Source organism: Bacillus sp. JK106 (assembly GCF_053663355.1).
On the sequence record NZ_JBSJQC010000002.1, the window covers coordinates 857,614 to 915,284 of the forward strand.

Here is a 57,671-nt window from a genome sequence, read left to right on the forward strand (position 1 = left end):
CCCGAAAATCATTCTGACCGGCCGCTCAAATCTGACAGAAGCCAAACAGCGTGAGCTTGCTATACTTCAGGACTCAGGCGCAAATGTCGTCTACAAAAAGCTGAATGCGGCAGACCGGCGGGAAAATGAAGCGCTGATAAAAGAGATTACGGCGGAATTCGGGGAGCTTAACGGAATTATTCACGCAGCGGGAGTGATTCAAGACCGTTTCCTGCTGCAAAAAACGAAGGAAGAGTTCAGGGAAGTGCTTGATCCGAAAGTGATCGGCACCGCTTATTTAGATGAAGCCAGCAAAGACTGCAATCTTGACTTTTTCGTATTGTTCTCCAGTGTTTCCGGCGTTCTCGGCAATGTCGGGCAGGCTGATTATGCCGCCGGCAACGCGTTTATGGATGCATACGCCGCTTACAGGCAATCCCTTACGGAGAATGGCTTGCGGCACGGAAAAACGATCGCCTTTAACTGGACGCTGTGGAAAGATGGCGGTATGCAGGCGGGAGACGAGACGGAAAGAATGATGAAAAAAGCTTTCGGCATGGTTCCGCTTCAAAAGGCGTCAGGCCTGGCCGCATTTTATGAAGGAATGGCTCAGGAAAAGCCGCAGCTTTTAGCAGCTGAAGGAGACGCAGCAAAATTAAAACAGTCGTTCCTGTCCGTTTCTGAAACTGAAAAGCCGCAGGTGGAGAAAATAGAGCCTGTATCCGCCGTTTCGGGAGACAAATGGCACGGTGCGCTTATCAGATTGGTCAGTTCAATTTTAAAAGTCGGCCAAGACGAGATTGATATTGATACGGAACTGAGTGAATACGGTTTTGATTCCGTATCCTTTACCGTCTTTACGAATCAATTAAATGAAGCGTATCAGCTGGAGCTGGCGCCGACGATCTTCTTCGAGCACGGGACGATCCGCAGTTTAGCAGAGTATTTGACGGATGAAACAGAAGCAGGTCTTCCTTTTCAGCCGGAAGAAAAACACGATGCAGAAGAATCTCTTCAAGCGCTTCACACCGCTTTGACAGCCATGGTAAGCGGCATTTTAAAAGTTGACCGTGAGGACATTGATACAGATACGGAACTGAGTGAATATGGTTTTGATTCCGTATCCTTTACCGTCTTTACGAATCAATTAAATGAAGCGTATCAGCTGGAGCTGGCGCCGACGATCTTCTTCGAGCACGGGACGATCAGCAATCTCGCCGGATATTTGGCAAAAGAGCATCCGGGCCGTTTCGGCGAAAAGAAGAAGGAGTCTCCGAAAAAAGAGCAGCCAAAAGCCCAAAAACCGAAAATGCATCGGAAAAAGCGCTTCGCAGCGGTAATGAACGCTAGGGCAGCGACACAAGAGCCGCGCCGCTTGGACCCTGTTGCCATTGTCGGAATCAGCGGCCGATTCCCGGGCGCGAAGGATATAGAGGAATTTTGGCGCAATCTGAAAGAAGGAAAAGATTCTATCACAACCATTCCGAAAGAACGCTGGGATTGGCAAGCGTTTGATGGCGACCCGAATCTTGAAAGGAACAAAACGAATATCAAGTGGGGCGGCTTTATCGACGGAATAGCTGAATTTGATCCGCTGTTCTTTGGGATTTCACCGCGGGAAGCCCAATATTTAGATCCGCAGCAGCGGCTGTTATTGACTTATGCATGGCGGGCGATAGAAGATGCGGGCTGTAAGCCGGAAAGTCTTTCCGGCACAAATACGGGCGTCTTTATCGGCACCGGAAATACCGGTTATAAAGATTTGTTCACAAGGGCAGGTCTTGCGCCGGAAGGACATGCGGCGACAGGCAGCATGATTCCTTCCATCGGTCCGAACCGTTTAAGCTATTTGTTAAATCTTCACGGGCCGAGCGAGCCGATTGAAACGGCATGTTCAAGCTCGCTTGTTGCGATTCACCGGGCGGTATCCGCTATAGAAAACGGAGAATGCGACATGGCGATTGCCGGGGGAATCAACACGATTCTGACGGAAGAAGCGCATATCAGCTACAGCAAAGCAGGCATGCTCAGCAAAGACGGAAAATGCAAAACCTTCTCCAAAGATGCCAACGGGTATGTCAGAGGAGAAGGCGCGGGAATTCTGATGCTGAAGAAACTGACAGATGCAGAACGTGACGGCAATCCGATTTACGGCGTGATCCGCGGTACGGCTGAAAACCACGGCGGCCGGGCGAATACGTTAACCTCGCCGAATCCGAAACTGCAGGCTGATTTATTGGTGAAAGCATATCGGAAAGCGGGAGTGGACCCGAGCACCGTCACGTATATTGAAGCGCACGGTACAGGAACGGAATTGGGCGACCCGATTGAAATAAACGGTTTGAAAGCGGCGTTTCACGAGCTGGCGAAAACAAATCAAGAGCCCGAAGTCTCCGATCACCGCTGCGGCATCGGTTCGGTCAAGAGCAATATCGGCCATTTAGAGCTTGCCGCGGGAGTATCAGGCGTCATGAAAGTGCTTTTGCAAATGAAGCACAAAACGCTGGTGAAAAGCCTGCATTGCGAAACGATCAATCCGTACATTCAGCTCGATGACAGTCCTTTCTACATTGTGCGGGAAACTCAGGAATGGACGGCAGCGAAAGATAGAAACGGAATTGCGATTCCGCGCCGGGCCGGGGTCAGCTCATTTGGCATCGGCGGGGTCAACGCTCATATCGTCATTGAAGAGTATGTCCCGAAAGCAGCCGCTCAGCCTGAGCACAGCCCGGAAAATCCGGCAATCATCCTTTTGTCCGCCAAATCAAAAGACAAACTGTTTGAACAGGCGCAGCAGCTGCAAAAAGCGATCCGTCAAACGCCGTATACAGATCAAGACTTGGCGGGCGTCGCTTATACGCTGCAAACCGGAAGGGACGAAATGGAAGAGCGCCTGGCCATTCTTGCAGCGACGATGGCGGAATTGGAAACAAAGCTGGAAGCATTTATGGAAAATGAGAAAAACATCGCCGGGCTGTATACCGGCCAGTCCAACCGCAATAAAGATACGTTTGCCTTGTTCACGGCAGATGAAGATATGGACATCGTCATTGATGCCTGGATCAGAAAAGGCAAATTCGCCAAGCTGGCAGAGGTATGGGTGAAAGGCGGCGTGTTGAATTGGAACCGGCTGTATGAAAAAGGTACGCCGCGTTTACTCAGTCTTCCGTCTTATCCGTTCGCAAAAGACACGTATTGGGTGCCTGAGAATCCTGACAAAAATAAGGTCCATACAGAGGAACGGATGAAACGTATTCTGACAAAACAATGGGAACCGAGCCCGCTCGAACTGCGTGAACCGTGCCCACGTTCCGTTGCGATTTTGACAGGCGGGGACACGATCAATCTCGCAGAAGAGATCGCAGCGCATATGCCGAATCACCGTATTATCACAACATCAGACCTTACCGGTGAATATGACTGGCAGGCGTTTGGCGGAGTCATCGACCTTCTCGGCGCAGCGAAAGAAGAAGCTTCTGGAGATATGACCGGTATCAAATGGCTTCAGCAATTGATTGAGTATGGGCATAAAGAAGGGATAACACTGCTTTGTGTCACGCAAGACCTTGAGTCAATGGGGAAAAAGGCCAATCAAATAACGGGAGCAAAACGGGCCGGGCTGTACAGAATGCTGGCATGCGAGTACAGTCATCTGTCTTCAAGGCATCTCGACCTTGAAGGAGCGCTTTCGGATGACAAACTGGCGAAGCAGATTGCCGATGAGTTTCATGCCCGTACTGATGACGCGGAAGTTTGCCGGAGGGACGGCTTGCGCTACCGCGCCGTATTGAGCGGATCAGAAAATATGAATACGCAAGGCGAGAGAATTGATTTTCCGGACCACCATGTGCTTCTGATCACCGGAGGGACGAGAGGGATCGGTCTTTTATGCGCACGCCATTTTGCCGAACATTACGGAGTGAAAAAACTGGTGCTTACAGGCCGTGAGACCCTTCCGCCGCGAAGTGAGTGGACAGGCGGACTGAATGGGGTGACGGCTTCTGTAAAAGCGAAAATTGAAGCTGTTCTCGACTTGGAATCCAAAGGTGTACAAGTGAAGGTATTGTCAGTCCCGTTAGCTGATGAAGCCGGGCTGAGACAGGAACTGAGTCAGATCAAACAGACGCTCGGACCTATCGGCGGCGTGATTCACTGCGCGGGTGTGACCGATAAAGAGACGCTCGCATTCATCAGAAAAACCCATGAAGACATACAGCGCGTGCTCGAGCCGAAAGTAGAGGGGCTTCAGGCGTTATACAGTGTGCTCAGCGAAGAGCCGCTGAAGTTTTTCGTCTTGTTCTCTTCTGTGTCAGCTGCGATACCGGCACTTTCGGCAGGACAGGCCGACTATGCCATGGCCAATGCGTATATGGACTATTTTGCAAACTCATACAAAGAGCAGCTGCCGATCGTAAGCATTCAGTGGCCGAACTGGAAAGAAACCGGAATGGGCGAAGTCACGAACAAAGCTTATAAAGAGAGCGGGCTATACAGCATCACGAATGCAGAAGGATTACAGCTCCTTGACGGCATACTTCTTGAATCAGCAAGAGGCCCGGTGCTGCCGGCCGTTCTGAATCCTAAGCTGTGGAAGCCGGAGCGATTCCTGCGGCGAAGCAGGCAGGATCAGCCAATGAGCCCGGCTATGGTAAAACCGGCGGAAAAAACCGCTGATACTGCCGCAGACAACGCTCAATTAACAAGGAAAACAGAAGAATGGCTGAAAGAATTATTTTCTGAAGAGCTGCGGATTGACCAGGATCAGCTTGAGACAGACGTATTATTCCAAGATTACGGAGTGGACTCCATTATCCTTGCTCAGCTTCTGCAGCGGATCAATCGGAATCTCTCGGCATCGCTTGACCCGTCCATTCTGTATGAATATCCGACGATTCAATCTTTCGCAAAATGGCTTCTTGAAGGATATACAGAAGTTTTGTCAGAACGGTTTGATTTGGCGGCGGAGCCTGTTATGAAGAAGCCGGCTGAGCCGGTAATTGTAACACAAGCCGTTAAGGTGCAAGAAGAGGCGGCCGAAAAACAGATTCACCGGGAAGATATCGCGGTCGTCGGCATGTCCTGCCGGTTTCCGGGGGCGGCTTCCTTAGAGGCGTACTGGTCGCTTTTGGCTGAAGGCCGTTCGGCTATCGGTCCTGTTCCGGCTGAGCGATGGGGGTTGAAGACGCCTTATTACGCGGGAATGCTTGATGGAATTGATCAATTTGATCCGGACTTCTTTTTACTGGCTGAAGAAGATGTAAAGGCAATGGACCCTCAAGCTTTGGCCGCTCTGGAAGAATGTCTTAACCTGTGGTATCACGCTGGCTATACGCCGGATGAGATAAAGGGAGAAGCAATAGGTGTGTACCTCGGCGGACGCAGCCGTCACAGACCGGGTGAAGAGAAACTGCTGGATGCGAAAAACCCGATCGTCGCGCTGGGCCAGAATTATTTGGCCGCAAATCTGTCTCAATATTTTGATATGCGCGGCCCGAGTGTTGTCCTCGATACGGCTTGTTCTTCTGCTTTAGTCGGAATGAATATGGCCGTGCAGGCTCTTGTAACAGGAGAAATAAAAGCGGCCGTCGTCGGCGGTGTGAGCCTGTTTGAATCAGAAGAAACCCATAAATTATTTGAACAGCGCGGCATATTAAGTAAAGCGCAGTCGTTCCATGTATTTGACGAACGCGCCGATGGAGTCGTGCTGGGCGAGGGAGTCGGAATGGTTCTTTTAAAAACCGTGTCTCAGGCCATTGAAGACGGAGATTCTATTTATGCCGTAGTGAAGGCGGCATCCGTCAATAATGACGGAAGAACGGCAGGCCCGGCTACGCCGAGCCTGGAAGCGCAAAAATCCGTCATGAAGACGGCTCTTGAAAAAAGCGGAAAACAGCCGGAAGACATTACTCATATTGAAGCGAACGGTTCAGGCACGGTCGTGACGGATCTGTTAGAACTGAAGGCCATTCAATCCGTCTACCGTTCAAAAGATGCCGGCCCGCTCGGAATCGGATCTGTGAAACCGAACATCGGGCACCCGCTTTGCGCGGAAGGAATTGCAAGTTTCATAAAGGTTGTTCTCATGCTGAAAGAAAAGAGCTTTATCCCGTTTTTATCAGGTGAGCATGAAAACACACATTTTGATAGAGAAAAGGCCAATATTCAGTTCAGCCGCACTCTGGCAGACTGGCCGTCACCAATACCGGCGGCAGGAATTAACTGCTTTGCCGACGGCGGAACAAACGCCCACGTTATTGTGGAAGCGTGGCAGGAAGACGAAGGGCGCCGAATCAAGCGCCACCCTTTAACACCGCCTGCATTAAATAAGCGGCTGATTTCGCCGGACAGCAAAGAAGAAACGAACGAAAAAGCTGGGGCAAACATCTGGGATACCTATGGAGTGGAGGTTTAACGTGAAGAACTTCAATAAGCAAATCACTTTATCGCTGAAAAATCCGTTTATTTTACATCATGACGTTTACGGACAAAAAGTCCTTCCGGGATTGGCTTATATTGATATGTTTTATCAGATTTTCAAAGAGCGCGGCTATTCATACGACGGGCTTCAGCTGCGCCATTTATCCATATATCAGCCGCTTATCGCGAAAGAAGACAGCGCCGTCAAGCTTACGGTTGAATGTACGAAGGTAAAAGAAGGGCGCTGGAAACTTACCGCAAAAGGGGCTGAGGTCAGCGGCGGACGAGTCCAGCCGGAAGCACGTATTTACGTCAAAGCGGAAATGCACGAGACGGCACCCGCAGTTTTCAGTGACACGCTTGATCTTGACTCTGTCAAACGCGAGGCGGAACGCACCATCGATTTAAATGAGCTGTATGCACAATGCAGAAGCCAGGAATTGGTTCACAGCGGATACATGAAAGCGGAAGGAGAAGTGTTTGAGGAGCGGGACGGCGTCACCTTTGATGTATCGCTCGGAAAAGACGCGATGGGACAGGCCGGAGGGTTTTTGTTCCATCCGACTCTTCTTGACGGAAGCGGCGTCGGCGCAAACCTATTGATCTCCTCGCTGTTAAATGGGGAAAAGAGGCTGTTTCTGCCTCTTTTCTATGAATCTTTTACAGCTTCCGAACCTTTGCAGGCCGGCTGCATCACGAGAATCAAACGTTCGTCGCTCAGGCAGGAAAAAGAGCTCATTTACATTACACTGGAGTTTTTTAACGCATCCGGCCGGAAAGTAGCCGAGCTGAAAGATTTCACAAGCAAGCTCGTGCGGGATGCCGAGCTGATCAATACAGACCGTAAGCCTGCTGAGAAGTCTCCTGAAAAAGCCGGTTTACCGGAAGTTGCGGCATCGCTTGAAGGCGGACACCCGCATGAGGAAGCAGAGCGGTATGTCATGAATCTGATGGCGGAAAAAATCGGCAAGCCGCTTGAACAGATTGATTCTCAAGTCGGCTACTATGAAATGGGGCTGACATCGTCCGGACTGCTTGACGTCGTCGAAACGATAAGCGAAAAAATCGGCGAAACCCTTTCTCCGACTTTGCTGTTTGAATATACGACGGCAGCAGAGCTGGCGGCTTTCCTGACAGAGCAGTACGGAAGCCATTTCAGCGCGTCTCCTGCAAAAATAGAGAAGCAGGTTGAGAAGCAAACAGAAAGAAGACGGAAAAGCAGTGTTCCGCAAGATGAAGATATCGCGATTATCGGCATGGCCGGCCGCTATCCGCAGGCCGAAAATATTCATGAATTCTGGGAAAACCTGAAAGAAGGAAAAAACTGTGTCACCGAAATTCCGGAGTCTCGCTGGGACTGGCGCCGGTTTGAAAATGTAAAGTCGCCTTCCGGAAAGAGCATTTCAAAATGGGGCGGATTTATTGATGATCCGGATTGCTTTGATCCCCAATTTTTCCGGATTACGCCGCGGGAAGCTGAAACAATGGACCCTCAGGAACGGCTGTTTTTACAAACATGCTGGGAAACGATTGAGGATGCCGGATATACGCCGAAGTCGCTCGCAGAGGCGCGCGGACGGAATAAGAGACAGCGCGTCGGCGTCTTCGCAGGGGTGATGCATAAGGATTATACGTTGGTCGGGGCTGAAGCTTCTTCTGAAGATCATGTATTCCCGCTTTCTCTTAATTATGCGCAAATCGCAAACAGAGTTTCATATTTTTGCAATTTTCACGGGCCGAGCATGGCGGTCGATACGGTCTGTTCATCCTCGCTGACTGCGGTTCACCTTGCTGCGGAAAGCATTCGGCGCGGGGAATGTGAATCGGCGGTTGCCGGAGGGGTCAACTTGTCGCTGCATCCGAATAAATATCTGACATACGGTTTATGGGACATGTTTTCAACAGACGGGGTTTGTCATACATTCGGGAAAGACGGAGACGGCTATGTACCGGCTGAAGGAATCGGTGCCGTTTTATTAAAACCGCTGCGAGAGGCGGTAAAAGACGGAGACCGGATTTATGCGGTGATAAAGGGCAGTGCCGTCAACCACGTGGGGACAGTGAGCGGAATTTCCGTGCCGAGTCCTGTCGCGCAGGCCGATTTGATTGAAGAATGCCTGGACAAAGCGGGCATCGATCCGCGCACGGTCAGTTATATTGAGGCGCACGGGACGGGAACTTCTCTCGGCGATCCGATTGAGGTTCAAGGCCTTGTCAAGGCGTTCCGCCAGTACACACAGGACAAACAGTTCTGTTCGATCGGATCAGTGAAGTCCAATATCGGCCATGCGGAATCGGCGGCGGGCATCAGCGGCTTAAGCAAAGTTGCCCTGCAGCTTCACCATAAAACTTTGGTGCCGTCTCTTCATTCCGAGGAGCTGAATCCGTATTTAGATTTTGAACAATCACCGTTTTACGTCCAGCATCATACCGAAGCATGGCAGCAGCCATCAGTGACGGAAAACGGAAACGAGACCGTATATCCCCGGCGTGCGGGCATCAGTTCTTTCGGGGCGACAGGTTCAAACGTGCATCTCATTCTGGAGGAATTTATCCCTGAAGAATCACAGAGAACAGCGTATGAACCGGCAGAAGAACAGACTTTCATTTTCCCGGTTTCCGCCCGGAATGAAGAACGGCTAAAAGAGTATGTTGCGAAGCTGTCTTCATTTATTTATCCCGGCCTGCCGCTTGAGGATGCGGCGTATACACTTCAGATCGGCCGTGAACAGATGGAGGAGCGGGTTGCGTTCACCGCTCAGAATATGACACAGCTCAAAGAGCGGCTGGAAGGCTTTCTGGCGGGTAAAACGGTCAGAGGATGCTGGCGGAACCGAGCCGATAAAAGCAATCAGGCAGAGCTTGCTCCGGACTTGATACATAAATGGCTTTCTTCCGGGAGTCTGGAGATGATTACCGAAAAGTGGGCCGGCGGAGGAACGATGGATTGGAATCTCTTGTACAGTGAAAACAAACCGAATCGGATCAGCCTGCCGACATATCCATTTGAAAAAATCCGGTATTGGGTGCCAAAGGCGGAGAAAAGAGAATCGCTGCCGCAAAACAGGGCAGGCATGCTGCATCCGCTCCTTCATGAAAATGTATCAAACATGTCAGGTGTCCGTTTCCGGTCCTCTTTTAGCGGCGGAGAATTTTTCCTGAAAGATCACGTCGTCAAAAACGAGCGGACGTTACCGGGCGCGGCTTATCTGGAAATGGTCCGGGCGGCCGTTGAACACGCGGCAGAAACGAAGGAAGAAGGAACAGTCCGTCTGAAACATGTCGTATGGATACGTCCGTTTACAGCGGCGGATGAATCCGCAGAACTGTATCTCCGTCTTTATGATGAAGAAAATGGGGAGATGGGCTTCACGGTTTACAGTGAATCGGCTTCCTCGGAACAAGAGCCCGTTCTCTATGCGCAAGGAAGCGCGGCGTTTGTCCGAGGGGGCGAACCGGCCAAAATCGAGATTGACAAATTAAGAGAGTCACGCCGTCTGATCACACCTGACGCTTGCTATCAGGCATATAAACAGATGGGGATTGAATACGGGGATGCTCACAAAGCGGTCACGGAAATCTATGCAAAAGACAGCAAAGTGCTCGCGAAGCTCTCACTCCCGTCATCTATTTCTCATACAAAAGATCAGTTTGTCCTCCATCCGAGCCTTTTGGATGCGGCCTTCCACGCGACAATCGGGTTAATGCTTGACAGAGACGGGACTGACATAAGGCCGATGCTGCCGTTTGCTCTCGAACAGATTGATGTGTTGAAAAGCTGTAAAAGCGATATGTGGGTTTCCATTGCGTACAGCGGCGAAAGCAAGCCTGAAGATGCCGTGCAGAAGCTGGATATTGATGTATGTGACGAACAAGGCAATGTATGTGTGAAAATGACTGGTTATTCCGCACGGGAAATTGAAACGGATAAAACAGATACACTATTTTTTGAACACGTATGGGAAGAGAAGACCGCTGTACATGAAAAAGCACCGACTCATTTCAAAGCCCGTCACGTGATGATATCAGACCGGTTTACGGATCAAATGAACAGCATACAGACAGACTTCAGCTGTCATGTGCTCCGTGATCAGCATAAGAGTGAAGACGAACGGTTTGAAGCTTGTGCGCTTCAGGCGTTCGAAGAAGTGAAGAAAATCCTCGCTTCAAATTCCGGCGGGTGCGAGCTCATTCAGATTGTCGTGCCTCAAGAAGCGGATACGCAGCTCCTTTGCGGCTTAACGGGGCTTTTGAAAACAGCGGCGCTTGAAAACCCGAACCTGACCGGCCAGCTGATTGAATTGGAGCCGGACGTCAAGGCAGACACGCTGTCCCGATATGTAAAAGAATGCAGCGCTCATCCTGATGACAAACATATTCGCTATGAAAACGGCAAGCGCTATACGGCACAATGGCAGGAAACAGGGCTTGAACAGTTCGGCGTCGAAAAGCCGTGGAAGGATAAAGGTGTTTATCTGATCACAGGCGGCGCGGGCGGACTCGGATTTTTATTCGCCAAAGAAATCGCCCGGCATGCAAAAGACGCCGTGCTTATTTTAACGGGACGTTCTCTGTTGGATAACCGTAAAAAAGACCAGCTTCAAGAACTGTCCGATCTCGGCGCGGAAGCCGTGTACAAACAAACGGACATGACGGAAAAACAAGAAGTTCAATCGCTCACAGCGGACATCTGCCGGCAGTACGGCGGATTAAACGGTATCATACACAGCGCGGGAATGATAAAAGACAATTATATTCTGAAAAAGCCCAAAGATGAAATCCGTGATGTACTGGCGCCGAAAGTCTCCGGACTGGTTCATCTTGATGAAGCGGCAAAGGACATTGAGCTTGATTTTCTGATTCTTTTCTCTTCCGGAGCCGGAAGCGCCGGAAGCGCGGGCCAGGCTGATTATGCGATGGCCAATGCGTTTATGAACGCCTTCAGTGAAAAAAGAAACCGTAAAAAAGCCCGAAATGAACGCTATGGACACACCCTTTCAATCTGCTGGCCGCTTTGGAAAAACGGCGGCATGACGGTTGACGCTGAAACGGAAGCGATGCTGACAAAAGAAAGCGGCATGGTCCCTATGAAAACAGAAAACGGCATCCATGCTTTGTACCGCGGGTGGGCGGCAAACACATCCCAAATCATGGTGACGGAAGGCTACGCCGCAAAAATCCGGGCGTTTCTGAAAAAATCAGCGGATGATCAGCCGGATAAGGGCAGCGAAACGGAAGAACCGGCAGGTCTTACGGCAGGCGGAGAGAACATGCTTTCAGAAAAAACGGAGCATTTCTTGAAACATGTGCTTTCGGAAGTAACCAAACTTCCTGTCGGCAAAATTGACGCCAAGGCGCCTATGGAAGATTACGGAATTGATTCGATTATGATTATGCATTTGACGGGCCGGCTGGAAAAGAGCTTCGGTTCATTGTCAAAAACATTGTTTTTCGAATATCAGAATATCGAATCGCTGGCGCAGTATTTTATGAAAGCACACCGGGACACGCTGCTGGAAGTGACCGGGCTGAAAACAGAAGAAACCCCTGCAGCCAAACCGGCGCTGTCTGAGAAAGCCGAAATAAAGCCCGTTTCCAAACGGAATGAAGGCAAAAAAGGCTTTACGCAAGTCCGCACAGAAACGCGGAAAAATCCAGTGACGGAGCGTGAAGATATCGCGATTATCGGTATATCAGGACGATATCCGCAAGCCGAAAATCTTCAGGAATTTTGGAAGAACTTGAGTGAAGGCACTGACTGCATAACCGAAATTCCAAACGATCGCTGGGATCACAGTCTTTATTACGACGCTGATAAAGATAAAGAAGGCAAGACGTACGGAAAATGGGGAGGATTTTTGAAAGACGTGGACAAATTTGATCCGCAATTCTTCTCTATTTCGCCTCGGGATGCAAAATTGATGGACCCGCAGGAGCGGTTATTCCTGCAATGTGTCTACGAAACGATGGAAGATGCCGGTTACACGCGCAAAAAGCTCACGGAAAAATCGGGTGATTTGCTTGGCGCCAATGTCGGTGTTTACGTAGGCGTCATGTATGAGGAATATCAGCTTTACGGAGCCGAAGAACAGGCGCGCGGAAAATCGCTTGCGCTGACCGGAAATCCGTCATCAATTGCGAACAGGGCTTCCTATGTATTCGGTTTTAACGGTCCGAGCATGGCGCTGGATACGATGTGCTCTTCTTCTTTAACAGCCATTCATCTGGCATGCCAAAGCTTGCGGAACGGCGAATGCGAGACAGCATTTGCCGGGGGCGTCAATGTATCCGTTCATCCGAATAAATATTTGATGCTCGGCCAGAACAGATTTTTATCAAGCAAAGGCAGATGTGAAAGTTTCGGTGAAGGCGGGGACGGTTATGTGCCCGGTGAAGGAGTGGGAGCCGTGCTCCTTAAGCCGCTTTCTAAAGCGAAAGCGGACGGTGATCATATTTACGGCCTGATCAAAGGAACGGCAGTAAACCATGATGGAAAAACAAACGGGTATTCCGTACCGAATCCGAACGCCCAAGCCGCGGTGATCAAACAGGCGTTAAAAGACGCGGGAACCGATCCGAGGGCGGTCAGCTACATTGAAGCCCACGGCACCGGGACTTCACTCGGTGATCCGATTGAAATCACGGGTCTGACAAAAGCCTTTTCAGAACAAACACAAGATAAACAGTTTTGTGCCATCGGCTCAGCAAAATCCAATATCGGTCACTGTGAAAGCGCGGCGGGCATCGCGGGTCTGACGAAGGTGCTCCTGCAAATGAAACATAAGAAGCTCGCACCGTCACTGCATTCCCGGACGCTTAACCCGAATATTGATTTTCTCTCTACGCCGTTCAAAGTGCAGCAGACGCTTGAAGAGTGGAAAAGACCAGTCATAAATGATAAGGAATTGCCGAGAACCGCGGGGCTTTCCTCATTTGGAGCCGGCGGTGTCAACGCTCATATCGTCATCGAAGAATATACCGCTGGTGAGGATAAGGAGACGGCTTTCGCCGCGCCTCATCCGTCGATGATCGTCCTTTCCGCGAAAAATGAGCAACGGCTTCAAAAATGGGCGGAACGTCTTCTTGATGCGCTGCGGAGCGGGCGTTACCGGGAAGCGGATCTGAGCCGGATCGCATATACGCTTCAAATCGGACGTGAACCGATGGAAGAGCGTCTCGGAATGATTGTCAGCAATTTGCGCGAGCTTGAAGAAAAGCTTGACGAATTTACGGGCGGCAAGGAGTCAATTGACCGGCTCTACCGCGGACAAGTCAAACAGAATAAAGACACGATGGCGCTGTTTGCGGCTGATGAGGACATGGAAAAAACCATTGAGGCATGGCTTGAAAAAGGCAAAGCCGCAAAGGTATTAGAGCTTTGGGTGAAGGGCCTTCCGCTGAATTGGGATAAGCTGTATCAAATGGGCAGACCGCAAAAAATCAGTCTCCCGGCCTACCCGTTTGCAAAAGACCGTTATTGGATCGACACATCAGCTGATACAGCTGTCAAAAGACCGGCCGAAACACAGTCTGCGCCGATCGCACCGGCGACCGTCCCGGAACCGGTCATTGAAGTAACAACTCTTCGCGAGGAGACTGCCAAAGAAAAACCGTCAAACATTTCATTGCAGCCTTTGAGCGGCGCGAAACCGAAAAGAACCGTACAGTCTGCTTCCCGTCCGGCGGTTTCCGCTGAAAAAGTAAGTGCCGAATTAACGGAAAGGTTGGCGGACGTTTTATATATGGATGCCGACGATATCGACGCAGATGACACATTTATTGATATCGGCATGGATTCAATCACCGGTCTTGAATGGATAAAGGCCGTTAATAAAGCGTACGGCACGTCCCTTACGGTGACGAAAGTATATGATTATCCGACAATCCGCCAGTTTGCGGCCTTCTTGCAAAAAGAGCTCGGGACAGAACCGATCCTTGAGAAAGCAGCCGAACCGCAGAAAACAGAGGCCGTAAAAAAACCGTCAAACATACAGCTGCAGCCTTTAAACGCTCATAAGCAGCATGTGATACAAGCAGAAGCGGATATTCTGGAGGCGATGTCTGAAACAGCAGCTTCCGCCGAACCGGAAGAACCGATTGAAGCGGTGCATGACGAGTTATCAAAAGCACTGGCTGATGTATTGTACATGGAGCGGCATGAAGTGGATATTGATGAGGCCTTTATTGACCTCGGCATGGATTCAATCACCGGTCTTGAATGGATAAAGGCCGTCAATAAACGGTACGGCACGGACTGTAATGTAACGAAAGTGTATGATTATCCGACAATCCGTCAATTTGCCGATTTTCTGCGCACGCAGCCGTCCGTCCGCGGCAGAAAAAAACAGGCGGTTCCCGTACGTCCAAAGCCGCTTACGCAGCAAGCCGCCCCGCAGGAGAAAACACCTGCCGGACCGGAGAGATTAACGGTTCAAAAGGAACCTGAACCGGTGCAGGCCAAACGGGAGCCTAAAGACGAGATAGCAGACGCGATAGCCATCGTCGGCATGTCGGGCAAGTACCCGGATGCGCCGGACCTAAAGACATATTGGGACAACTTAGCCCGTTCGAAAAACGCCATTCGCGACATCCCGCTTTCCCGCTGGGATGTAAACAAATACTATGATCCGGCCTTAAACAAGAAGGGCAAAGTATACTGCAGATCAATCGGTATGCTTGACGGCATTGAAGAGTTTGATCCGCTGTTCTTTAATATATCTCCGTCTGAAGCGGAACTTATGGACCCGCAGCACCGGATATTTTTACAGGAAGGTTTTAAAGCCTTTGAAGATGCGGGTTACAGCTCAAAAGAATTAAACGGAAAAAATTGCGGCGTTTATTTGGGGATTATGAACAATGAATACGGCATGATGTTAAACAAACATCAGACAGGAGGAAGCGCGACGGGCAACAGTTTCAGCATCGCGGCGGCCCGCCTGCCTTATTATCTCAATTTGAAAGGGCCGGCCATTCCGATTGATACGGCATGCTCTTCATCTCTTGTCGGGACTCATTTGGCGCGTCAGGCGCTGTTGAATCATGAAATTGACATGGCCCTTGTCGGCGGCGTCACCTTGTATTTAACGCCTGAATCATACATCAGCATGTGTGAAGCAGGAATGCTGTCTCCTGACGGCCAATGTAAAGCATTTGATAACAGCGCGAACGGATTTGTGCCTGGCGAAGGCGCGGGGGCGCTCGTTTTGAAGAGGCTGAAAGATGCGGAAGCCGATCAAGACCATATTTACGGAGTCATTATCGGATCAGGAATTAACCAGGACGGAAAAACCAACGGCATTACCGCACCAAGCGCGAAAAGCCAAATGGAATTAGAGCGTCAAGTGTATGAAGCGCACAACATCCACCCTGAGAGCATCACCTATGCGGAAATGCACGGCACCGGCACAAAGCAGGGGGACCCGATTGAATTAGAAGCCTTATCTTCTGTATTCAAGGAAAAAACGGACCGCAAACAATTTTGCGCCATCGGTTCGGTTAAATCGAATATCGGGCATACGTCGGCGGCGGCAGGTGTAGCAAGCGTCCAGAAGGTTTTGCTGTCGATGAAACATCAGCAGCTTGTGCCGACCCTTCATTTCAGCACGCCGAATGAACATTTTGATTTCGATGACTCGCCTTTATTTGTCAATACCGAACTTAAACCTTGGGAAACAGGCGGAGCACCGCGGCGGGCCTGTGTCAGCTCATTCGGCTACAGCGGTACAAACGCTCATCTCGTTATCGAAGAGTATCAGCCGAAAGACCGAGGAAGCCGTAAGTCTGATGAGACAAACATTTTTGTGCTGTCGGCGAAAAAAGCGCCGCAGGTAAAAACCTATGCCGAGTCTGTGATCGAATTTGCAAAAGCCAATCAGAATATCAATCTTTCGGATATGGCATATACGCTTCAGACCGGGCGTGATGCGATGGATTACCGTCTTGCGGTTACAGCCGGTTCGAGAGAAGAACTGATCAGCCGTTTAACCGATTTTGTAAACGGAAATACGGGTGAAGGGATATATGAAGCCCACATCAAAACGGCAAAAAAAGAAATCAAAGCATTTGAAACGGACGATGATCTGAAGCAGCTTGTCAGGTCGTGGTTCGATAAGAAAAAATACGTCAAAATAGCGGAATTGTGGGCCAAAGGGCTTCAGATGGACTGGGACAGACTCTATCAAGGCGAAAAACCCCGCAGAATCAGTCTGCCGGCTTACCCGTTTGCGAAGGAGCCTTACTGGCTGCCTGAACCGAAAGCCGTACCGCAGGAAACAGAAGACCGGCGCGAGGCTGTGCTTTTAGAAAAGCAATGGGTTCCGAGTGAGATCGATTCGGCCGGTGAGAAAAGCGGCAGGACGGTCATGATTCTGGCTGATGCAAGGACAGCGGGGCTTGCCGAAGAGACTGCAAAGCATTTCGCTGACTCGTTCATTTTCCCGGTCGATTCCGCTGACACTGCAGCTAGCGATTGGAATCACATAGATGGCGCAATCGATCTGACGGGATGCGGAGACGAAGACCTTTCACTGGAAGGGATCAGCCGGCTCCAGACTCTGATTGATACAAGCCGCCGGCAAGCGCGGCCGCTGACGCTGCTATATGTAACAAAAGGCTTGGAGCCATTTCAGCAGAAAACGATTCATCTTGCAGGAGCGGCAAAAAGCGGCCTGTACAGAATGCTTCAAAATGAGTATCAAAACGTGACGTCCAGACACATGGATGCCGATACAGATACGGATCAGCAGACGCTTGCCAAACAGATTGCAGATGAATTTTCGGCGGACAGCACAGAACCGGAAGTCTGCCGCCGAAACGGACAGAGATACCGTGCTTTGTTCAGCGAGATTCCAAGCGGGAAGCGAGCAGAACATAAGCCCGCACCGTTTCCTGAAGACCATGTGCTTTTCATTACCGGAGGCACGAGGGGACTGGGTCTCTTATGCGCCCGCCATTTCACAGAAAAACACGGCGTGAAAAAAGTAGTGCTGACAGGCAGGGAGCCGATTCCTCCCCGTCATGAACGGTCAGCCGTTAATACGAGGCTGAAAGAGAAGATACGGGCGATTGAAGAGCTTGAAGCAAAAGGAGTGCAAGTGGCGGTGATCAGTCTGAAATTGTCTGATCATGATGCGGCGGCAGCGGAAATTGAAACGATCCGGCGCACGATGGGACCGATCGGCGGCGTCATTCACTGTGCGGGATCGGTTAATTCAGTAAATCCGGCGTTTATCAGAAAGACTGCCGACGATATACAAGAAGTGCTGGAACCGAAAGTCGCCGGGCTTCAAACATTAAGCAGCCTTTTCACAAATGATCCTTTGCAATTTTTTGTCTTATTTTCTTCAGTATCTGCAGTCGTTCCGGCGCTCGCGGCGGGACAGTCGGATTATGCGATGGCAAATGCGTACATGGATTATTTCGCGGCGGCTCATCAGCATCAATATCCGTTAGTCAGCATTCAATGGCCGAACTGGAAGGAAACCGGATTGGGTGAAGTCCGCACAGAAAACCTGAAGCAGACCGGGCTGCTGGGACTGTCCAACGCGGAAGGACTTGATTTGCTGGACCGCATTTTATCTGAAAACATCCGCCCGTCCGTTCTGCCGGCTATCGTGGATCGGAGCGAATGGCATCCCGACAGGCTGCTCTGTCAAGAGAAAAAACAAAAAGAGACTGAAGCCGTAATAAACGGCAAAGACGCGGACAAACATTCAGACAGAGAACTGCTTCTTGATACGAAGGCGTGGCTTGTGAAACTGTTTTCCGATGAGCTGAAAATCGCTCCGGAAGAACTGGAAACAGACGAACCGTTTCAGGATTACGGGGTTGATTCGATCATTTTAGCACAGCTTTTACAGCAAATGAATCATGCGCTCAAAGAGGACTTAGATCCGTCTGTTTTATATGAACATCCGACGATTGACGCGTTTGCCGAATGGCTTGTATCCAATGGTCAGCCGCTGCTTGCAGAAAGGGAGGAACCTGATACAGAAATGTTGGTTCCGGCTGCCGTACAAACGGTTCACACTGAACAAAAGCGTGATGCCGTAACTGAAGACATTGCCGTCGTCGGAATGAGCTGCCGTTTTCCGGGAGCGGAATCGTTAGAACAATATTGGGATTTGCTGAGAAGCGGCAGGTCCGCAATCGGCTCCGTCCCGGCGGAACGTTTCGGATATGCAAATCAATATGTTGCGGGATTGATTGACAATATGGATCACTTTGATTCCGAATTCTTTTTCATTCCGGAAAACGACGCGAAAGCGATGGACCCCCAGGCGTTGGCGGTGCTGGAAGAGAGCTTGAAACTTTGGTGCCATGCCGGCTATACCCGTGAAGAAATCAAGGGCATAGAAGCCGGTGTTTATATCGGAGGCCGCAGCCAGCATCAGCCCGATCCTGAAAGTCTTGCGAATACCCGCAACCCGATTGTTGCGGGCGGGCAGAATTATTTAGCGGCAAACGTTTCGCAATTTTTTGATCTGCGCGGGCCGAGCATCGTGCTTGATACGGCTTGTTCATCGGCTTTGACAGGAATGAACATGGCCGTTCAGGCACTGAGAAGCGGCGATATCAAAGCGGCGGTAGTTGGCGGCGTCAGCCTGCTGAACACGGATGCGGCGCACCGGATGTTCCAAGAGCGCGGGCTGTTAAACGAAAAACCGGCATTTCACGTATTTGACAAGCGTTCAGGCGGAGTTGTCCTCGGTGAAGGCGTCGGCATGGTTCTGTTAAAAACAGTAAGCCAGGCGCAAAAAGACGGCGACACGATACACGCGGTCATTAAGGCTGCCGCCATGAACAATGACGGCAGAACGGCAGGCCCGTCAGCCCCGAATATGCAGGCGCAAAAAGACGTTATGCAAAGCGCGCTTTTCAAAAGCGGCAAAAAGCCGGAAGACATCAGTTATATCGAAGCAAACGGATCGGGTTCCGCGGTGACTGATTTGCTTGAGCTGAAGGCGATTCAATCTGTATACCGCTCAGGTCCGCATGTTCCGCTCGGCATCGGGTCAATCAAGCCGAACATCGGGCATCCGCTTTGCGCAGAAGGCATCGCAAGCTTCATTAAAGTCGTATTAATGCTGAAGCATAAACAAACGGTTCCGTTTCTCTCAGGAGACGAACCGATGCCGCATTTTGATATAACAAAGACAGATTTTCACTTTCATAAAACAGCCGGCGAATGGGATGCAGCCAGACCGTCAGCAGCCATCAACTGCTTTGCCGACGGCGGAACGAACGCCCACGTCATTCTGGAAGCTTGGGAAGAAAAAGATACCCGAATGAAAAGAAAGCCGCTGCCGGTACCGTCATTAAGACGTAAGGCTCTGGTAAAAGAACCTGACGTACGAGCGGAGAAACAAGAGCTTCCTGCGAAAAAAATGTTTTGGAAAGCATTTAAATAAGAGAGGAGTGGGAAGGAATGATATCGGAAAAAATCAATATCTCACTGGATCATCCCATCATGAAGGGCCATATGGTCTTTGGTGAAGCGGTATTGCCCGGTCTTGCTTATATCGATTTGATTTATCAGGTTTTTCAGGAACACGGTTATGTATACAATGAGCTTGAATTGAAGCACGTTACGATTTATCAGCCTTTAACCGTCAGTGAAACGGCTGCAATCATTCTGACCATTCAATGTTCTGATAGCGGAGATGGAAAGTGGCTCATCTCCCTTTCAGGGCAGAAACAGCAAGGTGACGAGCTGTCAGACAATATACAATATGCGACGGCTGAAATGGTGAAAAGAGACGCTGTCACATTTGACGAAACCATTGATTTCGGCGATGTGAAGCAGTCAGCCAGGTCTCTGAATCTTGATGACATGTATAACCGCTGTCTGGATCATGACTTGGTTCATTCCGGGATGATGAAATCGAATGGACGATTGTACGAAACAGAAGGCGGCATGCTGGCTGAGCTTTCTTGCGAAGAAGGAAAAGATTTCTTTTTATTCCATCCGGCCCTTTTGGATGCGAGCGGGATCGGGGGGAGCGGTTTGCTTTCAGAAACAAACCGGCTTCACCTGCCTTTATATTATGAATCGTTCACGGCCGCTGACAGGCTTCAATCAGAATGCACGGCGCGTATCGCCGCTTCCGGCGTCCGTCAGGAAAAAGAACTCACAACGATGACGATCGAGTACTTCAGCCGATCCGGACAAAAGGTGGCGGAGCTTAAAAACATTACGGGAAAAGCGGTTCGGCTCGAAGAAGACGCGAATACAGCCGAACAGAATCAACAGGCTGCAACTGAGCCGGAAAGCGCAGATGAAAAAGACATCATTCTGTTTTTAAAGAAGCTTTTGGCTGATAAGCTTGGGCAGCCTTGGGAGACGCTGGACGTTCTTGCAGGCTACTACGAGCTTGGGCTGGATTCATCTTCTTTGCTTGAGATTGTACAGGATATCAGTAAAAAGACGGGTGCGGACCTCGCGCCCACTCTTCTCTTTGAATATACAAATATAAAAGAACTCGCAGTCTTTCTGAAAAAGACTGGTTCATTTGAATGTGCGGAGGAACGTGCAGCCGAACCATCACGGTCTGAAGCTGAGGCGCCGGACGCGCCAGAACTTCATAAAAACACCGGAGACATCGCGATTATCGGAATGGCCGGCCGCTATCCGAAAGCGAAAAGTGTGGCGGAGTTTTGGGAAAACCTTAAGGCAGGCACGGATTGCATCACTGAAGTTCCGAAGTCCCGATGGGATTGGAAAACATATCAAAACGTAACGTCCCCGTCTGGAAAAACAGTATCAAAATGGGGCGGTTTCATTGACGATGCCGACTGTTTCGATCCGCAGTTTTTCAGAATCTCACCGCGTGAGGCGGAAACGATGGATCCGCAGGAGCGCCTGTTTTTAGAAACATGCTGGGAAACGATTGAAGATGCGGGGTATACGCCTGAAACGCTGGGAAATAAAGGGGAGAAACAGCATCCGATCGGCGTATTTGCAGGGGTGATGCATAAAGATTATTCCTTAATCGGCGCAGAACAATTATCTGAAGCTGATCCTTTTCCGGTTTCACTGAATTATGCGCAGATCGCCAACAGAGTGTCCTATTATTGTGACTTCCACGGGCCGAGCATCGCGGTGGATACCGTTTGTTCCTCATCATTGACCGCCGTCCATCTGGCCATTGAAAGCATCCGCCGCGGCGAATGTGAAGCCGCGCTTGCGGGAGGGGTGAACTTGTCGCTGCACCCGGCGAAATATCTCAGCTACGGAAGCGTGGGCATGCACTCAAGTGACGGCCGCTGCCGTACATTCGGCGAGGGCGGGGACGGCTACGTTTCCGGAGAAGGAGTCGGTGCGGTCTTGCTCAAGCCGCTGGAAAAAGCCGAACAAGACGGCGACCGCATTTACGCGGTCATTAAAGGAAGCGCCGTTAACCACGTCGGGAAAGTAAGCGGAATTACCGTCCCGAGTCCTGCTGCACAGGCAGAAGTCATTAAGGCCTGTCTGAAAAAAGCGGGTATCAGCCCGCGGACCGTCAGTTATGTGGAAGCCCATGGCACGGGTACTTCGTTAGGAGACCCGATTGAAATTGAAGGTCTGTCAAAAGCGTTCAGCCAAGGGACGCAGGATCAGCAATTTTGTTCCATCGGTTCGGTCAAATCAAATATCGGTCACGCAGAATCAGCGGCGGGAATCAGCGGGTTAACAAAAGCGGCGCTGCAGCTTCATCACAAAACGCTTGTCAAATCACTGCATTCTGCGGAATTAAATCCTTACCTGAAATTTGAGGGATCTCCTTTTTACGTACAGCAGCAGACTGCTCCGTGGATGCAGCCGGCAGCCGAAGAAAACGGAAAAGTCACACATTATCCGCGCCGGGCCGGACTCAGTTCCTTCGGTGCATCAGGTTCGAACGCCCACATCATTTTAGAAGAATACATTCAGCCTGAACAAAAAGCGCCTGCACCTGAGAACGATGCAGCAAAACTCATCCCGCTGTCAGCAAGAAATAAAGACAGGCTTCTGGCCTATGCGGAAAAACTAGCCCGATCGCTTTCAGAAAAGACGGTGCTGTCTGAACTGGCTTATACACTTCAGACAGGACGTGAAGCAATGGAGGAGAGAGCTGTCTTCCTTGTAAATGACACCCGCGACTTGAAAGAAAAGCTGAATGATTTCGTAAAAGGAAACGAAAACATCCCCGGTCTTTGGCGCGGACAAGCCGAGCTGCCGGAACTGAGCGAAACCGCTCCTGAGACGGATGATCCAATACGGCTTGCCGAGTTATGGGCAGAAGGGAAAATAATAGATTGGAATAGGCTGTACGCTTCGGGTAAACCGCGTAAAACAAGCGTTCCGACGTATCCGTTTGCAAAAGAACGCTATTGGATTCCGCAGCAGAAAAAACAGGAGAAAAGCCCGTCAGGCACAGTGCTGCATCCGCTTTTACAAGAAAATACGTCAGATTTTTCGCAGCAGCGCTTCACGTCTCTTTTTACTGGAGATGAATTTTTCCTATCTGACCATGTCGTCAACGGGCAAAAAATACTGCCGGGCGTTGCCTATTTGGAAATGGCCAGAGAGGCGGTCAAAAAGGCTGCTGCCGTGACGGAAAAAGGCCATAGCGTCACACTCAAGCAGGTTGTTTGGGTCCGGCCGGTCATGATTGAAGACAAACCGAAGGAAATACATATTGCCCTTTACCCAGAAGATAATGGTGAGATTACCTATGAAATATACAGTGAGGCAGAAAACGGCGAAGATCCGGTTATTCACAGCCAGGGTGAAGCGGTCATTACCGAACTGGGAAGCGCCCAGATTGATATCGAGTCTGTCAAAGCTTCCTGCAATTCAGGGACCGTGACCGCGGAAGAATGTTACGGTGCTTTTGAGAAGATCGGTCTGGATTACGGAGAGGCATACAGAGGCGTACAGCAATTGCTGATCGGAGAAGACCGATTATTGGCCCGTATTTCACTCCCGGCTGCCGTACATGACAATAAAGAACAGTATACGCTTCACCCGAGTATGATGGACGCCGCTTTTCACGCCTCAGTCGGTCTGCTTGTCCGCTCAATACATGACGATGCAGACAGCCACGAGCTTTCTCTGCCGTTTGCAATGCAGGAAGTGGAAGTGTTCGGGCCGTGTCCTGAACATATCTGGTCATATATCCGGTACACAGAAGGCAGCAAAGCAGATGACAACGTAAGAAAATTTGACATTGATATGTGCGATGATGCCGGTACGGTTTATGTCCGGATGAAAGGCGCGTCCGTCCGGGCGCTTGACACAGGCCAAACAGCAGGCGGTGAAACCCCGGAGGCGCCTGTCGGCCATACGATGCTGATTCCGGCTTGGGAGCCCGTTGCACTTAAAAAAACGAAGAAAGCAAAAACGGCGGAAAAGCAGACTGCGGTTTTCGGTGAAACTGACAGAACGCATACGCGCATAAAAGAACATCTGCCGAACGCTTCCTATTATCCGATCAGAGGTACGGATGATATCACATCTCTTACGCACATGCTTGAAGGACAAAAAGAACTGGAGCAAATCATTTGGCTTGCTCCGCAGGCTGAGAGTGCTGACAGCCTCAAGGAACAGGAAAGAAACGTTCTTCATGTGTTCAAGCTGATGAAAGCTTTGCTTGCCTTGGGGTACGGAGAAAAACATTTGGACTGGTGCATCGTCACAGCAAATGCCCAGCCGTTTTCCGATCAAGACAGCGCCGACCCGTCACAGGCCGCAGTCAGCGGACTTGCCGGAACAATGGCGAAAGAATATCCGCATTGGAATATCCGCATGATTGACACGGAAACGGACGGCAGCTGGCCGATCAAAGAGGCGCTCAGTCTTTCTGCCGGAAAAAACGGTCAAATTTGGGCGTACCGCAATCAGCAGCTGTTTGAGCGGCAGCTGATACCGCTTGTCAATATGCCGAAAAACGGCACGCTGTACCAAACAGGCGGGGTTTATGCCGTGATCGGAGGCGCCGGATATCTTGGCGAGGCATGGAGTGAATACATGATCCGCCGCTACAAAGCACGCATCATTTGGATCGGAAGAAGCACACTGAATGATTCCATACAGGCGAAACTCGACCGGCTCAGCGCATTCGGCCCGGCGCCTGAATATGTTTCCGCCGATGCCGCTGACAGTGCTTCCTTAGAGCGGGCTTATCAGTTCATAAAAGAGCGTCACACAAAAATGAACGGAATCATCCACTCGGCAATGGATCTGTCTGAGCAAAGCTTAAATAATATGAAGACAGAAGAGTTCAAATCGGTGCTGCGGGCAAAAGCCGATGTCAGTGTGTCCATGGCGGAGGTATTTGGACGGGAGCCGCTTGACTTTGCGCTCTTCTTCTCCTCGCTTGTGGCATTTATCCATAACGTGAAACAAAGCCATTATGCCGCAGGATGCGCTTTCAGTGACGCATTTGCGAAAGAACTTGATCAGACATGGAATTGTCCGGTCAAAGTCATGAATTGGGGCTATTGGGGCAACAGCGAAGCGGCTGAAGACGGCGATTTTATTCAGCTGATGGATCAGATCGGATTGGGATTGATCGAACCGGACGCTGCGATGGAGGCGCTTGAAACCCTTATGACGCTGCCGGTTGATCAAGCGGCTTTCATTCATACGACAAAACCGGTCGCGGTCGAAGGGATGAGTGAAACAGAAAAAATTTCCGTTTATCCGTCTCAGCCGCTTGTCTCTTCACAACAGCTGAAGGCTGCTCCGCCCGGCGCACGTCTTGTAAGAGAAGCTGAACATCAGAAGCTCGATGATTTTCTGTATCAGCTTTTGATCGCCCAGCTTAAAGAAGCAGACTTGCTGACGCCGCAAAGCCTTAAAACGTATGAGCCCGAACACGAATACTTTAAAAAATGGCTCAATCAAACGATCGCTTTCCTTCTGGAACATGGCTATCTGGAAGGGAATGCGGATTCATATAAATTGTCGGCGCGAGCCGAAGACACAACCGCCTCGCTATGGCAAAAATGGGAGCGGGAAAAAGAGGAATGGCTCAATAACGCCGATACAAAAGCGATGACTGTTTTAGCCGAGACGATGCTTAAAGCACTGCCGGACATTCTGCGCGAAGACGTGCCGGCGACTGACATCATGTTCCCGCACTCTTCAATGGAACTTGTTGAAGGAATTTATAAGCACAATCAAGTCGCGGATTACTTTAACAGCGCTCTGTCAGATACATTAACGGCTTATGTGAAAGAAAACATCAGCAAACATTCAAAAGCCGAGATCCGCATACTGGAAATCGGAGCGGGCACAGGCGGCACAAGCGCAGGCATATTTGAAAAGCTTAGGCCGTATCAAAACTATATAAAAGAATACTGTTACACCGATGTATCGAAAGCTTTTCTCGTGCATGCGGAGACGGAATACGGCAAACGGAATCCTTATCTGACGTATAAGCTTTTTAACGCAGAAGCGCCGCTTGCCGGCCAGGACATAGAGCCGGGCGCATACGACATCGTCGTTGCCGCCAATGTGCTCCACGCGACGAAAGACATCCGCCAGACGCTGAGAAACGCCAAAGCCGTTTTAAAAGACAACGGTTTGCTGCTCTTAAATGAAATGGCGGGAAACAGCCTGTTCCCGCATATTACTTTCGGACTGCTTGAAGGCTGGTGGCTGCATGAAGATTCCGCCCTTCGTATTCCGGGGTGCCCGGGCTTGTATCCGGAAAGCTGGAAGCGCGTGTTAGAAAGTGAAGGCTGGCATTCTGTCTTCTTCCCGGCAGAAGCGGCACATGAATTAAGCCATCAGATTATAGCGGCAAAAAGCAACGGCGTTGTTCGCCAAAAAACGCTTACATCAGGGGCCGGAAAACGGACCGCTCCGCCAAAAGCAGCATATACGCCGGAACTTCAGGCGCAAACAACGGTGCAAAAAGGCGACACGTCTTTAACAGAAAAAAGCACCGAGTACTTGAAAACGTTAATCGGAGAAACATTAAAAATTCCGCCGGCTCAAATTGATCCGAAAGCGCCGCTTGAAAAATACGGAATTGATTCTATCGTCGTCGTACAGCTGACAAACGCGTTACGAAATGTATTGGACCAAGTCAGCAGCACTTTATTTTTTGAATATCAGACGATCGAGGCGCTCGTCGCTCACTTAATCAAAACGAAAAAAGACGCGATGATCAAACTGACAGGACAAACGCCTGTTCAGGAAGAACAGAAGGCAACACCAGAACCGCAGGCTGTACAGCCGGCTAAGCCGCTTCGCACTGACTGGCGGCGGAGGGAAAAGCGGGCAGCCAAAGAGCCCGTCCGGCAAAGTTCGGTTCGCGACGTGGCCATCATCGGTGTTTCAGGACGCTACCCGCAGGCAAAAACAGCGGCTGAGCTTTGGGCCAATATTAAAAAAGGAAAAAACTGCATAGAAGAAATCCCGCGGGAACGCTGGAACTGGCAGGATTACTACGATGAAGAGAAAGGTAAAGAAGGCTCTATTTATACGAAATGGGGCGGCTTCATTGAGGATATGGACAAGTTTGATCCGCTGTTCTTTCAGATTTCTCCTTTGGAAGCGGAGCGAATGGACCCGCAGGAGCGATTATTTTTAGAAACGGCGTATGCGAGTATCGAGGATGCCGGCTATACGCCTGACAACCTGTGCCAAAGCAGAAAAATCGGTGTTTTTGCCGGCGCGATGAACAAAAACTACCCGACAGGCTACGGCTACTGGTCTATTGCCAACAGGGTATCTTACCTTTTTGATTTCCAAGGGCCGAGCATTGCCGTTGACACAGCCTGCTCCTCTTCTTTGACGGCCATTCATCTGGCACTTGAGAGCATATACAGCGGTTCAAGCGAATGCGCGATTGCCGGGGGCGTAAACATAGTGACCGACCCGATCCATTATATGAATCTGTCAGTCATGAACATGCTTTCCGCAAGCGACACGTGCAAATCGTTCGGAGACCGCGCGGACGGTTTTGTCGACGGAGAAGGGGTGGGAGCGGTCGTGTTAAAGCCGTTGGACCAAGCGATCGCCGATAACGATCACATTTACGGTGTGATTAAAGGAAGCACCATTAACAGCGGAGGCAAAACGAACGGATACACCGTTCCGAATCCGAATGCGCAGGCCGCCTTAATAAAAGAAGCTTTCCAAAGGGCAAACGTCCCGGCGCGCACCGTCAGTTATATTGAAGCCCACGGCACGGGGACCGCATTAGGGGATCCGATTGAAATCGCCGGATTAACGAAAGCATTTGAAGAGGATACAACAGACAAACAGTTTTGCGCCATCGGCTCAGCAAAATCAAATATCGGCCATTGTGAAAGCGCCGCGGGCATTGCGGGTCTGACAAAAATATTATTCCAGCTCAAAGACCGCCAAATTGCGCCGTCCCTGCACGCGGAACAGCTGAATCCGAATATTGATTTCGCGTATACGCCGTTTGCCGTTCAGCAGGAGCTCGGTGAGTGGAAACGTCCCGTCATCGGCGGCAAAGAGCTTCCGAGAAGGGCGGGGTTAAGCAGCTTCGGTGCGGGAGGAGCAAACGCCCACCTCATCATAGAAGAATATACGGCAGATAAAGAGCCTGATGAGACGCCGGCAGATCAGCCCGCCATCATCGTCCTGTCCGCAAAAAACAGCGAACGGCTCACTGAAAAAGCAAAACAGCTCAGAGACGCCATCCGTGAAAAAAGATACAGCGGCCGCGATCTTATGAGCATAGCCTTTACTCTCCAGACTGGCCGGGTGCCGATGGAAGAGCGTCTCGGTTTTATCGTCCATTCACTTCATGAACTTGAAGAAAAACTGAATGGATTTATCGCCGGACAAAACAGCGCCGGACTGCACCGTGACGGCACGGAAGAAAACAAACGGATGCTTGCCGTATTTGCGGCCGATGATGACATGGAAACCATCATAGACGCTTGGATCAGCAAAAGAAAATATTCTAAGCTGCTTGAGCTTTGGGTAAAAGGATTGGACATCAATTGGGCGAAATTATACGGAGAACGTCCTCCGGCCCGCATCAGCCTGCCTGCTTATCCGTTTGCGAAAGAACGCTTCTGGCATCAGCAACCTGTACAAAGCAAGGCTGCGCCCGTTAAGGCGCCGGCTGATGAAAGTGATCCGGCGGAGCAGTTTGAAGTAATGGCTTTTAGAGAAGTTCTTAAAGAACAGGCTCTGCCGGCTGCCGGAGAAAAGCAAGTCAAAACGGTGATTTCTTTCTTAACTGATCAGAAGAAGCAGCAGGAAGCCGTCTCTGTGATCAAATCGTATGACAGTGACATTGACGTTATTTTTATCGCTCAGGGAGACCGGTATGAGGCCTTGTCCGCCGGCCGCTGCCAAGTGGTGCGGGAAGATCCGCAATCATATGTGAACGCTTTTGCGGATATTCAAAAAGAGTACGGTGAAGCTTCCGCCATTTTGTATTTATGGGCGCTTGAAGATAAAAGCTGCATCGAAGATTATTCATGTATTGTCCATATTCTCAAAGCAATGGCTGAGACCGGTCTGCAGCCGGAAAGGCTGTTATTGGCGGGGGAATATGCATCCGGTCTGGAAAGGTGCTACTTGGAATCATGGATCGGCTTTGAGCGTTCGCTCGGCATTGTTCTCCCGAAAACAAGTGTTACCGGCCACTTCAGAAAAGCCGGTGCGGCCATAACGGACTGGATGAGAACCATTTGGGATGAGCTGAAAGCTGAAACAGACCATACCGTTTTCTTGGAAGAGGGAAAACGATATGTCTATCACACCGAACCAACCGGACTAACGAAAGAAAACGGCAGGATCAGAACCGGCGGAACATATCTCATTACAGGCGGATTAGGAGGGCTCGGCTACTTATTTGCCCGCCATCTCGCCCGGAACTACCAGGCAAATGTCATTCTCACGGGGCGGTCGCCGATCAATGAAGAAAAGAAAGAAAAAATGAAAGACCTGGAAAATCTCGGCGCGGGTGTTCTTTACGCCGAAGCCGATGTTTGTGATCCGATCGGAATGGGCGACTGCATCAAGCGCTCGAAAGAACGATTCGGAGCCATTCACGGCGTCATTCATGCGGCGGGCATCGAAAGCAGAACATCCGTCTTTGAAAATGAAATCGGGAATTTCCGCAGTACGCTTGAACCGAAAATAAACGGAAGCCTGCTTCTTGACGAGTGGCTGAAAAACGAAACGCCTGATTTCATCTGCTACTTTTCATCCACATCGGCTGTTTTAGGAGATTTCGGCTGCTGTGATTACGCGGTCGCGAACAGGTTCCAAATGGCGTATGCCCGCTATAAAAACGAACAATCCGAAAGCGGAAACGCTTTTGTCATAAACTGGCCGGTCTGGAAAAACGGCGGAATGGCCGTCGGCGGTGAAGAGACGACGGGCATGTACCTGCAATCAAGCGGACAGCGCCTGTTAGAAACAGATGAAGGCATTGAGCTGTTTGAGCGCATCATTTCTCAAGACAACACCCAGTGCCTTGTCATTGCCGGCAAAAGAAGCCGTGCCGAACGATTTTTAGGCATACGGCGGGACGATTCATCAAAACCGGATGCGCTTTTGGAAACCGTGAGCCGCCGCATCCCGGAAGAAAGCACGGAAAAACGGCTCGAAGCGGATTTGAAAGAGCTGATACACAGTCTGCTGAAAATATCTAAAGATAAACTCGTCCTGCATAAAAACTGGGCGGAATTCGGATTTGATTCCATCTATTTAGCCAAATTTGCCGCTCTTTTGTCGAGTCATTACGGCATTGAAGTCACTCCGGCGTTATTTTACAGCTATGCCACGCTCGGAGACGTCATCAGCTATTACCTGACAGAACACAAAGAAACGATCGAAACGTTTTACCGAACGGAAGAAACCGAAACAGAAGCCGCCGCTCCGGATAACAAGGAGTATACGGATCAGGAGATCATCGCCATGATGAAACAGGTCTCTGAGGGGACATTAGATTTTAAAAGAGTGCAAGACATCATAGAAGGGAGTAAGACCTATGAATCATAAAGAACTTCTCGATGCCTACAGATCAGGAACGCTCACCATCGCTGAAGTAGAACAAAAGCTTCAGGCTTTCAAGCGGACAACTGCAAAACGTCCGCTTTCTGAAGGCCAGAAAGGTTTGTGGATGCTTCAGAAAATGTTTCCGGAGATGAGCGCATATAACATTCCGTTATGCTTTCGTTTTCAAAAGCTGGATATCGAGACATTCAAAAACGCCCTTTTGTCCGTGCAGCGCCAGCACCCTATTTTGACCAGTGTGATAAAAGAGGAAAACGGCCTTCCGTATCAGATAGAAGATACGGATCGGCATTTTCCGATTGAAGAAATGGATCTTTCTGAATTAAGCGGGCGTGACGTTCTTTCGTTTATTAAAGAAAAAGCAAAAGAACCGTTCGCGCTTGAAACCGGGCCGCTCCTGCGTGTTCATGTATTCCGGCGGGCGAAGCGGGAGCCGATTGTGTTAATCACCATTCACCATATCATTTTTGACGGCGTCTCTCTTATGACGTTTATGTCGGCGCTGCTGGACGCTTATGTGAAAGCAAGTGAAGGCAAAGAACCTGCCATGGTTCAGCAGGCCGCAGATTATCATGATTTTGTGAAATGGGAAAAAGAGCTGCTGGAAAGCGAAGCGGGAAAAACGCATCTCTCTTATTGGAAAAAGCAGCTGGAAGGACCGCTGCCGGTGCTTGAGCTTCCGTCGGATTATCCGAGATCATCGGTTCAAACTTGCAAAGGGCAGGCGTATCAGCGCTTGCTTCCTGATGAACTGAACCGGCAGATTAAAGTGTGCGCCCAAAAACATAATGTCAATGAATCCGTTGTGTATCTCGCTATTTTCAAAGGGCTGCTCTATCAATATACGAATCAGGAAGATGTCATCGTCGGCATGCCGACGATGGGGCGCTCTGAGGCTCAATTTGAGTCTGTCATCGGATACTTTATTAATATGATCGCGGTCAGAAGCAGGGAGACGGGCGCCAAATCCTTTACGGCGTTTTTGAAGGAGCTGCAGCTGACACTGGCAGAAGGGCTGGACCATGCCGCGTATCCGTTTCCCGCGCTTGTCAAAGAATTGAAGACGGAACGCTCGCCTGCGGTTTCGCCTGTTTTTCAAACCGCGTTTTTCTATCAAAACTTCTTCCGGACAGAAGGAGCGGAAAAGCTGGCGGAACTATATCAATCACTCGGCATCGAAATGATAGAAGACATTCATCAGGAAGGCGAATTTGAGCTTGCGCTTGAAGTCTATAAAAAAGAAACAGGAACCGTCCTGCAATTTCTGTACAACCCGGATGTCTACAGCCCTTCTTTCATCGAACGGATGGCGGAGCATTATATGAAACTGGCAGAAAAGGTGCTTTCTGATCCGGAGATCGCTTTTGAAGCCTGTTCCGGCCTGCTCAATCAAAAACGTGAAGTAAGCCGTTCATCCCATCAGCCGAATGAGCGATGCATTCATGAAGTGTTTGCAGAAAAAGCCGGACGCCACCCTGACAGAGAAGCCGTCACATTCGGTGAAAACAGTCTTACATATCGCGAATTAGATGAACGAAGCACGGCGCTCGCTGTGCACCTGCAAGAAAAGGGCGTCACACCGGAATGCCCGGTCGGCATTTGTACGGAGCGTTCTTTTGAGATGGTCATCGGCATCCTCGCCATTTTAAAAGCGGGAGGCGCGTATGTGCCGCTGGACCCGGCTTTTCCAAACGAACGGATGGCGCACGTGTTGACTGACAGCGGCGTTTCAATCGTATTAACGCAAGCCAAGACGCGCGGCATGATTGAACAGTTGGCCATCGGCGGTGTGAGCACGGTGGAAATTGAAAACAGCGGACGTTCTGTCAGCGGGGCAAAACTGACGCCGCGTTCAAAACCGCATCATCTCGCTTATATTCTATATACGTCCGGAAGCACGGGAAAACCGAAAGGCGTCATGGTTGAGCACAGGGCCATCATGAATACGCTGCAGTTTTTGGAAGCTGAGTATCCGGTCGCACAAGAGGATGCCTATTTGTTAAAAACGAATTACGTATTTGACGTTTCGATTTCTGAATTATTCGGCTGGTTTATCGGAAACGGACGGCTTGTCATTTTGCCGCCTGGTGCAGAAAAAAATCCGCAGCTTTGCATGGAATACATCCAAACCCACCAGGTCACGCATCTGAATTTTGCTCCTGCCGTGTTTAATGTATTTCTGGAAACGGTAAAGCGGCATACGGCATTTACAGAAGACGGCCCTGTGAAATATGTGATGGTGGCCGGTGAGGCGTTTCCGAAAGATTTAGTCAAAAAGTCAGTTTCCATCTTCAAACATGCCAGAATTGAAAACATATACGGCCCGACGGAAACATCTATTTATGCCGCTTACTACAGCTGCGGCCAAAAGGAAATCACAAGCAGGAATACGCCGATCGGGAAACCGATTCACAATACACGGCTTTATATCGTCGATGAAAAGCTCAGCCCCGTCCCTGACGGTGTGGCCGGGGAGCTTTGCGTGGCCGGCGCCGGTCTGGCCAGAGGCTATTACAATCAGCCTGAGCTGACGGCGGCATCATTTATTGATAATCCGTTTAGTGAAGGAGAAAAACTTTACAAGACAGGTGATTTGGCCAGATGGCTGCCTGACGGAAATATAGAATATGCCGGCCGGATTGACAGTCAGGTGAAAATTCGCGGCTTCCGCATCGAATTGGGAGCGATTGAAACGAAATTGAACGAACATCCGGACATTCTTGATCAGGCGGTTGTTGTTCAGGAAAAGAACGGACATAAAAAGCTGATTGCTTATTATACGGCCCGCTCCGGTCATACGGCTGATGAAAAAGCGCTCCGCAACCATCTTTTATCGAGTCTGCCGGATTATATGGCGCCTGCTCATTTTATCCGTCTGGATGCGCTGCCGTTAACACCGAGCGGAAAAGTGAACCGCAAAGACCTAAAACAGCGCAAGGTAATTGTTCACCGGTCTGAAAAGACGGGCAGACTGCCGTTATCAGAAGCGGAAGCGAAAGTGACCGCAATATGGGAAGACCTGCTGAATACGGCGGGCATCAAAATCGAAGACGGCTTTTTCGATGTGGGAGGCGACTCGCTTCTGGCTGTTGCGGCGGCAGAACGCATTAAACAGGAGCTGGAATGCGATTTTACCGTCACGGATTTATTCGAACACTCTACCATTCAGGCGATCAGCCGATTTATTGTTGAAACAAAACAGGCGGCTGAACCAGAGGCGCCCGGCCAAGATGAGAGTGAAAGAGAACAAACACCGCAAAACGGGGTGCCGTCTTACTTTGATGACAGTGTGGCGATTGTGGGGATTTCCTGCCAGTTCCCCGGCGCGAAAAATCATCATGAGTTTTGGAAGCAGTTAAGAGAAGGAAAGGAAAGCGTCCGGTTCTACTCGGAAGAAGAACTTCGGGAAGCCGGCGTGCCTGAAGATTTGATCGAAAATCCCGACTATGTGCCGGCATTATCGACGATAGAAGGAAAAGATCTCTTTGACCCTGAGTTCTTTCACATTTCTCCGAAAGACGCAGAATTTATGGATCCTCAGCTTCGGCTTCTGCTGCTTCATTCTTGGAAAGCCGTCGAGGACGCGGGATATGTATCCAAAGAGATTCCGAAGACAAGCGTATATATGTCGGCAAGCAATAATTCGTATCGGTCGCTTTTGCCGGAAAAAACGACAGAAGGCCATGAATCTCCCGATGGCTATGTGTCATGGGTGTTAGCGCAGAGCGGTACGATTCCGACGATGGTTTCCCATAAGCTCGGATTAAAAGGGCCAAGCTATTTCGTTCATTCCAATTGCTCATCATCATTAGTCGGTCTTTATTCAGCCTATAAAAGTATAACGAGCGGAGAATCGGAATACGCGCTCGTCGGCGGAGCAACTCTGCATGCAGCGACCGGTATCGGCTATGTGCACCAAAACGGATTGAATTTTTCAAGCGACGGGCATGTCAAGGCATTTGACGCTTCAGCCGACGGTATGGCGGGCGGAGAAGGAGCGGCCGTCATTCTGCTGAAAAAGGCGTCGCAAGCCGTTCAGGACGGAGATCACATATACGCCATGCTCAGAGGCATCGGTCTGAACAATGACGGAGCGGATAAAGTCGGATTTTACGCACCAAGTGTAAAAGGTCAGGCTGACGTCATCCAGCATGTTTTAGACAGCACGAATATTCACCCGGAGACGATTTCCTATATCGAAGCGCACGGCACTGGAACGACATTGGGTGATCCGATTGAAATGTCCGCGCTGCAGCAAGTGTATAAACGTTACACGGACCGGGAGCAGTATTGCGGGATCGGCTCCGTAAAAACGAATATCGGACATTTGGATACAGCAGCAGGTCTGGCCGGGTGCATCAAAGTCGCCATGAGTTTATATCATCGGGAGCTGGCACCTACCATTAATTACACGTCACCGAATCCGAATATCAAATTCAGCGGTTCGCCGTTTTATGTGGCGGATAAGAGAAAACCGCTTCCGGAGAGAGAGACGCCGCACCGGGCAGCGTTAAGCTCATTCGGACTCGGAGGAACAAACGCACACGCCATTTTTGAACAGTATGAAAACAAAACGATCAGCGGATTAAATGACGGACAGCCGCCTTATATCGTTCCGCTGTCAGCGAGAAATAAGCAGCGTCTTACTGCCTATGCATCTTGTTTATCCGGCTTTCTGGATGAAGCCGAAAACGATGTTTCCTTGCATGATCTGGCATTTACGTATCAGACCGGACGTGAAGCGATGGAAGAGAGAGCCGTTTTTATCAGTCATGATCATCACGATTTGAAGCGTCAGCTGCAGGATTTTATCAACGGCAATGACCAAAAAATCTTACGGGGCGAAAAAGTGAGAAGCAGAGAAGTGTCGGCTCAGGAGATGGAAGAGCTTGCGGCATGTCAGACACGTGATGAAAAGCTGAAAGCATTTGCGGCGCTCTGGATTGAAGGAGCGCGTGTTGATTGGGGCTTATTGTATCAGGATTCCGCGCCGCGAAGAATCAGTGCGCCGACCTACCCGTTCGCAGAGGAGCGCTTCTGGCCGGAAGAAACTGTGAAGCAAACAGATGCGAAGTTTTTGCATCCGCTGGTACATCAAAATACATCCGTCTTGCAGGAGCAGCGGTTCAGTTCGGAATTCACGGGAAAAGAGTATTTTATTGCCGAGCATATCATTAAAGGAATGGCGATCGTGCCGGCTGCCGTTACCCTTGAGATGGCACGGGCCGCGGCGGAGAAAAGCATCGGCGGGGCAACAGAGGATTCTCTCGGCCTGCGCTTAAAGAATATCGTATGGGTACGCCCGGTGATAGCCGATCAGGACGCTGTCCGTGTCCATATCGGACTTTATGAAGAAGAGGACGGACAGATTCAATACAGAATGTACGGCGGTAACGATTCTATCGGTGAAGAAGCTCCTCTTTATAATCAGGGCATCGCTGAAATCATCCGGAAGGAACCGAAGGAAGCTGCGGATATTGAGCAGCTGAAGCGCCGGTGCACACAGGGAACAATCGAATCTCAAGCGTTTTACAAAGGAATGATCGGAGCTGATTACGGGCCTGGCTACAAAGGTGTACAGCTTGTATACAAAGGCGAAGACCGTCTGCTTGCTAAATTGAAGCTTCCTGAATCCGTCTCCCATACGAAAGCTGATTATATCCTTCATCCGAGTATGATGGACGGTGCGCTTCAGGCCGCCGAATATTTACAAAACGTGACGAGAGCGCTGCTGGCAGAAAGCGGGGAACCATTCAAAGCCGCATTGCCGTTTGCTTTAGAGGAGCTGGACGTTCTGAATCCGTGCGCTGATGATATGTGGGTGCACGTCACATTCAGCGCGAACAATAAAGCCGGCGATCCTATCCAAAAAGCAGATATTGATTTATATGACAATAACGGCGGGCTTTGTGTGCGGATGAGAGGTTTCTCAACGCGGATCATGGAAGAAAACGCGGGTGCCGGCGTTTCGGTCAGCCGTACGGACACATTGTTCGCTGAACCGGTCTGGAAAGAGCAGCCGGCACCGGCCGATCATGCGCCTTCGTATGAAGAGCATATCATTTTCCTTTGTGAGTACGATGAAGCCGTTAAACAAGCTGTCGAAGCAAAGCTTGAACATGCACGCGTCATTATCCTGGACGATCGTCCCGCATCTATTGCAGAGCGGTATCATTCTTATGCGGGTCAGCTGTTTGGCCATATCAAAACCATAATGAAAAGCAAGCCGAAAGGCCGCGTGCTTTTTCAGGCTGTTACGCGGTCAGCAGGCTTACAGCAGGTGTTCTCAGGCATTACCGGCCTCTTAAAAACCGCATGCCTTGAACATTCCAAGCTGATCTGTCAAATGATCGAAGCCGAGGAGAAAGAAAGTGCTGAAGGCATCGCGGAAAAAGCGGCGGAAAACCGTATGCATACCGAAAGCGTCCATGTGAAATATGAAAACGGCAAGCGCTTTGCCGCTGATTGGGAAGAGATGGATATTTCTCAAGCGGAGCCGGACATTCCGTGGAAAGACGAAGGCGTTTATCTCATTACAGGAGGTGCCGGAGGTTTAGGTCTGATTTTTGCAAAAGAGATCGCAAACCGTACAAAAGCCGCCGTCATCATACTAACCGGCCGGTCCGCTCTCAGAGAAAAGCAGAAAGACATGCTGGAAACAGTACGTGCTGCCGGCGCTTCTGTTTTCTACGAGCAGACCGATGTCACGGACGAAGCAGAAGTATACCGATTGATCCGCAATATCCGCAAACGGCACGGCAAGCTGGACGGGATTGTTCACAGTGCCGGCATTATAAAAGACAACTACATGGTGAAGAAGACGGCAGAGGAATTCCAACACGTTCTCGCTCCGAAAGTGAAGGGCCTTGTGTATCTTGATGAAGCGTCACAACATGAGAAATTAGATGTCTTTATTGTCTTCTCATCCTTATCAGGTGTGCTTGGAAGCGTCGGCCAGGCTGATTATGCGTCTGCAAATGTCTTTATGGAGATGTATGCCGAGTACCGCCGTTCTTTACAAGCCGCAGGACAAAGATACGGAAAGACGCTTTCTGTCAGCTGGCCGTTATGGAAAGAAGGCGGAATGCAGGCAGGAAAGCAGACGGAAGATATGCTGATGCAGCAGGCGGGAATCGCACCGCTCGGCACAGATGCCGGCATCAAGGCTTTATATCAAGGCTTGATGAGCGGGTCAGCCCGGATGACAGTTCTTGAAGGAGATGTGAAAAACATGAAAGCAAAATGGTTCCGCAAAGAGAATGATCATCCGGAAGCAGAGACCGGCGTACGTCATGACATTGATGCTGACAGCCTGCTTGAAAAAGTGAAGCATCTGTTAAAACAGCAGACGGCCTCACTGTTAAAAGTAAACATTGACAAAATTGATCCTCACGAAGAAATGACAAAATACGGGCTGGATTCTATCTCGATGACTGAGTTTACGAACCAGTTAAACAAAACGTACCGGCTTACGTTAACGCCGACGATTTTCTTTGATCATCCGACAATCCATGAATTTGCCGTTCATTTAATCAGTGAATACGAAGAGGAATTTGCCGGACGGTTTGCGGTAAATACAAAAACGGTTCAATCGGCAAGACCGGTAAAAGAGACTCAAATCACGCGCCCGGCCGTTAAGCGACGCCGCACTCTGCCTGAGACACTTCCGCAGACAGTGCAGCGGGACCAAGGGCCGGAACCGATCGCAATCGTAGGCATCAGCGGGATTTTCCCGATGGCAGAAGACATTGAAGCTTTCTGGCAGAACCTGAAAGAAGGCAAAGACTGCATGACCGAGATTCCGAAAGACCGCTGGGACTGGCGGGACTATTACGGGGATCCCGCAAAAGAAGCCAATAAAACAAACGTCAACCAAGGCGGGTTTATTGACGGAATTGCTGAATTTGATCCGTTGTTTTTCGGGATTTCACCGCGGGAAGCGGAGCAAATGGACCCTCAGCAGCGCCTCTTGCTGACGTATGCGTGGAAAGCGATTGAAGATGCCGGATATGCGTCAAAGAGTCTCTCAGGCACAAAGACAGGTGTGTTTATCGGGACCGGAAATACCGGCTACGGTTCTCTTTTAGCCAATGCCGATGCGGCGATTGAAGGGTCATCCGCGGCGAATACAAGTCCGTCTGTCGGACCGAACCGTGTCAGCTATACGCTCAATCTGCACGGGCCGAGCGAGCCGATTGATACCGCCTGCTCAAGCTCGCTCGTTGCCATACACCATGCCGTTTCTTCAATTGAAGAAGGGACGTGCGACATGGCTTTGGCGGGAGGAATCAATACGATTGTTCTTCCGGATGTGTATATCAGCTTTGACAAAGCGGGCGCGCTGAGTAAAGAAGGAAGATGCAAGACGTTCTCCGATCAGGCTGACGGTTTTGCCCATGGTGAAGGAGCCGGGCTCTTTTTCCTCAAAAAGCTGAAAGCCGCTGAGGCGGATGGGGACCATATTTACGGCGTCATTAAAGGAAGCGCGGTGAATCACGGCGGCCGTGCGGCATCTTTAACAACGCCTAACCCGAAACAACAGGCGGAAGTCATTAAAGCCGCATACAAAAAAGCGGGCATTGATCCGAAAACAGTCTCTTATATCGAAGCGCACGGCACCGGAACAGAATTGGGGGATCCCGTTGAAATTAACGGCCTGAAACAAGCGTTCAGCTCGTTTGCAGACGGAAAAGAGAAAGCGGCCGGCTATTGCGGCTTAGGGTCGGTCAAAACGAATATCGGCCATTTATCCCTTGCCGCGGGAGCAGCGGGCATTATTAAAATTTTGCTGCAGATGAAGCATCGGACATTAGTCAAAAGTCTCCACTGTGAGACGGTAAATCCGTATATTCAGCTTGAAGACAGTCCGTTTTACCTGGTGCGGGAGACGATGGAATGGAAGACGCAGACAGACGAACGCGGAAACGAACAGCCGCGCCGCGCGGGCATCAGCTCATTCGGCATCGGAGGCGTAAATGCCCACGTCGTCATCGAAGAATACATCCCAGAAGACAGAGAGGATGCAGATGATTCTCATATCGACCCATGTCTTTTCGTTCTGTCCGCCAAAAATGAAAAACGCCTGAAAGAGCAGGCAAAACAGCTGAAACGTGCGCTTACTGAAAAACGGTACGATCAATCCAGCCTCGTTTCTATGGCATATACTCTCCAGATCGGAAGGGACGCCATGGAAGAACGCCTGGCGGTTATTGCCGGATCCGCAGAAGAACTGCAGGAAAAACTGTCACAGTTTATCACTGGAGATAAGCATGCGGATTTGTACAGAGGAAGAATAGACAAAGGCACGCTGCAAATGCTGACGGAAGATGAAGAAATTCAAGAAGCCGTTGAAAAATGGATGGCACGCGGCAAATACGCGAAGCTGCTTGAATTATGGGTCAAAGGGCTGAACGTCGATTGGGCGAAGCTGTATGGAAACCGGGCGCCTAAACGCATGAGCCTGCCGTCGTATCCTTTTGCAAAAGACCGCTATTGGGCGGCGAAACACACCGGAAAACACGAAAAAACAAGCACAGTATCTGCCGGAAAACAAGACGCGCTTCATCCGCTTCTGCACAGAAATACTTCAAACCTTGCAGAACAGCGGTTCAGCTCAATCTATACAGGAGAAGAATTTTACCTTGCGGATCATGTTGTAAAAGGCGTGCCGATTTTACCGGGTGTGGCACATCTTGAAATGGCGCGCGCAGCAATGGAACAGGCATCTGAAGTACCGGCCGGACAAGGAAGCGTCAAGCTTAAGAATACGGTTTGGGTGCGGCCGATTACCATTGAAGACGAGCCGGTTCATGTCAACATCCGTCTCATTCCCGAAACGGCAAATGACGTTCAATTCGACATTTACTGCGGCCGGGAAACAGATCAGCCGTCCGTTTACAGCCAAGGGGCAGTATCAGTCCGCCCTGACGCAAAGGCTCCGGTCATTGATCTCCAAAAACTGAGATCACAATCCGCCGAGACACCGTTTTCTGCAGATGAAGTGTACGATATGTACCGCAAAATCGGTTTTGATTACGGCCCGGCTTTCCGGGGTGTAAAAGCGATTTATACAGGTGATGATTTCGTATTGGGCAGACTGTCTCTTGATGCGGCTTGTGCGGACACGGTACAGGAGTATGTCATGCATCCGGGCTTAATGGACTCTGCATTGCAGGCATCAAGCATATTAACCGGAACAAATGATGAACAACTGATGCTTCCGTTTGCGGTTCAGGAGCTTGAAGTATTCAGCGCATGCGCTGCCGAGATGTGGGTATATGCCAGACTTTCTGAAGACCAGAAAGCCGGCCAGGTTGAAAAACGCGATCTTGATATTTGTGATGAAAATGGCAAGGTTTGCGTAAGGCTGAAAGGTTTGTCATTCAGAACGGCTGAAAAAGAACCTGAGAAAAAAGAAAAAGCTCCGGAAACGCTCATGCTTGAGCCGGTATGGACACGAAGCGATGAAACTGCCGTTCAAACGGAACCCGTTTTTGCCCGGCATATCGTAATGCTTTGTGACACAGACGCCGGATTAAAACAAGCCGTTGAAGCCGCGGGAGCTGAATGTTTTGAAATGACCTCCCCGCACGGGAAAGCGGCGGCGCGCTTCCGTGATTATACAGGACGGATATTGGAGACGCTGCAAAAACTGCTGAAGGAAGAGACGGAAGGAGACGTCCTTATCCAGACGGTTCTCTCTAAAACAGATAAGCATCAGCTGCTCTCAGGGATTTCAGCTCTGCTAAAAACAGCCGGCCTGGAACATAAAAAACTGAAAACCCAGCTGATTGAAATAGAACCGGCGGAAAACGGCAGAATCACAGACATCATCAGAGAAAATAAAACAAGGGCTGATGACAGCCATATCAAATATGAAAACGGCATCCGATACAGCGCAGATGTCAAAGAAACGGCCGTGTCCGGCGGCAAAATCCGCATTCCGTGGAACGACGGAGGCATTTATCTCATTACCGGAGGAGCCGGGGGCCTCGGCTTTATTTTCGCGAAAGAAATTGCCCGGAAAGTCAAAGAGCCGACACTGGTTTTGACAGGCCGTTCCGCATTAAGCGAGAATCAGCGGATGCAGCTGCAATCGCTTGAATCACTCGGAGCAAAAGCGGAATACAAACAGGCTGACGTAACAAACGCTCTAACTGCGGCAGACCTGGTCAAAACAATTGAAACGGAATATGGCGGCCTTCACGGCATCATTCATAGCGCGGGTGTGATGAAAGATCAATATATCGCAAAGAAAACAACCGAAGAGTTTTACAGTGTATTGGCTCCTAAAACGGACGGATTTGTCAACCTTGATGAAGCAACCGAGCATTTAGCGCTGGACTTTTTCATCGTTTTCTCATCCATTTCCAGTGTCACCGGGAATGCGGGACAGGCGGATTATGCGGCAGCAAACGCATTTATGGACAGCTATGCGGCATACCGCAACGCGCTGGTTACGGCAATGTACCGCCACGGTCACACATTGTCAATCAATTGGCCGCTTTGGAAAGACGGCGGAATGCAAGTCAATGAAGAAATGGCGAAGCTCACCGAAAAAAGAACCGGCGTAACGCCGATGCGCACTGAAACCGGAATAGAAGCTCTTTACAAAGCATGGAGCATGGGGAAAACAAGTGTGCTCGTCATGGAAGGAAACCGCGCCGTAATGCGGGAAAAACTGCTTCCAAAGACTCCCGCAGCCGCTTTTGCACCGGTTAAGAAAACGGAGGAAACGCCTGCGCCGAAAGACCTGACGGCCAAACTTCAGGAATTGCTGGCAAAAGAAGTTTCCGGGCTTCTGAAAATAAACATTGAAGAAATCGATATCGAATTGGAATTCAATCAATACGGATTTGATTCCATTACGCTGACGGAATTCGCCAACAAGCTGAATGACACTTATCAGCTTGATCTCACACCGACCATATTTTTTGAATATGCGACGATTCAAGCCTTGGCGCATCATTTAGCAGAAGACTATCAAACGCAATTTGCCGGCAGCACACAGCCGAAAGAAGAAAAACAAAGCGGTGTAACAGATGATGGCGGCATCAGACTGGCAGGGAACAAACGATTTGCAAAAACAGCCGTACAGCCTGTTCAGACTGCGGCTGAACATAAACCGGAACCGATCGCCATTGTCGGCATGAGCGGAGTGTTTCCGAAGGCCGCAAATATTGATGAGTATTGGCGCAATTTAGAAGAGGGAAAAGACTGTATAACAGAGGTGCCGGCGGATCGCTGGGACTGGCGGGAGTATTACGGTGACCCGCTTAATGAAGCCAACAAAACAAATGTAAAGTGGGGCGGGTTTATTGACGGAGTTGCGGAATTTGATCCGCTGTTCTTCGGAATTTCACCGCTGGAAGCCGAACAGATGGATCCCCAGCAGCGCTTGTTAATGATGTATGCGTGGAAGGCGATAGAAGATGCGGGATATTCCGCTAAAAGCCTTTCCGGCACGAAAACAGGCCTGTATATCGGCACGGGGAATACCGGATACGGCTCACTGTTTTCCGATCTGGATATCGGCGGTGCGTCAGCCGCAAATATGAGTCCGTCAGCAGGGCCGAACCGCGTCAGCTATATGCTCAATCTGCACGGGCCGAGTGAACCGATCGACACGGCTTGTTCCAGCTCGCTGGTCGCGATTCATCACGCCGTATGCGCCATTGAAAACGGGAACTGCGAGATGGCGATCGCCGGCGGCGTGAATACCGTCGTCACACCGCAAGGCCACATCGCTTATGACAAAGCGGGTGCGCTGAGCAAAGAAGGGAAATGCAAAACGTTCTCCGACAGGGCGGACGGATTTGCCGTCAGTGAAGGTGCCGGAATTCTGTTTTTGAAAAAGCTGTCAGAAGCGGAAAAAGCGGGCGATCATATTTACGGCGTCATTAAAGGCAGCGCGGTCAACCACGGCGGACGCGCGAACTCCTTGACGACACCGAACCCGAAAGCCCAGGCGGAAGTCGTCAGAACGGCTTATGACAAAGCAGGCATTGATCCGAGAACCGTCACTTATATAGAAGCGCACGGAACCGGAACGGAGCTTGGCGATCCGGTCGAAATCAACGGCCTGAAATCCGCCTTTCAAAAGCTGTACGAAAAAACAGGCGATTCCGCCGTTTACGCGAGTCACTGCGGTCTGGGATCGGCTAAAACCAATATCGGCCACCTGTCACTGGCAGCCGGTGTCGCGGGTGTGATCAAAGTGCTGATGCAGATGAAGCATAAAACACTTGCAAAAAGCCTCCACAGCGAGGTCATCAACCCGTATATCAAGCTGAAAGACAGTCCGTTTTACATCGTACAGGAAAAAAGAGAATGGACGGCATTGAAAGACGAAAACGGCAATCATCTGCCGCGCCGTGCGGGAATCAGTTCTTTCGGCATCGGCGGCGTAAACGCCCATGTCGTCATTGAAGAATATATCCCGAAGGAAGAAAGAAAAACAGCTGTTTTCACACACCCTCAAATCTTTGTGCTGTCGGCCAAAGAAGAAGAACGTCTGCAGGAACAGGCGCAACAGTTGGCGCAAGCTTCTTTTACGGATGCGGATCTTGCCGATGTTGCTTACACGCTTCAGCAGGGACGTGATGCGATGGAAGAAAGAGCGGCCATTATCGCTTCCTCGGCCGAAGAACTGCGGGACAAGCTAAAGAGCTGTGCGAAAGGACGTTATGACAAAGCGGGCATTTATAAAGGAAAAGCGGGGGCGGGTAAAACCCCGCTGAAATCCATTCTGGCAGGCGCAAACGGCGAAGCGGATATCGAAGAGCTGATAAGCCGCCGAGAGAATGGCAAGCTTGCGGAATTATGGGTGCAGGGCGCGGATATCAAATGGGACGGCTTATATTCTGATATCAAGCCCCAACGGATGAGTCTTCCTGCTTACCCGTTTGCGAAAGAGCGGTACTGGATCACGGACAACCGGCCGAAAGCAGAAAAACCGCAAGCTGTGCCGACGGCGCGGGTGCTGCACCCGCTGCTTCACGAAAATGTATCGGATTTAACAGAGCAGCGGTACCGATCCGAATTTACGGGACAAGAGACGATTTTCACCGATCATCTTATTAAAGGCAAGCCGGTCATGCCGGGCGTCGCCTACTTGGAAATGGCCAGGGCGGCGGTTGCTCAGGCAGTCAAAGGGCAAAAGGAACGTCCTTCTGTCATCCGTCTGAAAAACATCGTTTGGGTTCGGCCGATCGAAGCGGGAAACCGCCCGATTGAAGCGCAAATCAGCCTGAACCCGAGGGAAAACGGTGAAATCGTGTATGACATTTACACCGATTCACAAACAGAAGCAAGCGGCAGGCAGATACACTGTCAGGGGGCTGCCGGCATTCTCGGCGCCGGTGAGGCTCCGCACCGTGATATAGGCGCACTGAAAGCTCAATGCGGCCGCAGCATGCTGACTTCTGAGCAGTGTTACGGTTTATTCAGCAAAATCGGCATTGACTACGGTCCCGGACAACAAGGAATTCAGCACATTCATATCGGAAGCAATCAAGCATTAGCTGAGCTCCGTCTGCCTTCCTTCCTCGAAGAAACGGCAGATCAATACGTTCTTCACCCGTGTATGCTTGATTCAGCTTTGCAAGCGACAATCGGACTGAAGCTGCATGCAGGTGATAACCAGCTGTCACTGCCGTTCGCCCTTGAGGAACTGGACATTTTCAGCCCGTGCACGACAAGCATGTGGGCGTATGTCAGCTCCCGGGGAACGGATGAAAAAATACAGCGGCTGGACATTGACTTATGCGATGAGACAGGCCGGGTCTGTGTCAGGATTAAAGGGATTTCTTCCAGAATGATGGAAGGCCCGGCACCGGAAACATCATTAAATGGAGCAAACCTTCTGGCTCCGGTATGGGATCTTGCGGAATTCCGTGACCAAAGCCCGGCATATAAGACGGAAGAGGTTGTCTTTATGGCAGGGGATGAGGAAAGCGCGGCTTTTCAATTGCATCATCCTTCTGCGAAACGGCTTCATATCAACCCGGAGGATGAAATAGAGGCTGTTGCGGCTGAACTGAAAGCAAGAGGGTCTTTCGGGCATATCGTATGGATCGCTCCTTTTCACAGCGATGGTGACATGGTGAAAGCTCAAGATGCGGGCGTCATCCAGATGTACAGAGTGATTAAGGCGATGCTTGCTTTAGGATACGGAAGCAAGCGAATCAGCTTGACTGCAGTCACAATAAAAACACAGTCCGTACAGCCGGCGGACATCATTGATCCGGCTCATGCAGGCATTCACGGTTTGATCGGTTCGCTCGCAAAAGAGTATCCGAACTGGCAAACACGGCTGATTGATGCCGGATGTCCGGAAGATGTTTCAAAGGCGGAGCTGTTCTCAGCGCCGTTTGATGAGCAAGGCAATACATGGGCGTACCGCAACAATCACTGGTACAAACAGCGCCTCATTCCTGTACAGCAGCCGGTGTCAAGCCGGCCCGCTTACCAAAAAGGCGGCGTTTATGTCGTCATCGGCGGCGCGGGGGGCATCGGCGAGGCATGGAGCGAATATGCCGTGAAAACGTATCAGGCGCGAGTCGTTTGGATCGGCAGACGAAAACATAACAGCGCCATCCAGGAAAAAATCGACAGACTCAGCCAATTCGGGCCGGCGCCGATTTATATTGAAGCTGACGCGGCAAATGCGGATGAGCTCACACGGGCGTATGAAACGATCAAACGCACGCACCCGCAAATTAACGGAATCATCCATTCCGCAATTGTTTTAGAGGATCAGAGCCTGGCGAATATGCCGGAAAGCCGTTTGAAAAGCGTGCTCGCTGCAAAAGTCAATGTCAGCGTGAATATGGCCCGCGTGTTCCAAAATGAGCCGCTGGACTTTGCTTTGTTCTTCTCATCCGTTCAATCATTTGCACGAGCGGCCGGACAAAGCAATTATGCTGCCGGGTGCAGTTTCAAAGATGCCTTTGCCGCTCATTTGGCTCAAGTCCGGCCGTATTCGGCGGCAGTGATGAATTGGAGCTACTGGGGCAGTGTCGGAATCGTATCATCTGCCGATTATCAAGAACGGATGAAACAGGCGGGAGTCGGATCAATTGAAGCGCCCGAAGCAATGGCGGCGCTTGAACGATTGCTCGGCGGCCCATTGAATCAGTTCGTCATGATGAAACAGGCGGAAGAGCCGGAGGAAAAACCGGAAGAAATGATAGAAGTATACCCTGAACATCACGGCTCGGCGATGCAAAAACTGCGAAGCTATCAGCCTAAAGTAACAAGACATGTACAACAATTGAGTTAAGGAGGGGACGGCTTTGCAAAACACTGAAGATCTTCTTTACAAACTATTGGCAGGCCAGCTGAAATCTGTCGGATTTTTTACGGAAAACGAAACGCAGCCTGTCATGCAGGGGTTTTACGGCAGGTGGCTGGAAGAAAGCATCTCCATCTTGGTGCAAAAAGGCTTTTTGAAACAGTCTGGCAGTACGTATGTGTTAACGGGTCCGATAGAGCGTGCGGACGTTCTGTGGCAAGAATGGGATGAAAAGAAAGCTCCTTTACTCAAGGACAGCAGCAAACGGGCGATGATCACCTTAGTGGAGACCGCTCTCAGAGCTTTGCCGGATATTTTATCCGGCAGAGTTTCTGCCACTGATGTTCTGTTTCCTGATTCCTCAATGGAATTGGTTGAAGGAATCTATAAAAACAATGAAACGGCAGACTACTTTAATGAGGTGCTCGCTGACACATTGACGGCTTTCATTGAAGAACGCCTGAAAGAAGACCCGAACGCGGAAATCCGGATATTAGAGATCGGAGCGGGGACGGGCGGGACGAGCGCGGCCGTTTTCAAAAGATTAAAAGAGGTCAAACCTCATGTGAAAGAATATTGCTACACCGATCTGTCAAAGGCCTTTTTCATGCATGCTGAAAAAGAATACGGTCCCGACAATCCGTATTTGACTTATAAGCGGTTTAATGTGGAAGAGCCCCCGGCTTTGCAGGGTATAGAGACGGGTGCATATGACGCGGTAATTGCGGCAAATGTGCTTCACGCGACAAAAAATATTCGGCGGACACTTCGCAATGCCAAAGCGGTGCTTAAAAAGAATGGGATTTTGCTATTAAATGAGATCAGCAGCCATTCGGTTTATTCTCATCTGACATTCGGTCTTTTGGAAGGCTGGTGGCTGTATGAAGACGCCAAACTGCGTATTCCCGGATGCCCTGGGCTGTATCCTGAAGCATGGCAGTCTGCGCTGGAAAGCGAGGGATATCGGTACGTTACATTTATGGCGGAATCGTCACATCACCTCGGCCAGCAGATCGTGGCGGCAGAAAGCGACGGCGTCATCAGGCAAAAGCAGCCGGACGCGCCGGCGGTTGAAGAAATTGCGGCTTCCAAAGAGCCGGCTGATTTCACAGAACCGTCTTTCTCAGTCACAGACCGGACGGTGCAATTCATAAAAGAAACGTTAGCCAAGTCCATAAAGCTTGCTCCCGAGCGCATTCAGCCGGAAACCAGCTTTGAAAAATACGGCATCGACTCCATTTTGCAGGTGAATTTTATCCGTGAACTGGAAACATTGACGGGCGAGCTGCCGAAAACGGTCTTATTTGAACACACGAATACGAAAGAACTTGCCGAGTATTTGCTGGAAACTTACCCGGATAAGCTGCAACAGGCATTCGGAGCCGATCAAGCGCCTCCTGAAACGGAGCATCCGGAACCTGCAATGAATGAACCGGTGCCGCTTGTCACGGAAACGCGGCGATTTATCACTGAACAAAAAGAGCCAAAAGCGCCAAAGCCGGAAACAGAAACCGTCACCAATAATCGCTCTGATCGTGACGACATTGCCATTATCGGCATCAGCGGCCGCTATCCTGAGTCTGAAACCCTCGATGAGCTGTGGGAGCATTTAAAAGCCGGAGACAGCTGTATTACGGAAGCTCCGGAAAACAGATGGAAGTCCGGTCTTCTGAAAACGATGGCAAAAGAAACACGAAAAGAAGAACGCAAAACACGGTACGGCGGATTTCTGAAGCATATTGACGCTTTTGACCATCACTTGTTTGACATCCGGGAAGACCATGTGATGGAGATGACGCCTGAGCTCCGTCTAAGCCTTGAAACCGTATGGGAAACATTTGAAAACGGCGGCTACTCGTTAGAAAGAGTAAACGAATGGCAGGAATCAGACAGCGGCATCGGTGTATTTATGGGAAGTATGTACAATCAATATTTCTGGAATATCCCGTCATTGGAAAAAGCTGCGCTCAGCTCTAACGGAGGGGATTGGCATATCGCCAACCGCATTTCCCACTTTTTCAATTTAACGGGCCCGAGCATGGGCGTTACGACCGCATGCTCCAGCTCACTGAGCGCCATTCATCTCGCCTGTGAAAGCCTGAAGCTTAACAGCTGTTCCATGGCGATTGCCGGAGGGGTCAACCTCACGCTTGAACCGTCTAAATATGATGCGCTTGATCGGGCGAATTTGCTTGAGCAGGGAAGTGAAAGCAAAAGCTTCGGAACCGGCACGGGTCTGATGCCAGGAGAAGGAGTCGGAGCAGTGCTCTTGAAGCCGCTCTCCAAAGCGGTTGCCGACAAAGACCATATTTACGGGATCATTAAAAGCAGCGCGTTGTGCCATAGCGGCGGAAGGCAGATGTACACGGCTCCGGATCCGAAACAGCAGGCGAAGCTCATGGCGGCTTCCATTGACAAGGCCGGAATCAATCCGGAAACAATCAGTTATGTTGAATCAGCGGCAAACGGCTCTGTATTGGGAGATCCGATTGAGGTCATTGCCCTGACAAACGCGTTCTCGCAATATACCGATAAAAAACGATTTTGCGCGCTTGGATCCGTCAAGTCAAATCTCGGCCATTTAGAGGCGGCCTCCGGGATGTCCCAGCTCGCGAAAGTGCTGCTGCAAATGGAGCGGGAAACATTAGTTCCAACCATTAATGCAAAACCGCAAAATCCGAATATCGCGCTTGAACAAACGGCCTTTTACCTGCAGGAGAAAACCGAGTATTGGGAGCGTCTGAAGGATGCCGAGACGGGAGACATCATACCGCGGAGAAGCATGATCAATTCCTTCGGGGCAGGCGGGGCATATGCAAATCTCATCGTAGAAGAATATATCAATCCGAATTCTAATCATGCCCGTCACGGCAATGAGGAATATATTTTCCCTGTGTCAGCGAAAACAAAATGGAGTTTTGAAGCCTATCTTGAGAGACTGGCGGCCTTTTTAGAAAAGACGCCATCTCTTCATCCGGCCGCCATCGCATCCGCGCTGCAAAAAAGAACGCATCATCCGGAGTATCGGGCGGCATTTACGGCTGCTTCCGTTCAGGAACTGTCGGAAAAACTGGCCGCTTACCGCATGGATCAGCGGAATCTCAATTTCTCCGATTCTGATATCGGCCGGCGTGCGCGGCAATGGGAAAAAGGAGAGAATATCACGTTTGATCAGTTGCAGCAAGAGCACGCCGTTCATCTGCCGGCCTACGCTTTTGACCACGGGACTTCTTTTCATTTCGGTGAATCAGAAAACGCTGCCGGCGTTCAGGCGGTATACAGTGATGACGACCCATACGTGAAAGGGCATCAATTCAGCGGAGAACCGGTACTCGTCGGCGCTACATATAACAGTCTGGCAGTCGATCATTTTTGTGATCTTTTTCCTGAAGCAGAGGGAGGACATATTAAAAAACTGAATTACGTCAGCCCCATTACCGTAAAAAAAGGCGATCGCATCGAGCTGAAAACAGAATCGAAACAAAACGGGGATGGATTTGAACTGAGCATAATGCACCGCAGCCGCACGTCTCCTGATTGGAGCATAGCGGCGTATGCCGAGTGCAGCCCGTATCCGTTTCAAAAGCAGCACGCGGATCTGGCGGCCATTCAGCGCTCATACCGGGAAGTGGGCCGGATAGATGAGTTATACGGAGACGGAACGGGAACCGTCGTGTGGGGAGAAGAATTTAAAACGATCACCCGCCTGTACAAAGGCACTGATGCCGTTTTAGCGAAAGTGAACCTGAACAATAGCGACTCACAACAAGCGCATCATTATGCCATAAATCCATTAATCGCCAACAGTGCTTACTTGGCCTCGCTTTCTTTATTGGACCAAACAGAGGCGGAAAGCTATCTGCCGTTCGGCATTAATTCCGTCACCTTCAGCAGCCCGGAAAATCTTACCGATTGCTGGCTGCACATCAAGCTGGCTAAACAAACGGGGGAAATGATTCTGATTAACGCAGATGTCATCAGCAGCCGATCGGAAGTGGTGATGCGTTTTGAAGGCTATGCCCTGAAACGGTTCCGCCCGAAAACCGAACAGATGAATCAGCCGGCACGAACGGCTGTTAAGAATGCGGGAGCACCGATTTCTGCCGGCAGTCTGACAGATGATATCCGCAGCTACGTCCTTGGCAAGCTCGCCAAGATGATGGATGAACCCGCGTCCTCTCTTCGTTCTGACGCGAATATCATGGAATTGGGACTTGATTCAGCGAGTCTGATCGGGCTGACAAAAGAGATCGGCCAAGAGGCGGACATCGATGTGAATCCAACATTGTTTTTCGAGTATCCGACGGCGGAGGAGCTGACCCGCCACTTCGCGTCAGCATATGAGAGCAAGTTTTCTCAATTGCTTGCCGATCATAAGCATTCAGAAGAGGCTGGGGTCACGGAAACAGAAGAGCGCACTTTACCGAAGAAACAGCATACGCCTTGTGAAAACGCCGATGTCAAGCAAGGAATCGCGATTATCGGTATGTCAGCTCAGTTTCCGCAATCCCCGGATATCCAGTCTTTTTGGGGGCACATCGTAAACGGGGATCGCTGTATTACCGAAATTCCGGCGGACCGCTGGGACTGGCGCCGTTACGCCGGCGATGAGAATGACACGAGTCTCAGATGGGGCGGTTTTATTGACGGTGTCGGAGAATTTGATCCGCTCTTTTTCGGAATTTCTCCTAAAGAGGCATCACAAATGGGGCCGGAGCAGTTTCTGCTTTTGATGCATACATGGAAGGCAATGGAGGATGCGGGCCTAACAAATAAGGCATTATCAAGCAGGACGACAGGCGTTTTCGTTGCCGCGGGCAACAGCGATCCGAACAATGGAACAGCCATTCCGTCCATCATTCCGAACAGGATATCATATGCCTTGAATTTACAAGGACCGAGTGAATATTACGAGGCTGCCTGCACGTCAACGCTGGTGGCATTGCACAGGGCGGTTCAATCAATCCGTCATAACGAATGTGAGCAGGCTGTCGTGGGCGCCGCCAATATTCTGCAATCGCCGAAAGGTTTTATCGGTTTTGACTCAATGGGATATTTAAGCAAAAACGGCCGGGCGAAATCGTTCCAAAAAGATGCGGATGGCTTTGTCAGAAGCGAAGGGGCGGGCGTGATCATCATCAAACCGCTTGAGGCGGCAATTGAAGACGGCGATCATATTCACATGGTCATTAAAGGAACAGGAGTGTCTCACGGCGGTAAAGGCATGTCGCTTCACGCACCGAATCCGGCGGGAATGAAGGCCGCGATGAAAAAAGCGTACGAAGACACCGATGTTGATCCGCAAACCGTCACTTATATTGAAGCGCACGGCATTGCCTCCGAAATGGCAGATGCGCTGGAGTTTAATGCAATCAAAGCGGGTTACGGCGAGTCTGCAAATCAAGAGGAAAGCACGCCTTGTTATATCAGCACCGTGAAACCTTGCATCGGGCACGGCGAACTCGCTTCCGGACTGGCCGCCCTTATAAAAGTAGCGATGGCCATGAAGCATCATACCATCCCGGGCATTCCCGGATTTACAGCTGCAAATGAGCAAATGGCTATTCAAAAAAGCCGCTTCCGTTTCACCGAAGACAATCAGGAATGGACACAGCTCACCGACCATACGGGCAGACCGATCCCGCGCCGGGCCGCAATTAACAGCTATGGCTTCGGCGGCATGAATGCGCATGTCGTCTTGGAACAGTACAGCCCGAGCCATAAAGACAAAGAATCTGAGCATGACCCGCAGCTTATCGTGCTTTCTGCTAAGAGCGAAGGGCGTCTTAAGGCGGCCGCAGGTCAGCTGGCTGATTTTGTGCAAACTGGAGATACTCCGTCATTGCGGGATATTGCTTATACGCTTCAGACCGGCCGTGAGGCGATGAACTGCCGCTTGGCACTCGTTGCCCGCAATCAAGATGAATTGCTGGAAAAACTGAAAGAGTACAGAGCATTTTCCGAAGAAAGCAATGGAATGAAAAGCTTCTTTACAGGCAGTCAGCAGACTGGATCAGGAGATATCGGCGTTTTACTGGAAGGGACTCTCGGTACAGTCGTCACGGAGACGCTGTTGGCTGAAAACAATCTGGAAAAGCTTGCATTTTGCTGGGTGAAAGGAGCGGATATACCGTGGGACAGACTCCACCAAGGCGAATCTGTTCAAAGAGTGCCGCTTCCGACATATCCTTTTGAACACCACAAGTATTGGAACGGCGGTCAGCCAGAAGAGATCAGCCTTGCACCGGTTTCCCAGGACCCTCAGCTCCGCCGCGAGAGCGCAGCTGACATTGTGGCTGACATTTTGGGGATGAAGGCAGCGGAAATTGATCAAAATAAGCCGCTGACTGAATACGGATTCGATTCAATCTCCTGTATTCAGCTGCTGAAAAAACTTGAGGACGGAGACAGCCGCATCAGTCTGGAAGCTCTTCAGAAATGCAGCACTCTTCAGGAGATCGGCATGCTGTTAAAAACGAACCAACCGCATGAGGCGGGCCGGAATTTTCCCGAACTCGTCAAGCTGAATGAAAGAGAAAAAGGCCGTCCTGTTTTTTGGTTTCACGGCGGAACAGGAGGCGTTGAAGCATACCAGCCATTCGCCAAAAAGAGTCAGCGTCCTTTTTACGGCATCCAGGCAAGAGGTTTGACAGGGAAAGAGCCGCTGCAAGGAATCGAAGAGACGGCCGCTTCTTATATGAGAATCATCCAAGCGGTACAGCCGAAAGGCCCTTATGACCTCGGCGGATATTCCTTGGGCGGAATGCTTGCATATGAAACCGCGCGCCTCTTGCAGGAGGAAGGTCATACAGTAAAAAGCGCCGTCATGATCGACACCCCGTACAGTGAAAAATGGAAAGAAAGAAAACCATCTGTTAAGTCAGTCATGCTGCAAACGATCAATACGATGCTTACGGCATATCTTAAGCCTGAAAACCTTGAAGAGGCATTAATCAGCAGAGAAGACATTACCGTCCAGGCTGAGGAAGAAGAAGTATTGAAAGAATTGATCGGCCTTGCCAAAAAGCGCGGTCTGCCAAAATCCGAAGAAGCGATCCGGATGCAGCTGGAGCAAATGATGAAGACGCAGCTCGCTTACGGAATGGAAGAGTATGACATGAAGCCGCTGCCTCATCCGGAAGCGCTGCAATGCTACTACTTCCGTAATAAAAGCGGTTTGTTCCTCGGAGATCTTGAACGTTATCTGACAGCAGAGGAAGAACAAATTCCGTTAGACCATGATGCGTATTGGAAAGAATGGGAACACCAGATGAAACACTTTCACCTGCTGGACGTCCACTCCTCCAATCATGTCACAATGCTGTCGGAACCAAAGCCGCAAAACGCCATTAAGGCATTCTGCGAAAAACTGTACGCAAACAAAGGAACGATAAGCGCAAATTTCCTTAAATCTTTCAGAAAAAAGCTGGACGAAACAAATGAGTTGATAAAACGGTAATAGAGAACGGCCGGAGCAATCCGGCCGTTTTTTTATTAATATAGAACTAAATTCATTATGTACTAAATATTCACTATTATATTGATTTCCTGTTTATAAGACATTAAAAAAACCCCCGATAAACAGGGGGCGATATTAAAATCTGACAGGCAATGTTTCAAGCCCTCTCAAAAACACATTTTTTCTCCATGTTACATCCTCGGGCGCGCCTTTCAGCTCTATATTCGGGAACCGTTTTAAAAGCGAAGTAAAGGCAATGGATGCTTCCATCCGGGCGAGCGGAGCCCCGAGACAAAAATGAATGCCGAATCCAAAAGAGATATGACGGTTCGGTGTTCTCGCTATATTTAATGTATCAGGATCATCGAAATATTCCGGGTCCCGATTGGCTGAACCGATGCCGATAAATATCATATCGCCTTTTTTAATAGAAACATCTTTATAGGTGAAATCTTCAAGCGCCCATCGATTCGCCATCATGATGACGGGAGAGGTGTAACGCAAAAGCTCTTCGACCGCCGTCTGGATATTTTCGGGCTGCCGCTTTATCTTCTCCATCTGGTCTTTGTGCAGAAGAAGCGCCAGGGTGCCGGAGCCGAGAAGGTTAACCGTTGTTTCAAGCCCGGCAACGACTAACAAAAACAGCATGGAATACAGCTCTGATTCACTCAGCTTTTGGCCGTCCTCTTCAGCGTAAATAAGCTTGGTTGTCAGATCTTCAGCCGGATGTTTTCTTTTTTCTTCGATCAGTGTTTTCATATATTGTTTAAATTCTTTGAGAGCCTGGTTGGTCGCATCTTGTCCGCTTTCTGACGTGTCAACCATCGCGTTAGTCCACACTTGAAATTTGGCGCGGTCCTCTTTCGGAATTCCGAGCAGCTCGGAAATGACGATAAACGGAAGCGGTGCCGCGAAATCTCTCATGATATCAGGGTCTGCTTTTTTTTTCATTTCATCCAGCAGCTCTTCTGTGATCTGCTCTATCTCGGTGCGAAGCTGCTCAATCATCCGGGGAGTGAACCCCTGATGCACCAAAGATCGAAGACGTGAATGATCCGGAGGGTCTTTTGCCAGCATATGCTCTGAGACAAAATCGATATCTTCGCTGACATTCAGCTTCGCGATCAGCTCCTTCGGCATGACCCGTTTTACATCTCTCGTAATTCTGCCGTCTTTTAAAAACGCCATACAATCATCATAACGCGTGATGAGCCATGCCGGAAAGGTGCCTCCGAAACGCTGCAGTTCGAATTTATGTATGGGGTCCTGCTCTCTGAATCTGCTTAAAACCGCAAAAGGGTCTTCGTGAAACTCGGGTGAGTGTGGGTGAAACATTGTTTTTTCCATCTGGATTTCCCCGCCTTCATGTTTTTGAAAAGACATAACCAACAGCCGGTGCCTGCCGACCGGACGGCATTCCTCCTTTTATCTGCCGAAGACACTGATCACAACGGCTCATAAGTATGTCTAAAATATATAAGGAAACAGAAGCCGGTTCAATAGATAAATCGTAAAGCCGCCATTTTCGTTAATTATCAACAAAACAGCAAACTTTTTTTGCCAATTCATCATGTGTGTTAAATCCGGCTAATATACATATTTACGCTTCATATCAACTTCTTAAGGAGGATGTGAATGAATGCGTTTATGAAATGGGCGGCAAGTCTGCTTTTGGTGATCTCTCTTCAGTTCGGCCTTACGGGCGCCGGCATCCATTCGGACAGTGCTGCTCGTGCCGCATCCCGATACGATCAGGTGCTGTATTTCCCGCTGTCAAAATATCCAGAGACGGGAAATCATATAAAAGACGCCATTTCGGCAGGTCATTCTGAGATTTGTACAATTGATCGGGGCGGAGCGGAGAATAGAAGGAAAGAATCATTGAAAGGAATTCCGACAAAGCCCGGGTTTGACCGTGATGAATGGCCCATGGCAGTCTGCACAGAAGGCGGGGCGGGGGCTGATATCAGATATGTAACCCCGTCGGATAACCGCGGGGCCGGTTCATGGGTTGGAAATCAAATGAGCGGCTATTCCGACGGCACGAGAGTATTATTTATCGTTCAGTAACTTCTCCGGTTCGCCGGAGTTTTTTTTATGCTTTGAAAAAGCGGCGCGCCGGCTGGACATATGAAATGGCGAAGAGTAAACTTATATGTTGGAATCAGCATGAGAAAGGATTGGATCACATTGACAGTGACTACATACCGAAATATTGCACTTTTACTTCTTTGTTTAACAGCGGGAATTGTGGATGTGATCGGTTATTTAAGCCTGGGACATATCTTTACCGCCAATATGACGGGGAATATCGTTCTGTTCGGCCTGGCGATCGGCAACTCATGGCACCTTGCCGTACTCAAATCGTTAACCTCGTTAATCGGATTTATTGCCGGCGTTATTGCCGCGGCCTTGCTTGTGGGCAATAAAAAGAAATCATTCTGGCCCCCTGCGGTAACTGCCGCTTTAGCTATTGAAGGAGCTGTTTTGCTGCTGTTTGCTTTGTTCTCTTGCTTTTTTGCAGATGCCATTTCTGTTTATGTGCTGATTATGCTGCTCAGCTTCGCAATGGGAATGCAGACGACAGCCGCGAGAAAACTTGGTGTAGCGGGGATTTCCACGACCGTATTAACGGGAACGCTCGCTAATTTTTTTGAAGATCTCACCGCAAGGTTTTACAAAGCGGACAAGCGGAAGCAGTTTACGAGAGATGCTGTATTGCGCGCGCTTGCCTTGGTTCTGTATTGCTTTGGGGCGGTCATAGGCGCTTTTGCCGAACCGGATTATAAGTTTGCCGTGATCTGGCTCCCGATTATCATTATTTTAGGCATTATGCTTTGCGCATTCACGATGTTCCACGGATATTCTGAAGAAAAAAACCAATAAAAAAACGCCGCTGATTCAGGGCGTTTTTTCTTTTTATTGCTCTTTCCGGGTCCCGATTGTATACACGGCCCGATCTGTATGTACCTTTAATCCGTCTTGCTCCTTTTGGATGGTAATGTCGCCGAGCAGAGGAATTTCATACGCATCTTGGGGAAGCGGGACATTTCCTTCCTCCGTATAGGTTGTGCCGTGCCCTTTTAAGACGAGTTCTTCATCCGCTACATAGTCATCGGGATGGTTTGTCCGGCGGACGAGAACATCATCAAGGTGAAGCATGATCCGGTCCATATCAGAAATCTCGTTTCGGCTGTCTGTCAGCTCTCCTTTTCTGATATCAAGCGTTTGTCCGATCTGTTTTTGCAGCCATTCAGACAATTCGGTGTTTGTAAGTGCCATTGTGATTCCTCCTTTTATCTACACCATACTTATTCCCTATTTTTTTAGAAATACACTGCCTTGCATTGATCTTTTTTTCTGACAGCCGGTTCTGACCTGTTCCGAGTTCCTTCATTATAAATGTTTCATCTATTCACCTGAAAAACGGAGTCATCTGCCGGTGCAGACGACCCCGTTCTCATGATAAAAAGGTTACTCTTTCGGCACGGCGTTTTCGGCGTTCACTGCGCCCGCTCCGTAAATGTTCGGATCTTCAT

Annotated in this window: 10 protein-coding genes (2 of these 10 only partly in view); 7 read left to right on the forward strand and 3 right to left on the reverse strand. The window is 50.0% G+C overall.

Annotated features, from left to right (window positions below; translation table 11 throughout):
- The 5 genes in view from ACWJJS_RS09685 to ACWJJS_RS09705 are tightly spaced (at most 17 nt apart) and all read left to right on the forward strand, a layout consistent with a single transcriptional unit that may run on beyond the window.
- Window positions 1–6,391, forward strand: the 3' portion of a protein-coding gene (locus ACWJJS_RS09685) for an amino acid adenylation domain-containing protein (RefSeq protein ID WP_454023512.1). It extends 8,561 nt beyond the left edge of the window; 6,391 of the gene's 14,952 nt are visible here — the last part of the coding sequence; its start codon lies beyond the left edge, outside the window; the stop codon is at window positions 6,389–6,391.
- A gap of 1 nt (window position 6,392) precedes the next feature.
- Complete coding sequence (locus ACWJJS_RS09690) at window positions 6,393–19,805, forward strand: SDR family NAD(P)-dependent oxidoreductase (protein WP_454023513.1); 13,413 nt, start codon at window positions 6,393–6,395, stop codon at window positions 19,803–19,805.
- A 17-nt stretch (window positions 19,806–19,822) separates the two neighbouring features.
- Window positions 19,823–30,364: an SDR family NAD(P)-dependent oxidoreductase gene (locus tag ACWJJS_RS09695; RefSeq protein WP_454023514.1), complete on the forward strand. Its 10,542-nt coding sequence runs from the start codon at window positions 19,823–19,825 to the stop codon at window positions 30,362–30,364.
- Window positions 30,354–46,661 carry an amino acid adenylation domain-containing protein gene (locus ACWJJS_RS09700; RefSeq protein WP_454023515.1) on the forward strand — a complete coding sequence of 5,436 codons (16,308 nt, stop codon included), beginning with the start codon at window positions 30,354–30,356 and terminating at the stop codon, window positions 46,659–46,661. The genes ACWJJS_RS09695 and ACWJJS_RS09700 overlap by 11 nt, the downstream gene beginning before the upstream one ends.
- A gap of 13 nt (window positions 46,662–46,674) precedes the next feature.
- Window positions 46,675–54,132 carry a beta-ketoacyl synthase N-terminal-like domain-containing protein gene (locus tag ACWJJS_RS09705; RefSeq protein ID WP_454023516.1) on the forward strand — a complete coding sequence of 2,486 codons (7,458 nt, stop codon included), beginning with the start codon at window positions 46,675–46,677 and terminating at the stop codon, window positions 54,130–54,132.
- Window positions 54,133–54,267: 135 nt separating this feature from the next.
- Here ACWJJS_RS09705 and ACWJJS_RS09710 read toward each other — a convergent pair whose 3' ends face one another.
- The gene (locus tag ACWJJS_RS09710) at window positions 54,268–55,479 is read right to left on the reverse strand and encodes a cytochrome P450 (protein ID WP_436335847.1); all 1,212 of its coding nucleotides are present in this window, start codon (window positions 55,477–55,479) and stop codon (window positions 54,268–54,270) included.
- A 288-nt stretch (window positions 55,480–55,767) separates the two neighbouring features.
- On the opposite strand from ACWJJS_RS09710, the gene ACWJJS_RS09715 reads away from it, so the two are divergent.
- Both ACWJJS_RS09715 and ACWJJS_RS09720 read left to right on the forward strand, forming a co-directional pair.
- Complete coding sequence (locus tag ACWJJS_RS09715) at window positions 55,768–56,202, forward strand: NucA/NucB deoxyribonuclease domain-containing protein (RefSeq protein ID WP_007611576.1); 435 nt, start codon at window positions 55,768–55,770, stop codon at window positions 56,200–56,202.
- Between the two features lie 60 nt (window positions 56,203–56,262).
- A complete protein-coding gene (locus ACWJJS_RS09720) occupies window positions 56,263–57,018 on the forward strand; it encodes a YoaK family protein (protein ID WP_070081855.1) in 756 nt (251 codons plus the stop codon).
- A gap of 33 nt (window positions 57,019–57,051) precedes the next feature.
- Here the strand turns inward: ACWJJS_RS09720 and ACWJJS_RS09725 are convergent, their stop codons facing one another.
- Both ACWJJS_RS09725 and ACWJJS_RS09730 read right to left on the reverse strand, forming a co-directional pair.
- A complete protein-coding gene (locus ACWJJS_RS09725; protein WP_077722227.1) occupies window positions 57,052–57,414 on the reverse strand; it encodes a hypothetical protein in 363 nt (120 codons plus the stop codon).
- A gap of 192 nt (window positions 57,415–57,606) precedes the next feature.
- A protein-coding gene (locus ACWJJS_RS09730) for a S8 family peptidase (protein WP_043867149.1) crosses the window boundary here: on the reverse strand, window positions 57,607–57,671 show its 3' end. It continues 1,264 nt past the right edge of the window; 65 of the gene's 1,329 nt are visible here — the last part of the coding sequence; the start codon falls outside the window, past its right edge; the stop codon is at window positions 57,607–57,609.

Excerpts from the sequence above, each read along its gene's own strand:
- ACWJJS_RS09695 (WP_454023514.1), top strand. The coding sequence starts at position 19,823 with ATGATATCGGAAAAAATCAATATCTCACTGGATCATCCCATCATGAAG.
- ACWJJS_RS09720 (WP_070081855.1), top strand. The coding sequence starts at position 56,263 with ATGAAATGGCGAAGAGTAAACTTATATGTTGGAATCAGCATGAGAAAG.
- ACWJJS_RS09700 (WP_454023515.1), top strand. The coding sequence starts at position 30,354 with ATGAATCATAAAGAACTTCTCGATGCCTACAGATCAGGAACGCTCACC.
- ACWJJS_RS09710 (WP_436335847.1), bottom strand. The coding sequence starts at position 55,479 with ATGGAAAAAACAATGTTTCACCCACACTCACCCGAGTTTCACGAAGAC.
- ACWJJS_RS09725 (WP_077722227.1), bottom strand. The coding sequence starts at position 57,414 with ATGGCACTTACAAACACCGAATTGTCTGAATGGCTGCAAAAACAGATC.
- ACWJJS_RS09715 (WP_007611576.1), top strand. The coding sequence starts at position 55,768 with ATGAATGCGTTTATGAAATGGGCGGCAAGTCTGCTTTTGGTGATCTCT.